53 protein-coding genes and 7 tRNA genes (1 of these 60 cut by a window edge) are annotated in these 55,807 nt (G+C 71.5%); 16 read left to right on the top strand and 44 right to left on the bottom strand.

Features of this window, described 5'->3' with window-relative positions; all coding sequences use genetic code 11:
* The 8 genes from PV343_RS33780 to PV343_RS33745 form a co-directional block, all read right to left on the bottom strand.
* On the bottom strand, positions 1-136 hold the beginning of the coding sequence (locus PV343_RS33780; RefSeq protein WP_319150850.1) for a shikimate kinase. The gene continues 383 nt to the left of window position 1, outside the view; 136 of the gene's 519 nt are visible here — the first part of the coding sequence; its start codon is at positions 134-136; its stop codon lies off the left edge, out of view.
* Positions 133-1,317, bottom strand: a complete 1,185-nt coding sequence (gene aroC / locus PV343_RS33775) for a chorismate synthase (RefSeq protein ID WP_319150849.1) — start codon at positions 1,315-1,317, stop codon at positions 133-135. The genes PV343_RS33780 and aroC overlap by 4 nt, the downstream gene beginning before the upstream one ends.
* A 163-nt stretch (positions 1,318-1,480) precedes the next feature.
* The gene (locus PV343_RS33770) at positions 1,481-2,320 is read right to left on the bottom strand and encodes a shikimate dehydrogenase (protein WP_319150848.1); all 840 of its coding nucleotides are present in this window, start codon (positions 2,318-2,320) and stop codon (positions 1,481-1,483) included.
* Complete coding sequence (mltG, locus tag PV343_RS33765; RefSeq protein WP_319150847.1) at positions 2,301-4,031, bottom strand: endolytic transglycosylase MltG; 1,731 nt, start codon at positions 4,029-4,031, stop codon at positions 2,301-2,303. The genes PV343_RS33770 and mltG overlap by 20 nt, the downstream gene beginning before the upstream one ends.
* 124 nt (positions 4,032-4,155) lie before the next feature.
* On the bottom strand, positions 4,156-4,620 hold the full coding sequence (gene ruvX / locus PV343_RS33760) for a Holliday junction resolvase RuvX (RefSeq protein ID WP_020938852.1): 465 nt from the start codon (positions 4,618-4,620) through the stop codon (positions 4,156-4,158).
* 45 nt (positions 4,621-4,665) lie between these two features.
* On the bottom strand, positions 4,666-7,338 hold the full coding sequence (gene alaS, locus PV343_RS33755; RefSeq protein WP_319150846.1) for an alanine--tRNA ligase: 2,673 nt from the start codon (positions 7,336-7,338) through the stop codon (positions 4,666-4,668).
* On the bottom strand, positions 7,338-7,685 hold the full coding sequence (locus PV343_RS33750) for a hypothetical protein (protein ID WP_319150845.1): 348 nt from the start codon (positions 7,683-7,685) through the stop codon (positions 7,338-7,340). Before PV343_RS33750 ends, alaS begins: the two co-directional genes overlap by 1 nt.
* A gap of 16 nt (positions 7,686-7,701) precedes the next feature.
* A complete protein-coding gene (locus PV343_RS33745) occupies positions 7,702-8,136 on the bottom strand; it encodes a DUF948 domain-containing protein (protein WP_106960549.1) in 435 nt (144 codons plus the stop codon).
* 162 nt (positions 8,137-8,298) lie between these two features.
* Between PV343_RS33745 and PV343_RS33740 the strand changes: the two genes are divergently transcribed.
* The gene (locus tag PV343_RS33740) at positions 8,299-10,464 is read left to right on the top strand and encodes an ATP-binding protein (RefSeq protein WP_319150844.1); all 2,166 of its coding nucleotides are present in this window, start codon (positions 8,299-8,301) and stop codon (positions 10,462-10,464) included.
* Between the two features lie 21 nt (positions 10,465-10,485).
* Here PV343_RS33740 and rpsD read toward each other — a convergent pair whose 3' ends face one another.
* The 5 genes from rpsD to PV343_RS33715 all read right to left on the bottom strand — a co-directional run bounded on the left by rpsD (position 10,486) and on the right by PV343_RS33715 (position 15,677).
* Complete coding sequence (rpsD, locus tag PV343_RS33735; RefSeq protein ID WP_020938857.1) at positions 10,486-11,100, bottom strand: 30S ribosomal protein S4; 615 nt, start codon at positions 11,098-11,100, stop codon at positions 10,486-10,488.
* A gap of 305 nt (positions 11,101-11,405) precedes the next feature.
* Positions 11,406-12,761, bottom strand: a complete 1,356-nt coding sequence (locus PV343_RS33730) for a replication-associated recombination protein A (RefSeq protein WP_319150843.1) — start codon at positions 12,759-12,761, stop codon at positions 11,406-11,408.
* A gap of 65 nt (positions 12,762-12,826) precedes the next feature.
* Complete coding sequence (locus PV343_RS33725) at positions 12,827-13,483, bottom strand: vitamin K epoxide reductase family protein (protein ID WP_319150842.1); 657 nt, start codon at positions 13,481-13,483, stop codon at positions 12,827-12,829.
* Positions 13,484-13,693: 210 nt separating this feature from the next.
* Positions 13,694-14,956, bottom strand: a complete 1,263-nt coding sequence (gene hisS / locus PV343_RS33720) for a histidine--tRNA ligase (RefSeq protein WP_319150840.1) — start codon at positions 14,954-14,956, stop codon at positions 13,694-13,696.
* Positions 14,957-14,969: 13 nt separating this feature from the next.
* Positions 14,970-15,677: an MBL fold metallo-hydrolase gene (locus tag PV343_RS33715; protein WP_319150838.1), complete on the bottom strand. Its 708-nt coding sequence runs from the start codon at positions 15,675-15,677 to the stop codon at positions 14,970-14,972.
* 179 nt (positions 15,678-15,856) lie between these two features.
* Here PV343_RS33715 and PV343_RS33710 point away from each other — a divergent pair, with 179 nt between their 5' ends.
* Both PV343_RS33710 and PV343_RS33705 read left to right on the top strand, forming a co-directional pair.
* The gene (locus PV343_RS33710; protein WP_319150837.1) at positions 15,857-16,684 is read left to right on the top strand and encodes a peptidylprolyl isomerase; all 828 of its coding nucleotides are present in this window, start codon (positions 15,857-15,859) and stop codon (positions 16,682-16,684) included.
* Positions 16,685-16,839: 155 nt separating this feature from the next.
* On the top strand, positions 16,840-18,069 hold the full coding sequence (locus PV343_RS33705) for a DUF349 domain-containing protein (RefSeq protein ID WP_319150836.1): 1,230 nt from the start codon (positions 16,840-16,842) through the stop codon (positions 18,067-18,069).
* A 135-nt stretch (positions 18,070-18,204) separates the two neighbouring features.
* On the opposite strand, the gene PV343_RS33700 is transcribed toward PV343_RS33705, so the two are convergent.
* The 15 genes from PV343_RS33700 to pgsA all read right to left on the bottom strand — a co-directional run bounded on the left by PV343_RS33700 (position 18,205) and on the right by pgsA (position 33,525).
* On the bottom strand, positions 18,205-20,718 hold the full coding sequence (locus PV343_RS33700) for a RelA/SpoT family protein (protein ID WP_020938864.1): 2,514 nt from the start codon (positions 20,716-20,718) through the stop codon (positions 18,205-18,207).
* A gap of 319 nt (positions 20,719-21,037) precedes the next feature.
* Positions 21,038-21,577, bottom strand: coding sequence for an adenine phosphoribosyltransferase (locus PV343_RS33695; protein WP_319150835.1), 540 nt, complete (start codon positions 21,575-21,577; stop codon positions 21,038-21,040).
* On the bottom strand, positions 21,574-22,683 hold the full coding sequence (gene secF / locus PV343_RS33690; protein WP_319150834.1) for a protein translocase subunit SecF: 1,110 nt from the start codon (positions 22,681-22,683) through the stop codon (positions 21,574-21,576). The genes PV343_RS33695 and secF overlap by 4 nt, the downstream gene beginning before the upstream one ends.
* A gap of 3 nt (positions 22,684-22,686) precedes the next feature.
* Positions 22,687-24,483 (bottom strand): protein translocase subunit SecD, encoded by a 1,797-nt coding sequence (gene secD, locus PV343_RS33685; RefSeq protein ID WP_319150833.1) that lies wholly within the window; start codon positions 24,481-24,483, stop codon positions 22,687-22,689.
* A gap of 141 nt (positions 24,484-24,624) precedes the next feature.
* A complete protein-coding gene (gene yajC / locus PV343_RS33680; RefSeq protein ID WP_319150832.1) occupies positions 24,625-25,167 on the bottom strand; it encodes a preprotein translocase subunit YajC in 543 nt (180 codons plus the stop codon).
* A gap of 187 nt (positions 25,168-25,354) precedes the next feature.
* Positions 25,355-26,422 carry a Holliday junction branch migration DNA helicase RuvB gene (ruvB, locus tag PV343_RS33675; protein ID WP_319150831.1) on the bottom strand — a complete coding sequence of 356 codons (1,068 nt, stop codon included), beginning with the start codon at positions 26,420-26,422 and terminating at the stop codon, positions 25,355-25,357.
* 25 nt (positions 26,423-26,447) lie between these two features.
* Complete coding sequence (gene ruvA / locus PV343_RS33670; protein ID WP_020938871.1) at positions 26,448-27,053, bottom strand: Holliday junction branch migration protein RuvA; 606 nt, start codon at positions 27,051-27,053, stop codon at positions 26,448-26,450.
* Positions 27,050-27,589, bottom strand: a complete 540-nt coding sequence (gene ruvC, locus PV343_RS33665) for a crossover junction endodeoxyribonuclease RuvC (protein ID WP_319150830.1) — start codon at positions 27,587-27,589, stop codon at positions 27,050-27,052. The genes ruvA and ruvC overlap by 4 nt, the downstream gene beginning before the upstream one ends.
* 136 nt (positions 27,590-27,725) lie before the next feature.
* Complete coding sequence (locus tag PV343_RS33660) at positions 27,726-28,478, bottom strand: YebC/PmpR family DNA-binding transcriptional regulator (protein WP_020938873.1); 753 nt, start codon at positions 28,476-28,478, stop codon at positions 27,726-27,728.
* Positions 28,479-28,526: 48 nt separating this feature from the next.
* On the bottom strand, positions 28,527-29,132 hold the full coding sequence (pdxT, locus tag PV343_RS33655) for a pyridoxal 5'-phosphate synthase glutaminase subunit PdxT (RefSeq protein WP_319150829.1): 606 nt from the start codon (positions 29,130-29,132) through the stop codon (positions 28,527-28,529).
* 13 nt (positions 29,133-29,145) lie between these two features.
* Complete coding sequence (gene pdxS, locus PV343_RS33650; RefSeq protein ID WP_319150828.1) at positions 29,146-30,051, bottom strand: pyridoxal 5'-phosphate synthase lyase subunit PdxS; 906 nt, start codon at positions 30,049-30,051, stop codon at positions 29,146-29,148.
* Positions 30,052-30,165: 114 nt separating this feature from the next.
* On the bottom strand, positions 30,166-30,708 hold the full coding sequence (locus PV343_RS33645) for a hypothetical protein (RefSeq protein WP_319150827.1): 543 nt from the start codon (positions 30,706-30,708) through the stop codon (positions 30,166-30,168).
* A gap of 26 nt (positions 30,709-30,734) precedes the next feature.
* Positions 30,735-31,895 carry a glycosyltransferase family 4 protein gene (locus tag PV343_RS33640; RefSeq protein WP_319150825.1) on the bottom strand — a complete coding sequence of 387 codons (1,161 nt, stop codon included), beginning with the start codon at positions 31,893-31,895 and terminating at the stop codon, positions 30,735-30,737.
* Positions 31,892-32,800 carry a phosphatidylinositol mannoside acyltransferase gene (locus tag PV343_RS33635; protein WP_319150824.1) on the bottom strand — a complete coding sequence of 303 codons (909 nt, stop codon included), beginning with the start codon at positions 32,798-32,800 and terminating at the stop codon, positions 31,892-31,894. The genes PV343_RS33640 and PV343_RS33635 overlap by 4 nt, the downstream gene beginning before the upstream one ends.
* Positions 32,797-33,525: a phosphatidylinositol phosphate synthase gene (pgsA, locus tag PV343_RS33630; RefSeq protein ID WP_319150867.1), complete on the bottom strand. Its 729-nt coding sequence runs from the start codon at positions 33,523-33,525 to the stop codon at positions 32,797-32,799. The genes PV343_RS33635 and pgsA overlap by 4 nt, the downstream gene beginning before the upstream one ends.
* 251 nt (positions 33,526-33,776) lie before the next feature.
* Between pgsA and PV343_RS33625 the strand changes: the two genes are divergently transcribed.
* On the top strand, positions 33,777-35,972 hold the full coding sequence (locus PV343_RS33625) for an elongation factor G-like protein EF-G2 (protein ID WP_319150823.1): 2,196 nt from the start codon (positions 33,777-33,779) through the stop codon (positions 35,970-35,972).
* A gap of 240 nt (positions 35,973-36,212) precedes the next feature.
* The gene (locus tag PV343_RS33620) at positions 36,213-37,859 is read left to right on the top strand and encodes a hypothetical protein (protein WP_319150822.1); all 1,647 of its coding nucleotides are present in this window, start codon (positions 36,213-36,215) and stop codon (positions 37,857-37,859) included.
* 141 nt (positions 37,860-38,000) lie between these two features.
* Here PV343_RS33620 and PV343_RS33615 read toward each other — a convergent pair whose 3' ends face one another.
* Positions 38,001-38,561 (bottom strand): HIT family protein, encoded by a 561-nt coding sequence (locus PV343_RS33615; RefSeq protein ID WP_319150821.1) that lies wholly within the window; start codon positions 38,559-38,561, stop codon positions 38,001-38,003.
* Positions 38,562-38,628: 67 nt separating this feature from the next.
* Between PV343_RS33615 and PV343_RS33610 the strand changes: the two genes are divergently transcribed.
* Positions 38,629-39,288, top strand: a complete 660-nt coding sequence (locus tag PV343_RS33610) for a potassium channel family protein (protein WP_319150820.1) — start codon at positions 38,629-38,631, stop codon at positions 39,286-39,288.
* A 28-nt stretch (positions 39,289-39,316) separates the two neighbouring features.
* On the opposite strand, the gene thrS is transcribed toward PV343_RS33610, so the two are convergent.
* From thrS to PV343_RS33595, 3 genes are all read right to left on the bottom strand, one after another.
* Positions 39,317-41,293: a threonine--tRNA ligase gene (gene thrS / locus PV343_RS33605; protein ID WP_319150819.1), complete on the bottom strand. Its 1,977-nt coding sequence runs from the start codon at positions 41,291-41,293 to the stop codon at positions 39,317-39,319.
* Between the two features lie 92 nt (positions 41,294-41,385).
* A complete protein-coding gene (locus PV343_RS33600) occupies positions 41,386-42,633 on the bottom strand; it encodes a hypothetical protein (RefSeq protein WP_319150818.1) in 1,248 nt (415 codons plus the stop codon).
* The gene (locus PV343_RS33595) at positions 42,630-43,196 is read right to left on the bottom strand and encodes a DUF4365 domain-containing protein (protein WP_319150817.1); all 567 of its coding nucleotides are present in this window, start codon (positions 43,194-43,196) and stop codon (positions 42,630-42,632) included. The genes PV343_RS33600 and PV343_RS33595 overlap by 4 nt, the downstream gene beginning before the upstream one ends.
* Positions 43,197-43,363: 167 nt before the next feature.
* Here PV343_RS33595 and PV343_RS33590 point away from each other — a divergent pair, with 167 nt between their 5' ends.
* The gene (locus tag PV343_RS33590; RefSeq protein ID WP_319150816.1) at positions 43,364-44,089 is read left to right on the top strand and encodes a 3'-5' exonuclease; all 726 of its coding nucleotides are present in this window, start codon (positions 43,364-43,366) and stop codon (positions 44,087-44,089) included.
* Positions 44,090-44,194: 105 nt separating this feature from the next.
* On the opposite strand, the gene PV343_RS33585 is transcribed toward PV343_RS33590, so the two are convergent.
* From PV343_RS33585 to PV343_RS33570, 4 genes are all read right to left on the bottom strand, one after another.
* Positions 44,195-44,266 (bottom strand) — tRNA-Val (locus PV343_RS33585).
* A gap of 39 nt (positions 44,267-44,305) precedes the next feature.
* A complete protein-coding gene (locus tag PV343_RS33580; protein ID WP_319150815.1) occupies positions 44,306-44,752 on the bottom strand; it encodes an SRPBCC family protein in 447 nt (148 codons plus the stop codon).
* Between the two features lie 398 nt (positions 44,753-45,150).
* Positions 45,151-45,222, bottom strand: a tRNA-Val gene (locus PV343_RS33575).
* Positions 45,223-45,295: 73 nt separating this feature from the next.
* Positions 45,296-45,775, bottom strand: coding sequence for a TIGR02611 family protein (locus PV343_RS33570; RefSeq protein ID WP_319150814.1), 480 nt, complete (start codon positions 45,773-45,775; stop codon positions 45,296-45,298).
* A gap of 191 nt (positions 45,776-45,966) precedes the next feature.
* Here PV343_RS33570 and PV343_RS33565 point away from each other — a divergent pair, with 191 nt between their 5' ends.
* Positions 45,967-46,380, top strand: coding sequence for an SsgA family sporulation/cell division regulator (locus PV343_RS33565; protein ID WP_004002642.1), 414 nt, complete (start codon positions 45,967-45,969; stop codon positions 46,378-46,380).
* Positions 46,381-46,668: 288 nt separating this feature from the next.
* Positions 46,669-47,229: a CGNR zinc finger domain-containing protein gene (locus PV343_RS33560; protein ID WP_319150813.1), complete on the top strand. Its 561-nt coding sequence runs from the start codon at positions 46,669-46,671 to the stop codon at positions 47,227-47,229.
* A 65-nt stretch (positions 47,230-47,294) separates the two neighbouring features.
* Here PV343_RS33560 and PV343_RS33555 read toward each other — a convergent pair whose 3' ends face one another.
* Positions 47,295-47,447 carry a hypothetical protein gene (locus PV343_RS33555; RefSeq protein WP_020938891.1) on the bottom strand — a complete coding sequence of 51 codons (153 nt, stop codon included), beginning with the start codon at positions 47,445-47,447 and terminating at the stop codon, positions 47,295-47,297.
* 121 nt (positions 47,448-47,568) lie between these two features.
* Positions 47,569-48,012 carry a hypothetical protein gene (locus PV343_RS33550; RefSeq protein ID WP_319150811.1) on the bottom strand — a complete coding sequence of 148 codons (444 nt, stop codon included), beginning with the start codon at positions 48,010-48,012 and terminating at the stop codon, positions 47,569-47,571.
* Between the two features lie 194 nt (positions 48,013-48,206).
* On the opposite strand from PV343_RS33550, the gene PV343_RS33545 reads away from it, so the two are divergent.
* On the top strand, positions 48,207-48,728 hold the full coding sequence (locus PV343_RS33545; protein ID WP_319150810.1) for a DsbA family protein: 522 nt from the start codon (positions 48,207-48,209) through the stop codon (positions 48,726-48,728).
* A 58-nt stretch (positions 48,729-48,786) separates the two neighbouring features.
* Here the strand turns inward: PV343_RS33545 and PV343_RS33540 are convergent, their stop codons facing one another.
* The 3 genes from PV343_RS33540 to PV343_RS33530 all read right to left on the bottom strand — a co-directional run bounded on the left by PV343_RS33540 (position 48,787) and on the right by PV343_RS33530 (position 51,620).
* Positions 48,787-49,611, bottom strand: coding sequence for a GNAT family N-acetyltransferase (locus PV343_RS33540; RefSeq protein WP_319150809.1), 825 nt, complete (start codon positions 49,609-49,611; stop codon positions 48,787-48,789).
* Between the two features lie 93 nt (positions 49,612-49,704).
* The gene (locus PV343_RS33535; RefSeq protein WP_319150808.1) at positions 49,705-50,526 is read right to left on the bottom strand and encodes an aminodeoxychorismate lyase; all 822 of its coding nucleotides are present in this window, start codon (positions 50,524-50,526) and stop codon (positions 49,705-49,707) included.
* Complete coding sequence (locus tag PV343_RS33530) at positions 50,523-51,620, bottom strand: chorismate-binding protein (RefSeq protein WP_319150807.1); 1,098 nt, start codon at positions 51,618-51,620, stop codon at positions 50,523-50,525. Before PV343_RS33530 ends, PV343_RS33535 begins: the two co-directional genes overlap by 4 nt.
* Positions 51,621-51,798: 178 nt before the next feature.
* Here PV343_RS33530 and PV343_RS33525 point away from each other — a divergent pair.
* The 5 genes from PV343_RS33525 to PV343_RS33505 all read left to right on the top strand — a co-directional run bounded on the left by PV343_RS33525 (position 51,799) and on the right by PV343_RS33505 (position 52,276).
* Positions 51,799-51,871: transfer RNA gene (locus PV343_RS33525), tRNA-Gly, on the top strand.
* A 38-nt stretch (positions 51,872-51,909) separates the two neighbouring features.
* A tRNA-Cys gene (locus PV343_RS33520) sits at positions 51,910-51,983 on the top strand.
* 1 nt (position 51,984) lies between these two features.
* A tRNA-Val gene (locus PV343_RS33515) sits at positions 51,985-52,056 on the top strand.
* A gap of 47 nt (positions 52,057-52,103) precedes the next feature.
* A tRNA-Val gene (locus PV343_RS33510) sits at positions 52,104-52,175 on the top strand.
* A 29-nt stretch (positions 52,176-52,204) separates the two neighbouring features.
* Positions 52,205-52,276: transfer RNA gene (locus PV343_RS33505), tRNA-Val, on the top strand.
* A gap of 53 nt (positions 52,277-52,329) precedes the next feature.
* On the opposite strand, the gene PV343_RS33500 is transcribed toward PV343_RS33505, so the two are convergent.
* The 3 genes from PV343_RS33500 to PV343_RS33490 all read right to left on the bottom strand — a co-directional run bounded on the left by PV343_RS33500 (position 52,330) and on the right by PV343_RS33490 (position 54,174).
* Positions 52,330-52,614 (bottom strand): zf-TFIIB domain-containing protein, encoded by a 285-nt coding sequence (locus PV343_RS33500; protein WP_319150806.1) that lies wholly within the window; start codon positions 52,612-52,614, stop codon positions 52,330-52,332.
* 80 nt (positions 52,615-52,694) lie between these two features.
* Positions 52,695-53,630 (bottom strand): phosphotransferase family protein, encoded by a 936-nt coding sequence (locus PV343_RS33495; RefSeq protein WP_319150866.1) that lies wholly within the window; start codon positions 53,628-53,630, stop codon positions 52,695-52,697.
* A 367-nt stretch (positions 53,631-53,997) separates the two neighbouring features.
* Positions 53,998-54,174, bottom strand: coding sequence for a hypothetical protein (locus PV343_RS33490; protein ID WP_020938899.1), 177 nt, complete (start codon positions 54,172-54,174; stop codon positions 53,998-54,000).
* A gap of 604 nt (positions 54,175-54,778) precedes the next feature.
* Between PV343_RS33490 and PV343_RS33485 the strand changes: the two genes are divergently transcribed.
* Positions 54,779-55,807: serine/threonine-protein kinase (locus PV343_RS33485; protein ID WP_319150805.1), on the top strand; the 1,029-nt coding region annotated here is incomplete at its 3' end.

Raw genomic sequence — 55,807 nt, 5'->3', positions numbered from 1 at the left:
TGCGGTCCTCGGCGGCGACGATGTCGTCGTCGGTGTCGCGGTAGCCGACGCCCAGGCGCTCGGCCAGCAGCCGGCCGACGGTGGACTTGCCGACGCCCATCGGACCGACCAGCACGACCGCAGGCACGGCGGTCACCGGATGTGGAGGTTGTCGAGGTACGACCGGACGTTGCGGCGGGTCTCCGCGACGGAGTCGCCGCCGAACTTCTCGGCGACCGCGTCCGCGAGGACGAGCGCCACCATGGCCTCGGCGACGATGCCGGCGGCCGGCACCGCGGAGACGTCCGAGCGCTGGTGGTGGGCCTGGGCCTCCTCACCGGTGGTGACGTCCACGGTCTTCAGCGCGCGGGGCACGGTCGCGATCGGCTTCATGGCGGCCCGCACCCGCAGCAGCTCGCCGGTGCTCAGGCCGCCCTCGGTGCCGCCGGCGCGGCCGGAGACGCGCCGGATGCCCTCGGGCGTGTTGACGATCTCGTCGTGCGCCTTGGAACCGGGCACCCGGGCCAGCTCGAAGCCGTCGCCGATCTCGACGCCCTTGATCGCCTGGATGCCCATCAGGGCTCCGGCGAGCCGGGCGTCCAGCTTGCGGTCCCAGTGCACGTGCGAGCCGAGGCCGACCGGCACGCCGTACGCCAGCACCTCGACCACGCCACCGAGCGTGTCGCCGTCCTTGTGGGCCTGGTCGACCTCGGCGACCATCGCCTTCGAGGTGTCCGCGTCCAGGCAGCGCAGCGGGTCGGCGTCCAGCCGCTCGACGTCGGCCGGGGTCGGGTAGACGCCCTGCGGGGCCTTCACGGAGCACAGTTCCACGACGTGCGAGACGATCTCGATGCCGGCCGTCTCCTTGAGGTAGGAGCGGGCGACGGCACCGAGGGCCACCCGGGCCGCGGTCTCGCGGGCGGAGGCGCGCTCCAGGATCGGGCGGGCCTCGTCGAAGCCGTACTTCTGCATGCCGGCGAGATCGGCGTGGCCGGGACGGGGCCGGGTCAGCGGGGCGTTGCGGGCGAGGCCGTCGAGGATCTCCCGGTCGACCGGGTCGGCCGCCATGACCTGTTCCCACTTGGGCCACTCGGTGTTGCCGACCATGACCGCCACCGGCGAGCCGAGGGTCAGGCCGTGCCGCACACCGCCCAGGAAGGTGACCTCGTCGCGCTCGAACTTCATCCGGGCTCCGCGGCCATAGCCGAGCCGCCGCCGAGCGAGGTGGTCCGCCACCATCTCCGTGGTGATCGGCACGCCGGCGGGAAGCCCCTCCAGCGTCGCGACAAGTGCGGGACCGTGGGACTCCCCCGCGGTCAGCCAACGCAGCCTGCTCAACGGTGCTCCTCAGTGTTCGCGCCCGGTACTGCCCGCGTACCCGAGTTCTCGTGTACGGCGACGGCGCCACCGGGTGCGCGACTCCGGTGCGCCACCTCCGATCCTCCCACGTCCGCGGCCCGGTCCCGGCCGCCGGTCCAGCAGGCGGGACGGAGGACGCGGTTCAGCGGGCCGCGAGCGCCTTCTCGCCGGCCTGCCGCATGGCGTCCAGCGGGGCCGGGGACCGCCCGGTCATCCGCTCGACCTGGAGGACGGCCTGGTGGACCAGCAGGTCGAGGCCGCTCACCACGGCCCCGCCGAACATGGACCAGCGGGCGGCGAGCTCGGTGGGCCAGGGCTCGTAGAGCACGTCGAAAAGGGTGGCGGGGCGCTCGGGCACGGCGGCGGCGAGCGCGTCGGTGGTCCCGGCGGGGGTGGTGGCGATGACCAGGGGGGCGCTCAGGGCCCGGCCGGCGTCCGCCCAGTCGGCCGTGCGGAGGTCCATGTCGAGCCGTTCGCCCCACCGGCGCATCTCGGCGGCGCGGGTCTCGCTGCGGACATAGGCGACGACCTCGCCGGTGCAGATGCGGGCGAGGGCGGCGAGCGCGGAGGACGCCGTGGCGCCGGCGCCGAGGATCGCCGCGGATCCGACCTGCTCGATGCCGTGCTCGCGCAGGGCGGCCACCATGCCCGGGATGTCGGTGTTGTCGCCGACGCGGCGGCCGTCGTCCTCGAAGACCACCGTGTTCACGGCGTCGACCGAGGCGGCCGTCTCGCTGATGTCGTCCACCAGCGGGATGACCGCCCGCTTCAGCGGCATGGTCAGCGACAGCCCCGCCCACTCCGGCCCGAGCCCGTCCAGGAAGCCGGGCAGGGCCGCCTCGTCGATCTCGAAGCGGTCGTACGACCACCCGGTGAGCCCGAGCGCGTCGTAGGCCGCCCGGTGCAGCACCGGGGAGAGCGAGTGGGCGATGGGCGAACCGAGCACGGCGGCCCGGCGGGCGTCAGTTGCCCGAGCTGGCATTGAATTTGTCCTTGAGCTGTTTGAATTCTTCGTACGTCTTGGCGAATTCGGTGTTCGTCGTACCGTCGGTCGCCACGAAATAGATCCAGCCGTCGTGCGTCGGATTCAATGCCGCCTTCAGCGCGTCCTCGCCGGGATTGCCGATCGGACCGGGCGGAAGTCCCTTGTGGGTGTAGGTGTTGTACGGGTTCCGGTTGGTGTTGATCTCCCGTTCGGAGATGTGGATGTTGCTGGTGCCCTTGAGGTAGTTGTACGTCGAGTCGAACTGGAGCAGCTGGTTGGTCTCGGTGTTGGTGGGCTTGAGGCGGTTGTAGACCACCTCCGCCATCTTGCGGAAGTCGTCGTGGGTCTTGCCCTCCGCCTGGACCAGGCTCGCGACCGTGACGAGCTGGAAGGCGTTGTCCAGACCGAGTGCCTGGGCCTTCTTGGTGAGGCCGAAGGCCGCGTACTTCTCCTTGGCCTGGCCGATCATCTGCTTCAGGACCGCGTCGGGCTTCATGCCCTTGGCGGCCGGATAGGTACCCGGGAAGAGGAAGCCCTCCAACGGGTCCTGCACACCGGTGGCACTCTGCGCCCAGCTCGGCAGGCCGAGGGCCTTGGTCTGCCCCTTGGCGGCCTTCCGGGTGGTTCCGCTTGTGACCCCTAGCTGTTTGTCGATGGCCTTGTAGACCTCGGCATTGCGCTCGCCCGGTTTCACCAGCACGTTGCTCTGGCTGCGCGGGTCGAGCATCAGCAGCACGGCGCTCGCGGCGGACATCTCCTTCTTCATGAGATAGGCGCCCGCCTGGATCTGGTCGCCCTTGGGGTTCTGTCCCTGCGCGTGCACGAACGCGTCGGCGCTCTTGACCACACCGGCCGCTTTCAGCCGGCGGCCGATCTCCCAGCCGCCCGCGCCCTTGGGGATCTCGACGGTGACGGACTCGCTGGTTCCCTCGCCCGCGTAGTCGGGGGCGGTGCCGAAACGATTTTGGTAGAACTTGTAGCCGAAGTACCCGACGCCGCCGAGGCCGCCGCCGAAGACCAGCACGACCACCATGCAGGCGCAGCCGGTGCGCCGTTTCTTGCTCTTGACGGGTTTCTTGCCGCGCCGCTCGCCGCGGCCCGCGCGGCTCTCGGCCTCGTCCTCGGCGTCCTCGTCACCGCCGCCCCCGGCGAAGAAGGCGTGCTCCTCCTCTTCCGCGCCCGGCTCGGATTCCGGTTCCGCTTCCGGCGCGGCCGCGGGCCGCCTGCGGCCGGGCGGCTGCGGCGGCGGGTACGCGTCCTCCGTGCCGTAGAAGTCGGGCTGCTCCCCGCCGTAGGACGCGGGCTGCTGGCCGTAGGGGTCGCCGGGGTCGGCCGCGTACGGCACATGGCCGTGGCTGCCCGACGCGTCCCAGCCGCCCTGCTGGTACTGCTGCTGCCCCTGGGTCGCGTACTGCTGACCGTGCTGCTGGTCGTGACCGGCGTACTGCTGGCCGAAATGCTGCTGGTGCTGCGGGTACTGCTGCTGTCCCTGTTCGTCGTAGTACGGGTACTGCTGCTGGTCGTACCCGGGCTGCTGCTGGGTCCAGTCGGCGTACTGCTGCTGCGGCTGCTGCGGGTACTGCTGCGGCTGGCCGCCGTAGGACTGCTGACCCGCGTGGGCCTGCTGTCCTCTCCATCCGCCGTCCCCGTACAACGGGTCCTCCGGATGCCACGGTTCGGAGCCAGGGCCCCGGCCATACTCAGTCATCGATCCCCTACGAGCCGCGAGGCCGACGGTGGCGCGGCCGGTGGACCGGCTGCCGTTCCGCCTCTTTGCTGTGCAGCGGCTGTTCGAAAACCGCCGCATCGCGCGGAACGTTACCGTATCGCGATCAGATGACCACTTCGACGCCCTCGCCGGGTGCTTTACCTGACACCCGTTCGGATTCCAGGGCCTGCTGCAGAATGATGACGGCTGCGGCCTGGTCGATGACGGCGCGGCCCTTCTTGGATTTCACCCCCGAGGCGCGCAGTCCCTGACTGGCCGTCACGGTCGTCATCCGCTCGTCCACCAGCCGGACCGGCACCGGGGCGATGCCCCGGGCGAGCTCCTGGGCGAAGCCGCGGACCTTCTGCGCGGCCGGCCCCTCGCCCCCCTTGAGGGAGCGAGGGAGTCCGACGACGACCTCGATCGGTTCGTACTCCTCCACCAGCTGACGCAACCGGCGGTGGGCGGCGGGGATGTCCCGGCCGGGAACCGTCTCCACCGGAGTGGCGAGGATCCCGTCGGGGTCGCACGAGGCGACCCCGATCCGGGCGTCCCCGACGTCGATCGAGAGCCGACGTCCTCTGCGCATGTCCGACCGTTTCCTTACGTTCCCTTACGTTTTCCTACGCAACCGTCACTTGGCGGTCTCGGTGACGAGACGTTCGACGGCGTCGACGGCCTCGCCGACGGCGGCCGGGTTCTGGCCACCGCCCTGGGCGACGTCCGGCTTGCCGCCACCGCCGCCACCGAGGGTCTTGGCGGCGGTGCGCACCAGGTCACCGGCCTTGAGACCACGCTCGCGGGCGGCCTCGTTGGTGGCGATGACGGTGAGCGGCTTGCCGTTGTTGACGGTGAAGAGCGCGACTACGGCGGCCCGGCCGCCCTGGATGCGGCCCCGCACGTCGAGGACCAGCTTGCGCAGGTCGTCCGGCGTCGTGCCGTCCGGCACCTGGCCGGTGACGACGGCGACACCGCGGACGTCCTTGGCGGACTCGGCGAGGCCGGCGGCGGCCTGCAGCACCTTCTCGGCGCGGAACTTCTCGATCTCCTTCTCGGCGTCCTTCAGCTTGCCGAGCATCGAGGAGATCTTCTCCGGCAGCTCCTCCGGACGTCCCTTGAGCAGCTCCTGGAGCTGGGCGACGACCGTGTGCTCGCGGGCCAGGAAGTTGTACGCGTCGACACCGACGAGGGCCTCGATACGGCGGACACCGGAACCGATCGACGACTCGCCGAGCAGCTTGACCAGGCCGAGCTGGGCGGTGTTGTGCACGTGCGTGCCGCCGCACAGCTCCTTCGAGAAGTCGCCGATGGTGACCACGCGGACCCGCTCGCCGTACTTCTCGCCGAACTCGGCGATGGCGCCCTGCTTCTTGGCGTCGTCGATGCCCATGACCTCGGCGTGCACGTCCAGGTCGCGGGCGAGCACCTCGTTGATCTTCTGCTCGACGTCGGTCATCACGGCCGTCGGGACGGCGGACGGCGAACCGAAGTCGAAGCGGAAGCGGCCGGGCTGGTTCTCCGAACCGGCCTGGGCGGCCGTCGGGCCGAGGGCGTCGCGCAGGGCCTGGTGGGTCAGGTGGGTGGCCGAGTGGGCGCGGGCGATGGCCTTGCGGCGGCGGGTGTCGATGGAGGCGTGGGCCTTGGCGCCGACCGTCACCTCGCCGACCTGGACCACGCCCTTGTGGACGTAGACACCCGGGACCGGCTTCTGGCAGTCGCGGACCTCGATGACCGCACCCGAGTCCACCTTGATCCGGCCGGTGTCGCCGATCTGGCCACCGCCCTCGGCGTAGAACGGGGTGCGGTCGAGCACGACCTCGACCTCGTCGCCCTCCGTGGCGGCCGGGGAGGAGACGCCGTCCACGAGGATGCCGACGATCGTGGTCTCGCCCTCGGTGTCGGAGTAGCCGATGAAGTCGGTGGCACCGGCGGAGTCGGCGATCTCCCGGTAGGCACCCATGTCGGCGTGGCCGGTCTTCTTGGCCTGGGCGTCGGCCTTGGCGCGCTCCCGCTGCTCCTTCATCAGGCGGCGGAAGCCGTCCTCGTCCACGGACAGGCCCTGCTCGGAGGCCATCTCCAGGGTGAGGTCGATCGGGAAGCCCCAGGTGTCGTGGAGCAGGAACGCCTTGTCGCCGGAGAGGACCGAGCCGCCGGACTGCTTGGTCTCGGTGACGGCCGTGTCGAGGATGTTGGTGCCGGCCTTCAGCGTCTTCAGGAAGGCGTTCTCCTCGGCGACGGCGACCTTCTCGATGCGCTCGCGGTCGGTGACCAGCTCCGGGTACTGCTGCCCCATCATCTCGATGACGGTGTCGATGAGGTCCTTGACCACCGGGCCGGTGGCGCCGAGCAGCCGCATGTTGCGGATGGCGCGGCGCATGATGCGGCGCAGCACGTAGCCGCGGCCCTCGTTGCCGGGGGTCACGCCGTCGCCGATGAGCATCACCGAGGTGCGCATGTGGTCGGTGACCACGCGCAGCGAGACGTCCGACGCGTGGGCGTCGCCGTAGGCCACACCGGTCAGCTCGGTGGCCTTCTCGATGACGGCCATGGAGGTGTCGATCTCGTACATGTTCTGCACGCCCTGCAGAATCATGGCGAGGCGCTCCAGGCCGAGGCCCGTGTCGATGTTCTTGCTCGGCAGCTCGCCGAGGATCTCGAAGTTGTCCTTGCCGATGCCCTCGCCCCGCTCGTACTGCATGAAGACGAGGTTCCAGATCTCCACGTACCGCTCGTCGTTGACGGCCGGGCCGCCCTCGACGCCGAACTCGGGACCGCGGTCGTAGTTGATCTCGGAGCAGGGGCCGCACGGGCCGGGGACGCCCATGGACCAGTAGTTGTCCTTCATGCCGAGGCGCTGGATGCGCTCCTTCGGCACACCGACGACCTCGTGCCAGATGCGCTCGGCCTCGTCGTCGTCCTTGTAGACGGTGATCCACAGACGCTCGGGGTCGAGGCCGTAACCGCCCTTGTCCTGGGGGCTGGTGAGCAGCTCCCAGGCGTGCTTGATGGCGCCTTCCTTGAAGTAGTCGCCGAAGGAGAAGTTGCCGCACATCTGGAAGAACGTGCCGTGACGGGTGGTCTTGCCGACCTCTTCGATGTCGGGCGTGCGCACGCACTTCTGCACGCTGGTGGCGCGCGCGAAGGGCGGCTTGACCTCACCCAGGAAGTAGGGCTTGAAGGGCACCATGCCGGCGGGGACGAGGAGCAGAGTCGGGTCGTCCGCGATGAGCGACGCCGAAGGGACGACGGTGTGCCCGCGCTCCTCGAAGAAGCTCAGCCAGCGGCGGCGAATCTCGGCCGACTCCATCAGTGGTCCTCATTCCGGTTGTACGAGTACGTCGTGTCGTCGACATACGTCGGGTTGCTGCGGTTGTTCTCGATGGCGGTGTACCGCCGGGGCGCGGGGAGTTCGGGGTCGGCGTCGATGCCCAGCGCCTCGCCCAGCTCGGCCTCCCGCCGTGCCATGTTGTCCCGGACGTCGAGCGCGAAGCCGACCGCGCGGTCCTTCAGGCGGTGACCGGTCTCCAGCGCCTTGTTGGCCGCGGTGGCGGCGAGGCTCTCGGGAGTCAGCTGCCTGAGCTTGCGGTTGACCTTGGTGGTGGCCCACACACCGGCGGCGACACCCGTGCTGAACCAGAACGTACGGCGGAACATCGCTCGGTCTCAGTCCTTACTTCCGCTTGCGTCGTGCGGCGGGGACCGTGCGGCCCACGATCACCGTACGCCGGGGCGACTTCGGGGGCACGTCCTCCTTGCGGCCGCCCAGGGCCCGGCGGACGCCGTAGCCGAAGGCCGCGACCTTGACCAGCGGACCGCCGAAGGTGGAGGCCACGGTGGTGGAGAGCGCCGAGGCGTTCGACGTGACCTCCTGGACGTCGGAGGCGATGGCGTCCACCCGGTCGATCTGGGTCTGCGCGGAGCGCACGGCCGCGGACGCGTCGGCGAGCAGGGGGACGGCCTGATCGGTCACGTCCGCCACGAGTTTGGTGGTCGCCTTGAGCGTCTGGGCCAGCCTCACCAGTGCGACGGCGAGGAAGGAGACCAGGATCGCCCAGAAGACGGCCACCAGGATCCCGGCAACCTCTCCACCGGACACTGTGCGCACCCGCTCCCTGAAACGTGCTCTGAACTTCGGAACCATGTAAAAGCAGTGCACCGAGCCTATCGCGCCGGGCGCGGGGCTCCGTACCGGATTACCGGCGGCGGCCGCGAGAGTTGCGGGAAGCGATTGTACGGAATGAACACGGTTCAGTACGCTCCGTGTCCCATGCGAGGTCCTCAGCGTCCCGGTCCCGTCACGCGGGGAGATCTGCCCCCCGAACTCACCGCCTTCGTCGGGCGCTCGGCCGAACTGGCCGGGCTGGCCGAGGCGATGGGGGCGGCCCGGCTGGTGACGGTGACGGGGGTCGGCGGCGTGGGCAAGTCCCGCCTCGCGGCCCGGGCGGCGGCCCGGTCGGCGCCCGGGGACGGGGTGTGGCGGGTCGAGCTGTCGCCGGTCCGTGATCCGCAGTCCGTCCTCTACGCGCTGGCCGAGGCGCTCGGCCTGACCGACCACACCACCCGCACGCCCGTCGAGACCGTGTGCCGCCACCTCGCCGGCCGCCGCGCGCTGCTGGTGCTGGACGGCTTCGAGCACCAGGTGGAGGCCGTCGCCCGGCTGGTCTCCCGGCTGCTGCGCGAGCTGCCGGAGCTGCGGGTGCTGGCCGCGGGACGACGGCCGCTGGGGCTCGCGGGCGAGCGGCTGTTCCCGCTGGGCCCGCTGGCCGGGGACGAGGCGGTCGAGCTGTTCGTGGACCGGGCCCGGCAGCACGGGCTGACGTTGGAGGACGGCCCGGCGGTGCGGGAGCTGTGCGAGCGGCTCGAGGGTCTGCCGCTGGCCGTGGAACTGGCCGCGGGACGGCTGCGGGCGCTGTCCCCCGCGCAGCTGCTGCAACGGCTGGACGACCGGTTCCGGCTGCTGACCGGCGGCGACCGGGACGCCCTCCCCCGCCACCAGGCGCTGCGCACGGCGATCGGCTGGAGCCATGAACTGTGCACGCCGGCCGAACGGCTGCTGTGGGCACGGCTGTCGGTGTTCGCGCGGACCTTCGACCTGGATGCCGCCGAGTACGTGTGCAGCGGCGACGGGCTGGACGCCGAGGACGTGCTGGACGTGCTGGCGGAGCTGCTGGCCCAGTCGGTGCTGACCCGCGAGGAGGGCCCGGCCGGCCCGCGCTACCGGATGCTGGACACCGTCCGGGAGTACGGCGCCCACTGGCTGGAGGCGACCGGGGACGCGCCCCGGCTGCGGCGGCGGCACCGGGACTGGTACCTGGGCCTCGCGACCTGGTGCGAGCTGGACTGGTTCTCGCCCCGGCAGCGCGAGGTCGCCGCGCGGGTGGAGGCCGAGCTGCCCAACCTGCGGGTGGCCCTCGAGTTCTGCCTGACCGAGCCGGACGAGGCGCATCTGGGCCAGTACCTGGCGGGCTCGCTGTGGTTCTGCTGGGCGGGCTGCGGGCGGCTGTCGGAGGGGCGGCGCTGGCTGGAGCGGAGCGTGGAGCTGGACTCGCGGTACGAGCGGTCCCGGCTGAAGGCGCTGTGGGTGCTCGGCTACGTGGCGGTCCTGCAGGGCGACACCGTGCCGGCGCTGGCCGCGCTGCGGGAGTGCCGGGAGCAGGCCGAGCAGGTCGCCGACGGGGCGGCGGTGGCGTACGCGGAGCACCGCACCGGGTGTCTGGCCCTGGTCACGGACGACATGGCGCGCGCGGAGACGCTGCTGCGCTCGGCGCTGGAGCGCTACCGGGAGATCGGCGAGCTGAACAGCAACGTGTTGATGGGCCAGGTGGAGCTGGCGATGGCGCGGGCGTTCCAGGGTGACCTGCCGGACGCGGTGCGGCTGTGCGAGGACGTGCGCCGGGTGTGCGAGGACCACGGGGAACGGTGGGCCCGTTCCTACGCCCTGTACGTGCTGGCGTACGCGGCCTGGCGGGACGGGGACCCGGTGGCGGCGCGGGAACTGCTGGAGGACTGCCTGGACAACGCGCATACCTTCCGCGACCTGCTGGGTTCGGTGCTCTGCATCGAACTGCTGGCCTTGGTCACGGTGGGGCAGGGCGACCCGGCGGAGGCGGCGGTGCTGCAGGGCGCGGCGGCCCGGCTGTGGCCCTCGGTGGGGCTGCCGCTGTTCGGCTCGGCGTACTACAACGCCCCGCACGAGCTGTGCGAGACGGCAGCCCGGCAGGCCCTCGGCGACGGCCGCTACGAGGAGTGTGTGCGCGAGGGGGCGCGGCTGGACCGGGACGCGGCCGTGGCCCGGGCGCTGGGGCACGGCGGGGTCCGGCCGCTGCCCGCGCTGCCGGCGCCGCGCGGGCCGGTGTCGCCCGCCCAGGGGGAGGCGGACAGACGCGAGCCCGCCGCCTCGCCCACCCGGAAGGGCGGGGAGACGGCGGGCTGAGGTGCTGCGCCGGGGCTGGGATCAGCGGGCGTAGTACTCGACGACGAGCTGCTCGTCGCAGATCACCGGGATCTCCTTGCGGTTCGGCTCACGGTCCAGGCGGAACGCCAGGGCCTTGAGGTTCACCTGCAGGTAGCGCGGGGTCTCACCGTCGGGGGCGAAGCCACCCTCACGGGCGATCTGGAAGAGCGTCTTGTCCTTGGAGCGGTCACGGACCTGCACGACGTCGTCCGGACGGACACGGAAGGACGGCTTGTCGACCTTCTGGCCGTTGACCTGGATGTGGCCGTGGACGACCATCTGACGGGCCTGGTAGATCGTGCGGGCGATGCCCGAACGCAGGACCAGGGCGTCGAGACGGCGCTCGAGCTCCACGATCAGGGCCTCACCGGTCTTGCCCTGGACCTTGGACGCACGCTCGTAGGCGCGGACCAGCTGGCGCTCGGAGATGTCGTACTGAGCGCGCAGGCGCTGCTTCTCGAGCAGACGGACCTTGTAGTCCGAGTTCTGCTTGCGGCCGCGGCCGTGCTCGCCCGGCGGGTAGGGGCGGGCCTCGAAGTACTTGACGGCCTTCGGGGTCAGCGCGATGCCGAGGGCACGCGACTTCTTGACCTTGGGGCGGGACTGGTTCGCCACTGTCTGTTTCTCTTTCCTGGATTTCGGCTTGTCAGGGTTGAGGGAGGTCGCATCCGCAGCCGGGGAAACCCGTCCGGTCCGTGTCGGACCTGCCGGGCAGCCGCTCCCCTGATCTGGGCACATACGTGCAGCACGCGAGTGGCCCACCGGCCGGTCCCGGGATTCCGGGTGGTGGTGGGCTGCCCGCGACACCGTTCGACGGTGCGCGACGCTCTTGGAGTCGGTCCACGAGGGACCGGGTCTCCGGCTGGCTGTCCCGTTCTGACTGCACGGGACTCAGCACTTCGGGGCAGTCTACAGGCTGTTCAGGAGCGCTTGCGACCGAGGTGCTTCCTGGTCCACTCGACGGCGTCGGCGTACCGGGCCTCCGTGCCGTGCCGGGTCGGGGTGTAGTACTCGCGGTCCTTCAGGGCGTCCGGGGCGTACTGCTGCGGGGCGATGCCCTCGGGCAGGTCGTGCGGGTAGACGTAGCCCTGCGCGTGGCCGAGTTTGGCGGCGCCCTTGTAGTGCCCGTCGCGCAGGTGGGCCGGCACCGGGCCGGCCAGGCCCTTGCGGATGTCCTCCATCGCGGCGCCGATCGCGGTGGTCGCCGCGTTGGACTTGGGGGCGAGGGCGAGGGCGATGGTGGCGTGACTGAGGGTCAGGGCGGCCTCGGGGAAGCCGATCATGGCGACGGCCTGGGCGGCGGCGACCGCGATGGGCAGCGCGTTCGGGTCGGCGAGGCCGATGTCCTCGCTGGCGGAGATCATCAGCCGGCGGGCGATGAACCGGGGGTCCTCGCCCGCCTCGATCATGCGGGCCAGGTAGTGCAGGGCCGCGTCGACGTCGGAACCACGGATGGACTTGATGAGGGCGCTGGCGACGTCGTAGTGCTGGTCGCCGTCACGGTCGTACTTCACCGCCGCCCGGTCGACGGTGCGCTCCAGCGTCTGCAGGCCGATCTCGGTCTCGCCCTGGTCGAGGGCGGCGCCCGCGGCGGCCTCGAGGGCGGTCAGGGCGCGCCGGGCGTCGCCGCCGGCGATGCGCAGGAGGTGGTCCTCGGTGTCCTCGGGGAGGGTGACGGCGTTCTTCAGGCCACGCTCGTCCGTCAGCGCCCGCTTGAGCAGGCCCCGGATGTCGTCGTCGGTGAGCGGTTCGAGGGTGAGCAGCAGGGAGCGGGACAGCAGCGGGGAGATCACCGAGAAGTAGGGGTTCTCCGTGGTCGCCGCGATCAGGGTCACCCAGCGGTTCTCGACGGCCGGCAGCAGGGAGTCCTGCTGGGCCTTGCTGAAGCGGTGGATCTCGTCCAGGAAGAGGACGGTCTCCTTGCCGAAGCCGCCGGTGGCCCGGCGGGCGCCGTCGATGACCGCGCGGACCTCCTTGACGCCCGCGGTGATCGCGGACAGCTCCACGAACCGCTTGTCGGTGGCCTTGGAGACGACGTAGGCGAGCGTCGTCTTGCCGGTGCCGGGCGGGCCCCAGAGGATCACCGAGGACGGTCCCGCGGGGCCGCCGCTGCCCTCTCCGACCAGCCGGCGCAGGGGCGAGCCCGGCTTGAGCAGATGCCGCTGGCCCACGACCTCGTCGAGTGTGCGCGGGCGCATGCGCACCGCCAGGGGGCTGGCCGCCGGGTCCTTCTCCTGGCGTTCCTCGGCTGCTGCGGTGAAGAGGTCGGGTTCCACGCTGAAACCCTAAAACACCGCACTGACAATCGGCGCCGGGCGGCCGGCGGCCCCGCGCGGGGCCGTCAGCTGGTCCAGAAGTCCCACCAGCGGGTGAGGACCAGCATGCCGATGATCCCGACGTGCAGGACCGGCACCACCCAGGTGAACTCGCCGAAGAACGACTTCAGCCAACGCGGGGCGGGCAGGAAGTCGTTGCGGACGTTGAACGAGGTGACATACCAGAACATGGTGATCGTGGCGACCCAGGCCAGCGAGCACCACAGGCACAGCGCGTTGATCCGGTACAGGGACTGGAACTGCAGCCAGGTGCAGAAGGCGACGCCGAAGAGTGTGCCGAAGTTGAAGGTCAGCCAGTACCAGCGGGGGAAGCGGGCGCGGGCCAGCAGGCTCATGCCGACGCAGACGACGACGCCGTAGCAGACGAGGCCGAGCATCGGGTTCGGGAAGCCGAACGCGGCGGCCTGCTTGCTCTCCATGACGCTGCCGCAGGAGACGACCGGGTTGAGGCTGCACCCGGGGGTGAAGGTCTTGCCCGCGACCTTCGCCTCCAGGATCTTGAACTTGTCGAGCGTGATGACCCAGGCGGCGAGCAGTCCGGCCGCGCCGGTGATCACCAGCAGCAGCGCGAAGGCACGGCTGCCGCCCACCGTGCGCGGCCCGTCGGCGGCACGCTCGGGACCGGGCTGGGTGGAGACGTCCTTGACTTTCGTCTTGCTCATCACGCCGATTCCGTCACTTGAGAGTCGGACCATCTTCGGGCACGGGCCATTCTGCCGCACCCGTGCGGGTGGGCACCTTTCGCTTCCCATAAGGATGTACGTACGACGAGTGCCTTCCGTTCGGTTCCGGACACCGGCCCGCGGGCCCACGACAAGGGCGCCGGAGCCCGCGGAAGGGAGCGTCCGGCGCCCATGCGCGCGTGCGGGCGGCTAGCCGAGCCGCGACTCCAGCTCGGCCACGATCTCGTTGACGCCGATCGCCGTCTGCTCGCCGGACTCCATGTCCTTGAGCTGCACGACGCCCTCGGCGAGGTCGCGCTCGCCGGCCACCAGGGCGTAGCGGGCCCCGCTGCGGTTGGCGTTCTTCATGGCGCCCTTCAGGCCCTTGCCGCCGTAGGAGAAGTCCGCCGCGATACCGACCTTGCGCAACTCGGTGACCTTGGCGAACAGCACCCGGCGGGCCTCCTCGCCGAGGGGCACCGCGTAGACGCTGGTCGAGGACGGGATGTCCAGCTCGACGCCCTCGGCCTCCAGGGCGAGGACCGTGCGGTCGACGCCGAGGGCCCAGCCGACGGACGGCAGCGCGGGGCCGCCGATCATCTCGGACAGGCCGTCGTAGCGGCCGCCGCCGCCCACGGCGGACTGGGAGCCCAGACCGCCGTGCACGAACTCGAACGTGGTGCGGGTGTAGTAGTCCAGGCCGCGCACCAGCTTCGGGTCGTCCTCGAAGGCCACGCCCGCCGAGCCGATCAGCTCGCGGACCTCCTCGTGGTACGCCTTGCAGGCGTCGCACAGGTAGTCGCGCAGCAGTGGCGCGCCGGTGAGCTGCTTCTGCACCGACTCGCGCTTGTCGTCGAGGACCCGCAGCGGGTTGATGTCGACGCGCCGGCGCGTGTCCTCGTCGAGGTCGAGACCGCGCAGGAAGTCCTGCAAAGCGGCCCGGTAGACCGGCCGGCACTCCTTGTCGCCCAGCGAGTTCAGCAGGATGCGGAAGTCGCGCAGGCCCAGGGAGCGGTACGCCTGGTCGGCCAGGATGATCAGCTCCGCGTCGAGCGCCGGGTCCTCGGCGCCGATCGCCTCGGCGCCGACCTGGGAGAAGTGCCGGTAACGGCCCTTCTGCGGGCGCTCGTAGCGGTAGTACGAGCCGGAGTACCAGAGCTTGACCGGGAGGTTGCCCGACTTGTGCAGGTTGGCCTCCAGGGCCGCACGCAGCACGGACGCCGTGCCCTCGGGACGCAGGGCGAGCTTGTCGCCGCCCTTGGTCTCGAACGCGTACATCTCCTTGGTCACGATGTCGGTGGACTCGCCCACACCGCGCGCGAACAGCTCGACGTTCTCGAAACCGGGCGTCTCGATGTAGCCGTAGCCGGAGTTGCGCAGCGGAGCGGCGATCGCCTCGCGGACGGCCAGGTACGTGGCCGAGTCCGGCGGGATGAGGTCATAGGTGCCCTTGGGGGCGTTGAACGTGCTCACGGAAGCTCTCTCGTCACATTCCTCGTCGGGGAGCCTCGAAGGCTCCCTGGCCGGCGGCCACCTGCCGCAGATAGGGGTTGGTGGCGCGCTCCTGGCCGATGGTCGTCTGGGTGCCGTGGCCGGACAGCACCACGGTGGAGTCGTCGAGCGGCAGGCACACGCGGGCCAGCGAGTCGAGCATGTCCTCCATGGAGCCACCCGGCAGATCGGTGCGTCCGACGGAGCCGGCGAACAGCAGATCCCCGGAGAAGAGAATCGGCGGGATGTCCGCCGCCTCGGGCATCCGGAAGGTCACCGACCCCTTGGTATGGCCCGGCGCGTGCGCGACGGAGAGCTCCAGTCCGGCCAGCGCGAGGGTGACGCCGTCGGTCAGCTCCTTGACGTCGTCGGGCTCCCCCACGGTCAGCTCGCCCATCAGCGGCATGCCGATCGACCGGCCGAGCGCCTTCTCGGGGTCGCTCAGCATGTACCGGTCCTCGGGGTGGATCCAGGCGGGTACGTCGTGCGCGCCGCACACGGGGACGACCGAGGCGACGTGGTCGATGTGGCCGTGGGTGAGGACGACGGCGACGGGCTTGAGCCGATGCTTCCTGAGTGCTTCCTCGACTCCTTGGGCGGCCTGGTGGCCCGGGTCGATGATCACGCACTCCTCACCGGCGGCGGGGGCGACGAGATAACAGTTCGTCCCCCAGGCCCCGGCGGGGAACCCGGCAATGAGCACGATCGTCCTTCGTTGTGTCGATACGGGAGGTCCCACGGGCGGTCGGCCCGTGGTCCAGAGCCTACCGGCGCTGCCGTTTCCTCAGCGAACCCATATACGGTACGGGGCTACACGCGTCTGTCGGCTCAGAGGACGCACGCGTACCGGTCGACACACGACACGCATGAGGAGAGAACCCGGTGGTCAGCCAGGAGCAGCGGCGGCGTCAGCTCGCCCGGGAGAAGTTCTTGCGGCAGCAGCAGCGGCGCACCAGCGCGCGGCGCAAGGCGCGCGTGCGGAACTCCGTGATCGCGTCGGTGCTGGGCGTGGTCGTGATCGGCAGTGTCGCGCTGTACACGACCGGCGTGCTGAAGAACGGCGACGACGACAAGAAGACCAACGCGAGCGCCGACGTCACCCCGAGCGCCACGCCGAGCAAGAAGGCGCCGGACCCGTGCGCGAAGCCGGCCGCGGGATCGATCGGCAAGCTCCAGTGGAAGAAGGAGCCGGCGATGACGATCGACACGTCGGCGAAGTACACGATGAAGCTCGCGACGACGTGCGGTGACATCGGCATCGCGCTGAAGACGTCGGCGGCCCCGCACACCGTCAACTCCTTCGACTTCCTCGCGGGCAAGGGCTTCTTCGACCACACCAAGTGCCACCGTCTGACGACGAACGGCATCTACGTGCTGCAGTGCGGCGACCCGACGGGCCAGGGCAGCGGCGGTCCGGGCTACACGATCCCGGACGAGAACCTGAAGGACGCGAGCCTGAAGGGCAACAAGTACCCGGCGGGCACCGTGGCGATGGCCAACACCGGCCAGAAGCACACCGGCGGCAGCCAGTTCTTCCTGGTCTACAAGGACAGCCCGTTGCCGCCCAGTTACACGCCGTTCGGCACGATCGACGCGGCCGGCCTGAAGGTTCTGGACAAGATCGCGGCCGCGGGCGAGAACACGGGCGCGGGCGACGGCGCCCCGAACGCGACCGTTGTGATCAACAAGGCGACGGTCACCAAGTCCTGACTCCATCGGCGAGATCAGTACGGCGAACTGCGGAATTTCGGTCGCGCTGGATGCGGACAGGCAACCCGCTGGTCGCCTATGTTGGCCGTGACGAAACTGTGGACGATGCCCGGGGGCGCTGAGACCCGCCGCAGGCATCATGTGGAGGAGGCGCTGTGAGCAGCGACCCGTGGGGCCGCGTCGACGAGACGGGGACCGTGTACGTGCGTACGGCCGACGGCGAGCAGGTCGTCGGTTCCTGGGCGGCCGGCTCCCCTGAGGAGGCGCTTGCCTACTTCGAGCGCAAGTACGAGGGCCTGGTTGTCGAGATCGGCCTCCTCGAGAAGCGAGTGAAGACCACCGACCTGTCGGCGAAGGACGCCCAGACCGCGATCGACCACCTGCGCGAGCAGGTGGACGCGCATCACGCGGTCGGCGATCTGGAGGCGCTGAAGGCCCGGCTGGACAAGCTCGTGGCGACGGTCGAGGCGCGGCGTGAGGAGCGCAAGGCGCAGCGGGCCAAGCAGTCCGACGAGGCCCGCCGGGCCAAGGAGGACCTGGTCACCGAGGCCGAGCAGCTCGCGCAGTCCGACCAGTGGCGGGCCGCCGGTGAGCGGCTGCGGTCGCTGGTGGACACCTGGAAGGGTCTGCCGCGGCTGGACCGCAAGTCCGACGACGAGCTGTGGCACCGGTTCTCGCACGCCCGGTCGGCGTTCTCCAAGCGCCGCAAGGCGCACTTCGCGCAGCTGGACGCGCAGCGCGAGGAGGCGCGCAAGACCAAGGAGCGGCTGGTCTCGGAGGCCGAGGCGCTGTCCGGCTCGACGGACTGGGGGCCGACGGCGGCGCGCTACCGCGAGCTGATGGCGGAGTGGAAGGCCGCGGGCCGTGCCCAGCGCGAGCACGAGGACGACCTGTGGAACCGCTTCCGCGGCGCCCAGGACGTGTTCTTCGCCGCCCGCAGCGGGGTCTTCGCGGAGCGGGACGCCGAGCAGGCCGAGAACCTCAAGCTCAAGGAGGAGCTGGCCGAGGAGGCCGAGAAGCTCCTGCCGATCGGAGATCTGAAGTCCGCGCGGGCCGCCTTCCGCTCGATCAACGAGCGCTGGGAGGCCATCGGCCACGTCCCGCGGGACGCGCGTCCGAAGGTCGAGGGCCGGATGCACACGGTCGAGCGGGCCATCCAGGAGGCCGAGGAGGCCGAGTGGCGCCGGACCAACCCGGAGGCGCGTGCGCGTGCCGAGGGCCTGACCGGTCAGCTCCAGGCCGCCGTGGACAAGCTGCGCGGCCAGATCGAGCAGGCGCGTGCCCAGGGCAACGCGTCCCGGGCCGACAAGCTCGAGCGTGAGCTGGAGGGCCGCCAGGCGCTCCTGGACCAGGCTCTGAAGGGCCTGCAGGAGTTCGGCGGCTGATCCCCTCGCCGACCACGTGGAAGGGCCCCGTACGCGCGTACGGGGCCCTTTCCGGTGTTCCGGTGGCCCCTGGGAGGCCGGGAGCCAGTGGGCGCGGCCCTGCGGGTGGGCGCGCCCCTACGAGCGGGTGCGGGCCTACGAGCGGGTGCGCGCCGAGGTCACGCGGTAGACGTCGTACACGCCCTCCACGCCCCGTACCGCCTTCAGGACGTGGCCGAGGTGCTTGGGGTCGCCCATCTCGAAGGTGAACCGGGAGGTCGCCACCCGGTCACGGGAGGTCTGGACGGCCGCCGAGAGGATGTTGACGTGCTGGTCGGACAGGACCCGGGTGACGTCCGACAGCAGGCGGGAGCGGTCCAGGGCCTCGACCTGGATGGCGACCAGGAAGACCGAGGACTGGGTCGGCGCCCACTCGACGTCGAGGATGCGCTCAGGCTCGCGCGACAGTGACTCCACGTTGACGCAGTCGCTGCGGTGAACCGATACACCGCTACCGCGCGTGACGAAGCCGATGATCGGATCGCCCGGGACCGGGGTGCAGCAGCGGGCCAGCTTCACCCACACGTCGTCGACGCCCTTGACGACGACGCCGGGGTCGGCGCTGGAGCGGCGCTTGCGGCCGCGGCCGCGGGCCGGCGGGACCGTCTCGTCGATCTCCTCGGTGGCGGCCTCCTCGCCACCGAGCGCCTGGACGAGCTTCTGCACGATGTTCTGCGCGGAGACGTGGCCCTCGCCGATCGCCGCGTACAGCGCGGAGATGTCGGAGTAGCGCATCTCGTGGGCCAGGGTGACCAGGGAGTCGCCCGTGAGGATGCGCTGGATCGGCAGGTTCTGCTTGCGCATGGCGCGCACGATGGCGTCCTTGCCCTGCTCGATCGCCTCGTCGCGGCGCTCCTTGGAGAACCAGGCCCGGATCTTGTTGCGCGCCCGGGGCGACTTGACGAATCCGAGCCAGTCCCGGGACGGCCCGGCGCCGGCCGCCTTGGAGGTGAAGACCTCCACCAGGTCGCCGTTGTCCAGGGTGGATTCGAGCGGTACGAGCCGGCCGTTGACCCGTGCTCCTATGGTGCGGTGGCCGACCTCGGTGTGGACGGCGTACGCGAAGTCGACCGGGGTGGCACCGGCCGGGAGCGCGATGACATCGCCCTTGGGCGTGAAGACGAAGACCTCGTTGCGGGACAGGTCGAAGCGCAGGGACTCCAGGAACTCGCCGGGGTCCTCGGTCTCCTTCTGCCAGTCGAGCAACTGCCGCAGCCACGCCATGTCGTTGATGGCGTCCTTGTCCTTGCCGGACGCCTTGGGGACGTCGGTGCGGACCTTGGAGGCGCCGGCCACGGCCTCCTGCTTGTACTTCCAGTGCGCGGCGATGCCGTACTCCGCGCGCCGGTGCATGTCGAACGTGCGGATCTGCAGTTCCACGGGCTTGCCGTTGGGGCCGATGACCGTCGTGTGCAGCGACTGGTACATGTTGAACTTGGGCATGGCGATGTAGTCCTTGAACCGGCCGGGGACCGGATTCCATCGCGCGTGCACCGTGCCGAGGGCCGCGTAGCAGTCGCGGACCGTGTCGACGAGGACACGGATGCCCACCAGGTCGTAGATCTCCGCGAAGTCACGGCCGCGGACGATCATCTTCTGGTAGACGCTGTAGTAGTGCTTCGGGCGTCCGGTGACGGTCGCCTTGATCCGGGCGGCCCGCAGATCGGCCTGGACCTCGTCGGTGACTATGGCGAGGTACTCGTCCCGCTTGGGCGCCCGCTCGGCGACCAGCCGGACGATCTCGTCGTACATCTTGGGGTAGAGGATCGCGAACGCGAGGTCCTCCAGCTCCCACTTGATGGTGTTCATGCCCAGCCGGTGGGCCAGCGGCGCGTAGATCTCCAGCGTCTCGCGCGCCTTCTTCTCCTGCTTCTCGCGCTTGAGGTAGCGCATAGTGCGCATGTTGTGCAGGCGGTCGGCGAGCTTGATGACCAGGACGCGCGGGTCCTTGGCCATCGCCACGACCATCTTGCGCACGGTCTCGGCCTGCGCCGCCTCGCCGAACTTGACCTTGTCCAGCTTGGTGACGCCGTCGACGAGCAGCGCGACGACGTCGCCGAAGTCACGGCGCAGGTCGTCCAGGCCGTACTCGGTGTCCTCGACGGTGTCGTGCAGCAGCCCGGCCATCAGGGTCGCCGGGTCCATGCCCAGCTCGGCGAGGATGGTGGTGACGGCGAGCGGGTGCGTGATGTACGGGTCGCCGCTCTTGCGCTTCTGGCCGCGGTGCCAGCGCTCGGCGACCTGGTAGGCGCGCTCGATCTGCCGGAGCGTCGAGTTCTCGATCTTCGGGTCGTTGCTGCGCACTATCCGCAGCAGCGGCTCCAGCACCGGGTTGTACGGGTTCGCGCGCTGGACGCCGAGGCGGGCGAGGCGGGCGCGGACGCGGTTGGAGGAGCCGGAGCGGGCGGGCTGACCCGCGGCGGGGCGCACGGGCGGGGCCGGTTTGGGACGGGCGACCTCGGCAGCCTTCTCGACCGGCGCGGACTGGGCGTGCTCCACCGCCCCACGCGTGTCGTTCTTCGCGTGCGACACGTTCGGCGCGGGTTTGGCCGCGGCCGCCGAGGCGGACTCGGGCTTGGCGGCGGTCAGGTGCTGGGCCTCGTCTGGCAAGAGGACTCCTCGTGCGCGATCCGGGTCCCCCGATCAGGCTCCGGAGACCCCATGGTAGCGATCCCGCGCCCGGGCATCGCCTTCAGGCGGAAGTGAGGACCGTGTACCCATGGAACGCCAGGGATCCCCAGGTGATTCCAGGAGGCGACGTGGAGCTGTTCCCCGGGCGTGTGCCGGGTGTCGCGGAGCGGATGCCGGGGCGGGACGCCGGGAACCGGATGCCTGGAGCCGCAACGGCGACGGCCGCCCCGGGGGTGCCGGGGCGGCCGTCGCGTCGTGCTCGGTGCCGGGACCTGTCGGGCCGGACCTGTCAGACCGGTCAGACCTGGAGGAGCGCGGTGAGCGGCGCCCCGTCGAGGGCCTGCTCCAGGCGGGCGCGGCCGCCGAGGAAGCCCAGCTCCATGAGGACGGCGACGCCCGAGACGTCGGCGCCGGCCCGCTGGATGAGGTGGATGGCGGCTTCGGCGGTCCCGCCGGTCGCCAGCACGTCGTCCACGATCAGCACGCGGTCGCCCGTGGTCAGGTCCTCGGCGTGCACCTCGATCTCCGCCGAGCCGTACTCCAGGTCGTAGGCCTGGCGCAGGGTGGCTCCGGGCAGCTTGCCCGCCTTGCGGACCGGGATGAAGCCGAGGCCGGCGCGGACGGCGACCGGGGCGCCCAGGATGAAGCCCCGGGCCTCCAGGCCGACGACCTTGGTCGCGCCGGTGTCCGCGGCGATCCCGGCGAGCGCGCCGGTCAGGCTCGTGAACGCGGCCGGGTCCGCGAGCAGCGGGGTGATGTCCTTGAACATCACGCCCGGCTCCGGGTAGTCCGCCACGTCCCGGATGCGGCTGAGGAGCAGCTCCTGGATGTCCGTCATCGGCGCTTCCCGGAGGCCCGGCCCCGGCCCCGGTTGCGGGAGACGGGCTGGTTGCGCGGGCCGACGACGGCGGGAGCGTTGTCGTCGGAGTCGTCACCGCCGGTGACCCGGGCGTCCGCGAGGCCCTCCCCCGCCGCGGCCTGGGCGCGCTTGGCCAGCACCCGCTTGCGCAGGGCCTTCATCGCCGGCTCGCGCTCCTTGAGGTCGGCGACGAGCGGGGTGGCGATGAAGATCGAGGAGTAGGCACCGGCCGCGAGACCGACGAACAGCGACAGCGAGATGTCGTTCAGCGTGCCGGCGCCGAGGAAGCCGCCGCCGATGAACAGCAGGCCGGCCACCGGCAGCAGGGCGACCACGGTGGTGTTGATGGAACGCACCAGCGTGCCGTTGATCGACTGGTTGGCGATGTCGCTGTAGGTGAAGCGGGTCTGCTTCGTGATGTCCTTCGTCTGCTCCTTGAGGCTGTCGAAGACGACGACCGTGTCGTAGAGCGAGTAACCGAGGATGGTCAGCAGACCGATGACCGTGCCGGGCGTGACCTCGAAGCCGACCAGGGCGTAGATGCCGGTCGTGATGGTGATGTCGTGGATGAGCGCGACGAGGGCGGCGATGGCCATGCGCCACTCGAAGGCGATCGCCAGGTAGATCACCACGAGCACCATGAAGATGCCGAGGCCCTCCCATGCCTTGTTGGCGATCTGCTCACCCCAGCTGGGCCCGACCAGGTCGGCGGCCAGCTTCTCCGGGTTGAGCTTCAGGTCCTGGGCCAGCTGCTGCTTGATCTGGTCGGACTTGTCGGTGTCGATACCGGCGATCTGGATGCGCAGGCTGCCGTTGCCGAGCTTCTGCACGATCGCCTCGTGGCCGGAGGCGTCCTTCGCGAACTCCTCCGCCTGCGCCACCGAGGTGCTCATCTTGACCGGCGTGGTGAAGACCGCGCCGCCCTGGAACTCGATGCCCATGTTCAGGCCGCGCACCGCCAGGCCGAGGATGGCCGTGATGGTGATCAGGATGGAGACGCCGTACCAGATCTTGCGCTTGCCGATGAAGTCGTAGCTGATCTCGCCGCGGTGCAGTCGGGCACCGAGGTTGCCGAGTTTCGACATCGCTCACGCCTCCTTCGGGTCGGCAGGGCCGGCGGCGGGACCGGCGGGACGGCGGGTGCGGCGCAACGGCGGCGGGGCGCCCAGGCTCTTCGGGTCGAGCCCGGACCACTTGTGACCGCCGCCGAAGAACTTGCTGCGGGCCAGCAGCGTCATCAGCGGCTTGGTGAACAGGAAGACGACGACCACGTCGAGCACGGTGGTGAGGCCGAGCGTGAACGCGAAGCCCTGGACCTTGCCGACGGTGACGATGAACAGCACGGCGGCGGCGAGGAACGACACGAAGTCGGAGACCAGGATGGTGCGCCGGGCGCGCGGCCAGGCCCGCTCGACGGCGGGGCGCAGCGTGCGGCCCTCACGGATCTCGTCCCGGATGCGTTCGAAGTACACGATGAACGAGTCCGCGGTGATACCGATGGCCACGATGGCACCGCAGACGGCCGGGAGGTTCAGCGCGAAGCCGATGGCCGGGCCGAGCAGCGACATGATCACGTAGGTGAGGATCGCGGAGACCAGCAGGGAGGCCATCGCGACGAGCGACAGACCGCGGTAGTAGATCACCAGGTACAGCACGACCAGCGCGAGGCCGATCGCGCCGGCGAGCAGACCGGCGCGCAGCTGCTCACCGCCGAGCGCGGCGGTCACGGTGGTGACGGTGTCCTCCTTGAAGGACAGCGGCAGGGCGCCGTACGACAGCATGTTCGCGAGGCTCTGCGCCTCCTGCTGGGTGAAGCTGCCGGAGATCTCCGCCTGGCCGCCGGTGATGGCGGTCTGCACGAACGGGCTGGAGACGACGTTGCCGTCGAGGACGATGCCGAACTCGTTCTGCGGCTGCTGGTTCTTGGCCAGCTCCGAGGTGATGTCGGCGAACTTCTTGGTACCGCTGGAGTTGAAGTTCATCTGGACCTGCCAGCCGGAGGCACCCTGGGTGTCGAAGACCGCCTGGGCCTTCTTCACCTCGGTGCCGTCCACGCCGGCCGGGCCGAGCAGGTACTTGTACCAGACCTTGTTGTTCTCGCCGCAGGCCACGGTGGGCTCGCCGGGCTTTGCGCCCTGGCCGGCCTTGCTGCGCTGGTCGGGCTTGGAGCAGTCCAGGGCGGCGTACTGCGCCTGGAGCTTGGTGGTGTCCGCGGTGCCGCCGGAGGAGGACGCGGAGGGGCTCGGGGAGGCCTTGGAGTCAGCGGACGAGGTCGCGCTCGGGGAGCCGGAGGGCGACGGCGTGCTGTCGGCCTTCAGGGCGTCGCTGACCGCGCGGCCCTGCGAGGTGGCGGAGGCCGTGGCCGTCGGGGACGCGGTGGAGGACGAGGACGCCTTCTCCTTGGCCGAGGGGCTGCCCGACGGGCTCGGGGAGCCGCTGCCGCTGGGGGAGGTGCTCGGCGCGGGGGTCTTCGCGGCGGCGCCGGTGGGCTCGCTGGCGAGGACCGGGCGGAAGTACAGCTTGGCGGTGGTGCCGACCTGCTGCTGGGCTTCCTTGGAGTTGGTGCCCTTGGGGATGTTCACGATGATGTGATCGGTCCCCTGGGTCTGCACCTCCGCCTCGGAGACGCCCAGGCCGTTGACGCGGCGGTTCATGATGTCGACCGCGGTGTCCATGTTGGCCTTGTTGATCGCGGCCCCCTGGTCGGCCTTCGCCTTGAGCGTGATGCTCGTGCCACCGGCGAGGTCGATGCCGAGACGCGGGGTGCGGTGCCCGGAGGCGAACATCCCGGCGGTGAGCGCCACGATGGCGATCAGAATGAGGGCCAGCGAGCGCCCTGGCTTGCTCTGGGCGCTCGCGCTCCGGCCCTTCTTAGGTGCTGCCACCTTCTCGTACTCCCTCTCGGGCCGCCCCGCTGCCGGTGGGCGCGGTCGGCCATGACATGGTGTCGGGCTCCCGTGCGGAGACACACGCGGCCGGGGTGCGCGGGGCGCGGTCACTGCCGCGCCGCGCACCCCGGGACGTGGCTACTTCGCGTCGGCGTCGCCGTCGGTCTTCTTAGGCTCTTCGTCGGCCTTGGCCTTGGCCTCGGCAGCGGCGGCGGCCGCGTCCGTCCTGGCCTCGGCGGCGGCGGCCGCGTCGGCCTTGTCCTCGGCGGCGTCCTGCTTGCCCAGGTCGACGGCCTTGTCGTCGGAGGCGGCGGCGGGCTCCTCCGAGGTGTCGGTCCCGGTCAGGGAGGAGGCGTCGTCCGGGACGATGTTGTCCGTGTCGGACTTCAGGTCGTGCTCGATGCCGTGGACGATGCGGTTGTACTCGTCGTCGGTGAGGACGGCGCCGATCGCGTTCTTGGCGAAGAGGAGATCGACGCCCGGTCCGGCGTCGAGGAGGACGGTGTCCTCGTTGACCTCCTTGACCGTCGCGTACATGCCCCCGATCGTGCGGACGCCCGAGCCGGGCTGCAATTCGTTGCGCATGCTGGCGGCCTGCTGCTGCTTCTTCTTGGCCGAACGCGTCATCAGGAACATGGCCGCGATGAGCACGATGAAGGGGAGAAGGGTAAAGGCATTCACGGGACGGAATTTCCTTCGCGCGACCGCGCGGAGAGCGGCCTGTTGGATGGGGGTGGGTCGGCGCCGCCCGCGAGGGCGGCATCGGCGGAGTCTAAGCGAGTCCGCGCGCATGGAACAACGCTCAGCATGGCACCTGGGTTCCTGGTCCGGCCAATGTCCCGGCCGTCACGAACGCATCACACCGCCCTCACGCCCCGAACAGGTCCCCTTGTCCGTTTCCCGTGGCCGACGAGCGGGGCGGGGTCAGACCGAGGTGCTCCCAGGCCGCCGGGGTGCCGACCCGGCCCCGTGGCGTACGGGCGAGCAGGCCCTCCCGGACCAGGAACGGCTCGGCGACCTCCTCGACCGTCTCGCGCTCCTCCCCCACCGCGACCGCCAGCGTCGACAGACCGACCGGACCGCCGCCGAAAAGTTTCAGCAGCGCCTCCAGGACGGCCCGGTCGAGGCGGTCGAGGCCGCGCGCGTCGACCTCGTACACGGCGAGGGCGGCCGCGGCGATCTCGCGGGTGATCAGGCCGTCCGCCTTGACCTGGGCGTAGTCGCGTACCCGGCGCAGCAGGCGGTTGGCGATGCGGGGCGTGCCGCGGGAGCGGCCGGCGATCTCGGCGGCGCCGTCCGGCTCGATCTCCACGTCCAGCAGGTGCGCCGAGCGGTGCACGACACGCTCCAGCTCGGCGGGCTCGTAGAACTCCATGTGCGCGGTGAAGCCGAAGCGGTCGCGCAGCGGGGGCGGCAGCAGGCCGGCGCGCGTGGTGGCGCCGACCAGGGTGAAGGGCGGCAGTTCGAGGGGGATGGCGGTGGCGCCCGGGCCCTTGCCGACGATGACGTCGACCCGGAAGTCCTCCATGGCCATGTACAGCATCTCCTCGGCGGGCCGGGACATGCGGTGGATCTCGTCGAGGAAGAGGACCTCGCCCTCCTGGAGGGAGGAGAGGATCGCCGCCAGGTCGCCCGCGTGCTGGATGGCGGGGCCCGAGGTGATGCGGATGGGGGCGCCCATCTCGGCCGCGATGATCATCGACAGGGTGGTCTTGCCCAGGCCGGGCGCGCCGGAGAGGAGCACGTGGTCGGCGGTGGCGCCGCGCGCGCGTGCGGCGCGCAGCACGAGGTCGAGCTGTTCGCGGACCTTCTCCTGCCCGATGAACTCGCCGAGGTCCTTGGGCCGCAGGGCGGCCTCGACGGCCTGGTCCTCCCGGTCGGCGACCGAGCCCACCAGCCGTTCCTCGGCGGTGTCGGACGTGTCGTCCCAGTTCATGAATGTGCCTCGACAGGGGTTGGGGTCAGCGGGCTCGGTTCAGGGTCTGCAGCGCGGCCTTCAGCAACTGGCCCACCTGGGGCGTGCCGTCGGCGGCCTCGGCCTGCGGGGCCACGGCCGCCACGGCCTCCTCGGCCTCGCGGGTGGCGTAGCCCAGGCCGATGAGGGCCGCGTGCAGCTGGTCGCGCCAGCCCTGGGTGACCGGGGCGCCGACCGCGGGGGCGCCGGTGGGCGCGCCCAGCCGGTCCTTCAGCTCCAGCAGCAGCTTCTGCGCGCCCTTCTTACCGATGCCGGGAACGGCCGTGAGGGCCTTCTCGTCACCGGTGGCGACGGCGCGGCGCAGCGCGTCCGGGGTGTGCACGGCGAGCATCGCCTGGGCGAGCCGGGGGCCGACGCCGCTCGCGGTCTGGAGCAGGACGAAGACCTGGCGGGCGTCGTCGTCGGCGAAGCCGTAGAGGGTCAGGGAGTCCTCGCGGACGACCAGGGAGGTGTGCAGCTTGGCGGGCCGGCCGACGCGGAGCGTGGAGAGCGTGTCGGGGGTGCACTGGACGGACATGCCGACGCCGCCGACCTCGACGACCGCCGCGTCGGGGGCGAGTGCGGCGACCGTGCCGCTGACGAAGGCGATCATGCCGTACGGCCTTTCGTTGCGTGGGCGGTGTGCAGGGCGACCGCCTGCTGGAGCCGGTTCTGGGCGGGGGCGCGCCAGATGTGGCAGATGGCGAGGGCGAGGGCGTCGGCGGCGTCGGCGGGCTTCGGCGGGGCGCTGAGCCGCAGCAGCCGGGTGACCATGGCTCCGACCTGGGCCTTGTCGGCGCGGCCGGTGCCGGTGACGGCGGCCTTGACCTCGCTGGGGGTGTGCAGGGCGACCGGGATGCCGCGCCGCGCGGCGCAGAGCATCGCGACGGCGCTGGCCTGGGCGGTGCCCATGACGGTGCTGACGTTGTGCTGGCTGAAGACGCGCTCGACGGCGACGAACTCCGGCCGGTGCTGGTCGAGCCACTGCTCCAGGCCCTGTTCGACGGCGAGCAGCCGGAGGCTGAGGTCGGCGTCGGCGGGCGTGCGGACGACCCCCACCCCGAGCATGGTGAGCGGCCGGCCCGCGACCCCCTCGACGACGCCCACACCGCACCGCGTCAGTCCGGGGTCCACCCCCATCACGCGCACGCGCCCCTCCCTTCGACCGCCTGTTCCCGCAGGCTATCGGGTACCACCGACAACGCCCCGCAGCGGCGCCGGGAAGGCGACGGGCCGACGGGGTTGTCCCGTCGGCCCGTGTGAACCCGTGCGGCCCTCGGCGGTGCTACGCGTCGACCTTCTCCATGATCTCGTCGCTGACGTCGAAGTTGGCGAAGACGTTCTGCACGTCGTCGCTGTCCTCGAGCGCGTCGATCAGCTTGAAGATCTTCTTGGCGCCCTCCTCGTCCAGTTCGACCTGGACGGACGGCACGAAGCTGGAGTCGGCGGAGTCGTAGTCGATGCCGGCCTCCTGAAGGGCGGTGCGGACCGCGACCAGGTCGGTGGCCTCGCTGATGACCTCGAAGGTCTCACCGAGGTCGTTGACCTCCTCGGCGCCCGCGTCCAGGACGGCACCGAGGACGTCGTCCTCGCTCAGCTCGCCCTTGGGGACGATGACCACGCCCTTGCGGCTGAACATGTACGACACGGAGCCCGGGTCCGCCATGTTGCCGCCGTTGCGGGTCATGGCGACGCGGACGTCGGAGGCGGCGCGGTTGCGGTTGTCGGTGAGGCACTCGATGAGCACCGCGACACCGTTGGGGCCGTAGCCCTCGTACATGATCGTCTCGTAGTCCGCGCCACCGGCCTCGAGACCGCCGCCGCGCTTGATGGCGGAGTCGATGTTCTTGTTCGGGACCGACTGCTTCTTGGCCTTCTGGACGGCGTCGTAGAGCGTCGGGTTGCCTTCGAGGTCCACGCCGCCCATACGCGCCGCAACCTCGATGTTCTTGATCAGCTTCGCGAAGAGCTTGCCGCGCTTGGCGTCGATCACGGCCTTCTTGTGCTTCGTCGTGGCCCATTTAGAGTGGCCGGACATCTGCCTGTCTCCTTCGCGTAACCCATCTCTGCAACGACTCCAGAGATCCTACAAGGACTCCGGTGTCCGGTTGGCGCGCACCATGTCGACGAAGAGCGAGTGCACGCGGTGGTCGCCGGTCAGCTCCGGGTGGAACGACGTGGCGAGCACGTTGCCCTGGCGGACCGCGACGATGTGGCCGTCGTGCTCGGCGAGCACCTCGGCCCCGGCGCCTACGGACTCGACCCAGGGGGCGCGGATGAAGACGCCCTCCACAGGATGGCCCTCGACGCCCTTCACGTCGACCGCGGCCTCGAAGGACTCGTTCTGCCGGCCGAAGGCGTTGCGGCGCACGATCATGTCGATGCCGCCGATGGTCTCCTGACCCGAGCGCGGGTCGAGGATCTTGTCGGCGAGCATGATCATGCCCGCGCAGGTGCCGTAGACGGGCATGCCCGCGCGCACGCGTGCGCGCAGCGGTTCCATCACTCCGAAGAGGACGGCCAGCTTGGAGATGGTGGTGGACTCGCCGCCGGGCAGGACGAGACCGTCCACCTCGGCGAGTTCCTCGGGGCGCCGCACCGGCCTGGCCACGGCGTCGGCCGCGGCCAGGGCGATGAGGTGCTCCCGTACGTCGCCCTGGAGGGCCAGGACGCCAATGACGGGGGTGTTCATGTGGTTCGGTGCCTTACCAGCCGCGGTTGGCGTAGCGCTCGGTCTCGGGGAGGGTGTCGCAGTTGATGCCGACCATGGCCTCGCCGAGGTTGCGGGACGCGTCCGCGATGATCTTCGGGTCGTCGTAGAACGTGGTGGCCTTCACGATGGCGGCGGCGCGCTTGGCCGGGTCGCCGGACTTGAAGATGCCGGAGCCGACGAACACGCCCTCGGCGCCGAGCTGGCGCATCAGGGCGGCGTCGGCCGGGGTGGCGACGCCACCGGCGGAGAAGAGGACCACCGGGAGCTTGCCCAGCTCGGCGACCTCCTTGACGAGCTCGTAGGGGGCGCGCAGCTCCTTGGCGGCGGCGTACAGCTCGTTGTTGTCGTAGCCGCGCAGGCGGGCGATCTCGTTCTTGATCTGGCGCAGGTGGCGGACGGCCTCGACGACGTTGCCGGTGCCGGCCTCGCCCTTGGAGCGGATCATCGCGGCGCCCTCGGCGATGCGGCGCAGGGCCTCGCCCAGGTTGGTGGCACCGCAGACGAACGGGGTGGTGAACGCCCACTTGTCGGAGTGGTTGACCTCGTCGGCCGGGGTGAGGACCTCGGACTCGTCGATGTAGTCGACGCCGAGGGACTGCAGCACCTGGGCCTCGACGAAGTGGCCGATGCGGGACTTGGCCATGACCGGGATCGAGACGGCGTCGATGATGCCCTCGATCATGTCCGGGTCGGACATGCGGGCCACGCCGCCGTCCTTGCGGATGTCGGCCGGGACCCGCTCCAGGGCCATGACGGCGACGGCGCCCGCGTCCTCGGCGATCTTCGCCTGCTCCGGCGTGACGACGTCCATGATCACGCCGCCCTTGAGCTGCTCGGCCATGCCGCGCTTCACACGGGCGGTGCCGGTCTCGGGAGCCTGGTTCTCGGTGGTGGACACGGGTGACCTCACTGATGGGGAAGAGGGTTTCTGCAGCGTCGAGGTAACGCGAGTGGACCAGGCCACAGCAAGGGCCAATGACAAGCCGGTGGATCCTTTTCGCCTGCCGGCGGCTCAGGCGGCGCGTTCGACCAGGGCGGCGGGGGGCTCGTCGTCCATCTCGAAGGCCAGCGGGAAGGGGGCGTGTCCGGCCAGCCGGAACCAGCGGACCTTGCGGTGCTCCCGGAGCCTGCGGGCGGCGCCCACGGCGTCGTTGTGGAAGCGGCGGGCCATGGGGACCCGGCGGACGGCCTCGGCCAGCTCACGGGCCGCCTCCTCGCCGCCCGGGGCCTCGCGCACGCCCTCGACCTGCCGGGGGTCCTCGAAGACCGCGCGCAGGGCCTGGCTCAGCTCGCTCTCCGCGACCTCCCGGTGCTCCTCCTCGGCCTGCCGGGCGGCGTGCGCTGCCTCGTAGAGGACGATCGAGGCGGCCGGGTCCAGCACGCCCGAGGTCGCCAGTTCCTGGGCCACGGAGGCCCGCCGCAGCAGCTGCGCGTCGAGCGCGGCCCGGGCGGCGTCCATGCGCACATGCAGCCGGTCGAGCCGGCCGGCCGTCCAGCTCAGGTACAGGCCGACGGCGACGAGCGCGACGAGGATCCAGATGAGGGTTGCGGTCACGGGCGAAGGCTATCGGTGGGCCCCGGTCAGTCGCGGGCCAGGCCGAACCGCGCCCGCAGGCCCGTCCGCTCGTCGGTGGCCACCGCCGACGTGCCGGTCGTGACCGTCTCGTACACCGACAGGATGTCCGCGCCGACGGTCGACCAGTCGAAGCGGCGGACGTGGGCGCTGCCCCGCTCGCGCAGTTCCTCCCGCCGGTCCGGGTCCCCAAGGAGCCTGACGGCCGCCTCGGCCAGGGCGTCCGCGTCCTCGTTGGCGAAGACCTCGCCGGCCGCGCCCTGGTCGAGGACCTGGACGAAGGCGTCCAGGTCGGAGGCGAGCACGGGGGCGCCGGCCGACATCGCCTCGACGAGGATGATGCCGAAGCTCTCGCCGCCGGTGTTGGGCGCCACGTACAGGTCGACGCTGCGCAGGAAGCGCGCCTTGTCCTCGTCGCTGACCATGCCGAGGAACTCGACGCGGGAGCGCAGCTCCTTCGGCAGGTTCTCGACGGCCGCCTCCTCGTCGCCGCGTCCCGCGATCAGCAGCCGGGCCCCCGGACGGGCGTCGAGGATCTTCGGCAGGGCCTTCATCAGGACCGGGAGTCCCTTGCGGGGCTCGTCGATGCGGCCGATGAAGCCGAGCGTCTCGCCCTGCCACTCGGGGCGCGGCTCGGCCTTGGCGAAGAAGTCGACGTCGACGCCGTTGGGGATGACCACCGCGTCGCCGCCCAGGTGCTCGACCAGCGTGCGCCGGGCGTACTCGCTGACCGCGATCCGCGCGCTGATCTTCTCCAGCGCGGCCTGGAGGATCGCGTACGCGGCGATCATGGCGCGCGAGCGGGGGTTGGACGTGTGGAAGGTGGCCACGATCGGGCCGGAGGCCGCCCAGCAGGTGAGCAGGCCGAGCGAGGGCGACGTCGGCTCGTGGATGTGGACCACGTCGAACTCGCCCTCGTGCAGCCAGCGCCGGACCCGGGCGGCCGACAGGAAGCCGAAGTTCAGCCGGGCCACCGAGCCGTTGTACGGCACCGGCACCGCGCGCCCGGCCGACACGACGTAGGGCGGCAGCGGGGTGTCGTCGTCCGCGGGCGCGAGGACGGAGACCTCGTGGCCGAGGCGGATGAAGTACTCGGCGAGGTCGCGGATGTGGAACTGGACGCCACCGGGCACGTCCCAGGAGTACGGGCAGACGATCCCGATTCTCACGCGGGTCCCTTCGCGGGGTCGAGGTCGGCGAGCCACAGCCGCTGGAGCATGTGCCAGTCCTCCGGATGGTCGGCGATCCCGGTGGCGAAGGCGTCGGCCAGCGCCTGTGTCATGACAGACGTCTTCTCGGCCCGGGTGCCTGACTCGGGCACCTCGATCGCGGGGTGCACCTGGCCCTTCATGACGGGCGAGTCGTCGTACCAGAGGGTGACCGGGAGCAGCAGGGCTCCGGTCTGCTGGGCGAGCAGGGCCGGCCCTGCGGGCATCCGGGCCTTCTCGCCGAAGAAGTCGACCTCCACGCCGGAGGCGGACAGGTCGCGGTCGGCGACCAGGCAGACCAGGCCGCCGTCGCGCAGCCGCCGGGCGAGGGTGCCGAAGGCGGAGCCGCCGTTGTGCGGCAGCACCTCCATACCGAGGCCCTCGCGGTAGGCGACGAAGCGGTCGTACAGCGTCTCGGGCTTGAGCCGCTCGGCGACCGTGGTGAACGGCGTCCGGAGCTTGGTGGTGACCCAGGCGCCGGCCAGGTCCCAGTTGGCCAGGTGCGGCAGCGCGAGTATCACGCCCTGCCCGGAGGCCAGCCCGTCGGTGAGGCGGTGGATGTCCTTGGCGTCGAAGCTTGTGCGCACCCGCTCGGCGCTCCAGGCGGGGAGCCGGAAGGACTCCATCCAGTAGCGCAGGTACGACCGCATGCCCGCGCGCGAGAGCGCGCGCAGGCGCTCGGGTGTCGCGTCGGGCACCACGCGCGCGTAGTTGGCCTCGAGCCGCAGCACGCCCTTGCCGCGCTGCTTCCAGGCGAGGTCGGCGATGGTGCGGCCGAGGCGGACCGCGACGGGTTCGGGGAGCTTCTTCACGGTGCCCCAGCCGACTCCGTAGAGGGTGTCGCTGAGCCGGTCGGCGGCGCTCACGTCGAGGCCCCGCTCCCCCGGGCCGCGTCCTCCCGCGCCCCCGCCTCCGCCTCGGCGGACTCGCGGCGCACGGTGACGACCCGCTGGACCAGTGTGACCAGGCTGCCCACGGCGACGATCCACAGGGCGACCGGCAGCAGCCACTGGATGCCCGGCACACCGAACTTGTGCAGGCCCGCGAAGCCGGCGGCGACCAGCGAGATCACCAGCCGCTCGGCGCGCTCGACGAGCCCGTTGACGGCCACCGGCAGCCCGATCGACTCGCCGCGCGCCTTGGTGTACGACACCACCTGCCCGCTCGCCAGGCAGAAGATGGAGACGGCGCAGAGCACGTTGTCGTCGCCGTTGCCGGCGTACCAGAGCGCGAAACCGCCGAAGATCGCGCCGTCGGCGACCCGGTCCAGGGTGGAGTCGAGGAACGCGCCCCAGCGGCTGGAGCGGCCGAGCTGGCGGGCCATGTTGCCGTCGACCAGGTCCGAGAAGACGAACAGGGTGATCACGACCGTGCCCCAGAAGAACTCGCCCCTGGGGTAGAAGACCAGCGCGCCCGCGACCACACCGGCCGTGCCGATGAGCGTGACCGTGTCGGGGCTGACGCCCCGGCGGATGAGAAACGCGGCGAACGGTGTGAGGACACGCGTGAAGAATGCACGCGCGTACTTGTTCAGCATGGCCTTCCCGAGGGTCGGTGTCGCCGCGGCCCTGGTGGCCTCCGGCTGGCCCATCGTAGCCACGCGCGCGCGTGCGTGGCGGGCGGGCACCCGCAGCCGGTGGCGCGATCCGGTGCGGGCCCGCGCGCACGGGGTGCGCGTGGCGCGATCGGCCCGCCGCGGTGCCCGGGCGACGTCGTTCGTATGGACGCGACGTGACGGGAGTGGAAAGCTCGAAGGACCGCGGGCGTCGCCGGAGCCGCCAGTGCACGCGGTGCCGCGTGTCCGCGCCCACAGTGACCTCACCGTCCACGGGAGGCAGGATCATGGGCGACAAGGCGCAATCACACCCCGGGGCCGCCGGCAGGGCTCTGACGGCCGACCACCCCGCGTCCATACGGAATGTGGTGCTGGTCGGCCACTCCGGTTCGGGCAAGACGACCTTGGTGGAGGCTCTCGCGCTGACCGCGGGGGCCGTGAACCGGGCGGGCCGTGTGGAGGACGGCGGCACCGTATCCGACTACGACGACATCGAGCACCGGCAGCAACGCTCCGTACAGCTCTCCCTGGTGCCGGTCGGCTGGGACGGCATCAAGATCAACGTTCTCGACACCCCCGGGTACGCCGACTTCGTCGGGGAGCTGAGGGCCGGTCTGCGCGCGGCGGACGCGGCCCTCTTCGTCGTCTCCGCCGCGGACGGCGTGGACGGCTCCACGCGCATGGTCTGGGAGGAGTGCCAGGCCGTCGGCATGCCCCGCGCGATCGTCGTCACGCACCTGGAGGCCGCGCGCGCGGACTTCGAGGAGATGACCCGGGTGTGCGCCGAGGCCTTCGGCGCCGACGACCCCGACGCCGTGCTCCCGCTCTACCTGCCGCTGCGCGGCCCGGAGGGCCCCGACGGGCACGCGCCCGTGACCGGCCTCGTCGGGCTGCTCACGCAGAAGGTGTTCGACTACTCGGCCGGGGAGCGCAAGGAATCCGAACCCGGCGAGGACCAGCTCCCGGACATCGAGGACGCCCGCAACCGGCTGATCGAGGGGATCATCGCCGAGAGCGAGGACGAGACCCTCATGGACCGCTACCTGGGCGGTGAGCGGATCGAGCTCAAGACGCTGATCGACGACCTGGAGCGGGCCGTCGCGCGCGGCACCTTCTTCCCCGTCCTCGCGGCCGCCCCCGCCACCGACGGTGGCCGGCAGGGCCTCGGCACCGTCGAGCTGCTGGAGCTGATCACCGGCGGCTTCCCGACCCCGTTCGAGCACCCCATGCCCGGGGTCACCACGATCGACGGCAGGCCGCGCGAGCTGAAGGCCTGCGACATGGAGGGCCCGCTCGTCGCCGAGGTCGTGAAGACCTCCTCCGACCCCTACGTCGGCCGTGTCTCCCTGGTCCGCGTCTTCTCCGGCAGCCTGCGCCCCGACGAGACGGTGCACGTCTCCGGGCACGGCATGGCCGACCGCGGCCACGAGGACCACGACGTCGACGAGAAGATCGGCGCCCTGTCCATGTCCTTCGGCAAACAGCAGCGCCCGGTCACCCACGCGGTCGCCGGCGACCTGGTGTGCGTGGCCAAGCTCGGCCGCGCGGAGACCGGGGACACGCTCTCGGCCAAGGACGACCCGCTCCTGATGGAGCCCTGGCGGATGCCCGACCCGCTGCTGCCGCTCGCCATCCAGGCGCACAGCAAGGCGGACGAGGACAAGCTCTCGCAGGGGCTGTCCCGGCTGGTCGCCGAGGACCCGACGATGCGCCTTGAGCAGAACCAGGACACCCACCAGGTGGTCCTGTGGTGCCTGGGCGAGGCCCACGCGGACGTGGCCCTGGAGCGGCTGCGCAGCCGCTACGGCGTCCAGGTCGACGTCGTGCCGCACAAGGTCTCGCTGCGGGAGACGTTCGCGACGAAGGCCGCCGGGCGCGGCCGGCACGTGAAGCAGTCCGGCGGGCACGGGCAGTACGCGATCTGCGAGATCGAGGTGGAGCCGCTGCCGGGCGGCTCGGGCATCGAGTTCGTCGACAAGGTGGTCGGCGGTGCGGTGCCGCGCCAGTTCATCCCGTCCGTGGAGAAGGGCGTACGGGCGCAGGCGGCCAAGGGGGTGGCCGCCGGCTATCCGCTGGTGGACGTACGGATCACGCTGCTCGACGGCAAGGCGCACTCGGTGGACTCCTCCGACGCGGCCTTCCAGACGGCGGGCGCGCTGGCGCTGCGCGAGGCCGCGGCCGAGACGCGGATCCATCTGCTGGAGCCGGTGGCAGAGGTGACCGTGCTGGTACCGGACGACTACGTGGGCCCGGTGATGAGCGACCTGTCGAGCAGGCGTGGCCGGGTGGTCGGCACCGAACAGGTGGGCGCCGGGCGGACCCTGGTCCGGGCCGAGGTGCCCGAGTTCGAGATCGGCCGCTACGCGATCGACCTGCGCTCCCTGTCGCACGGCACCGCACGCTTCGACCGCGCCTACGCGCGGCACGAACCGATGCCGCCGCAGATCGCCGAACGGATCCGCGAACAGGCGGGCGAGTCCTAGCGGCCGGCGGGGTACGGGACCGACGGGGTTCACCACCGGTGCGCCCCGTGCGCCGGCGGGCGGCTTCGGCCGTCCGCCGACGCGGTGTCAGTTGCTGCGGATACGCTGATCACCTGATCACGTGGTGCCGAAGTCGTGCCGTCCTGGTGCGTCGGCGGTACGACGGACCGGGCGACAGGTGTGCGGAGCGGAGAAGTCGGGAAGTCCGCAGGAGCGACACCGGCGGCGATGGGGGCGGGAATGTCGGTTGGAACGGAGTGGGACGGACCGCAGGTGCCCGTGTCCGGCGACGAGGGACAGGCGGCGACCTTCGCGCTGGCCTCGGCGGCCTACCGGGACAACGTGGTCGAGGACATCAAGAAGACCGACAACGACTGGCACCAGTCCACGGTCAAGGCCGGCCGGTGGAAGCTGGTCCGGCCGAATCTCGGTGAGGCCTTCTCGCGGGCCGTGGTGGACCGCATGCTCGGGCCCGGCCGCAAACCGCTGATCCAGTCCTTCGGCGCCGAGCCCCAGGTCGTCGTGGAGCACTGCATGGCGGCCAACAACATCCGCCGCGAGCGCGACAACCGGCTGTCCACCGTCGTGGCGCTGTGCGGGCTGATGTTCCTGCCGGGGTTCCTCGTCTGGCTGCTCGTCTTCCAGCTGCGCACCTTCGTCGCCCGGCGTGAGGACAAGCGGGCCGGGGCACTCGCCACCGCCCTGCTCACCGGTGTCGGCATACTCGCCGCCCTGTTCCTGCTGAAGATGCCGTTCAGCGGATTCTGGGCGTGGTACGCGCGGGGCTGCGTCGTCGTCCCGGTGCTCGGCTGGTTCTGGGCGAAGCGGATCTGCGAGCAGACGGCGATCGACCTGCGGGCGCGCTGGGACGGACTGCTCTCGGGCAGCAGCGTCGGCGCCAAGGTCCCCGAGGCGGTGCCGCGCGGCCCCGGCGAGACCGCCGCCGAGCAGTTGCGCCAGTCGCTGGCCCGGCTGAGCGCCGAGCAGCAGTCGAACTCGGTCTTCTACGCCGGGCCCAAGGGCATACTCGGCATGGGCACCCGCTGGGGCGCCTGGCAGCTCGCCGAGGACCTGGTGCCCGCCGACCCCGCCCGGGAGATCCACCCCTTCCGCAGCTGGGACGTCGTCCGCGCGATCCACGACCAGCTCCGCATGCTGGAGCGGGGCCCGCTGAACACCGGCGGTTTCCCGCGGCCGTCGATACGGCACTGGATCGTCACGCCGATCGCTGAGAAGGCGACGGCGGTCTCCCGGCCGGGGGGCACGGACGTCGATGCGTTCCAGGTCAAGCAGCACGCCATACAGGACATCTGCAACAAGCAGCAGTTCGGCAGCGGCGACCGGCACTACCTCGGCGTGCAGTGGACCCTGTGGGACGGGCAGCTGGTCATCACCATGCTGATCACGGTGACCGTGCTGCACGAGACGCTGCGCATCGAGGTCACCGGACACGCCCTGGGACCGGTGAACCCGCTGTTCACCTCCAAGCCCGAGGCGCCGTCCAAGGAGGTCGGCAAGTCCTTCAAGCCCTGGGAGACCCGGACGGTGAAGCTGCCGCTGGTCACCGCCGACGAGGTGGTACGGCTCGCCGCGCGCGCCCCGCTGGGCTGGTACCCGCCGCTGCAGAAGTGGCTCGGCGGCTCACTCGTACTGCCGGAGCCGTTCGGTCTGCGGCACGCCTGGGCCGACCAGCCCTGGCGGCACCGCTTCATGGCCGACGACGCCCTGCGCGCGGCGACGCCGGTGCTGCGGGTGGTGCACTCGGCCGCGCTGCGGGTCCTGGAGGAGAACGGCGTGAACATCGAGAAGTTCGGCAACCGCTCGTCCGTCCTCAGCGGCCTGGTCCAGGACGCGTCGCCGCGGAAGGCGGACCTGTACGACGCGTGAGCCTCCGGCGGTTCGGCGGCGGATCGGTGCGAGCCCGCGGGCAGGTCCGGGGGGCTGGCGCCCCCAGGCCCCCGCTTCCGGCTCTGAACGGGCCTCGTCCTCAAGCGCCGGACGGACGCCGGACCGGCTGAGAGAGGAAGGTCAGGCCGTCGGCCAGGCTTCCGCCAGCATCTTCCTGGTGTCGGCGAGGAGCTGTGGCAGCACTCTCGTGTGGCCGACCACCGGCATGAAGTTGGTGTCGCCGCCCCAGCGCGGGACGATGTGCTGGTGCAGGTGGGCCGCGATGCCGGCGCCGGCCACCGTGCCCTGGTTCATGCCGATGTTGAACCCGTGCGCGCCGGAGGCGGTGCGCAGGGCCGTCATCGCCTGCTTGGTCAGCTCGGCCAGTTCGGCGGTCTCCGGCCCGGTCAGCTCGGTGTAGTCGGCGACGTGCCGGTACGGCACCGTCATCAGGTGGCCGCCGTTGTACGGGTAGAGGTTGAGGACGGCGTACACGTGCTCGCCGCGGCGGACGATCAGCCCGTCCTCGTCGGACTTGGCCGGGATCGAGCAGAAGGGGCAGCCGTCGCCGGACCCGGGCCCGGTCGGCTTGTTCTCGCCCTGGATGTAGGCCATCCGGTGGGGAGTCCACAGGCGCTGGAACGCGTCCTGCGTCCCCACTCCGATCTGCTGTTCCGGCTCACTCGTCATGCAAGGCAGCATATGGCTTCGCCCGTTCGCGGCGTGTCGCCGGGGCGGCAGGACGGCGGTGACCGGCCAAGCTTGGCCGGTGGACGACGACAGCCCCGCGACCCGTTGGGAGCAGCGCACCGAGATCCCGCTGTTCCTGGCGTCACTGGTCTTCACAGCCGCCTATGCCACCCGGGTGCTGGCCGTGGGCCTGGCGCCGCACTGGCAGGATCTGTGCCTGTTCGTGATGTTCGCGCTCTGGCTGGTGTTCATCACGGACTACCTGGTGCGCTGGCGGCTCGGCGGGCAGCGCTTCCTGCGCTTCGTCACCACGCACGCCCTGCATTCGGTGGTGGTCGTGCTGCCCCTGCTGCGGCCGTTGCGGATCGTCCCGCTCTACGAGGTGGTCCAGCGCCGGCAGGGAGAGCCGCGGCTGTCGCTGTACGCCCGGGTGATGTCCTACACCAGCATCTCGACCGTGCTGCTCGGCTTCTCCGGCGCGCTCGCGGTCTTCCAGCAGGAACGCGGGGCGCCCGGCGCGACCATCCGGACGTTCGGGGACTCCGTGTGGTGGGCCGCCTCGACCCTGAGCACCGTCGGCTACGGGGACGTCGCTCCGGTGACCACGGGCGGCCGGACGATCGCGGTCGGACTGATGGCCTGCGGGCTGGGGCTGCTCGGCGCGGTGACGGGTTCGTTCTCGTCCTGGCTCATGCAGGTCTTCACGCGCGAGGGCGACGAAAGGCCCCCGAGGAGATGATCCCCGGGGGCCTCGCGCACGCGGCGGGTCAGATCTGCGTCCGCTCCTCCACGACCTTCGCGATCTTGGCGATGGCCTCGTCGAAGGGGATGCCGTTCTCCTGCGAGCCGTCGCGGTAGCGGAAGGACACCGAGTTGTTCGACATGTCCTCGTCGCCCGCGATGACCATGAAGGGCACCTTCTGCTTCTGGGCGTTGCGGATCTTCTTCTGCATGCGGTCCGAAGAGGAGTCGACCTCGACGCGCAGCCCCTTCTTGCGGGCCGTCGCGGCGAACTTCTCCAGGTACTCCACGTGCGCGTCGCCGATCGGGATGCCGAGCGCCTGGACCGGGGCCAGCCACGCCGGGAACGCGCCCGCGTAGTGCTCCAGGAGCACGGCGAAGAACCGCTCGATGGAGCCGAACAGCGCGCGGTGGATCATGACCGGGCGCTGCTTGGAGCCGTCGGGGCCGGTGTACTCCAGGTCGAACCGCTCGGGCAGGTTGAAGTCGAGCTGGATGGTCGACATCTGCCAGGTACGGCCGATCGCGTCCTTGGTCTGGACGGAGATCTTCGGGCCGTAGAAGGCGGCGCCGCCCGGGTCCGGGACCAGGGGCAGACCCTGCTTCTCGGCAACCTGGCGCAGGGTCTCGGTCGCCTCCTCCCAGACCTCGTCGGAGCCGACGAACTTCTCCGGGTCCTTGGTGGACAGCTCCAGGTAGAAGTCGGTCAGGCCGTAGTCGCGCAGCAGGCCGAGGACGAAGGTGAGCGTCTTGTCCAGCTCCTCGGACATCTGCTCACGGGTGCAGTAGATGTGCGCGTCGTCCTGGGTGAAGCCGCGGGCACGGGTCAGCCCGTGCACGACGCCCGACTTCTCGTACCGGTACACGGTCCCGAACTCGAAGAGGCGCAGCGGCAGTTCACGGTACGAGCGGCCGCGCGCGTCGAAGATCAGGTTGTGCATCGGGCAGTTCATGGGCTTGAGGTAGTAGTCCACGCCCTCGTCGAGCTGCATGGGCGGGTACATGCCGTCGGCGTACCAGTCCAGGTGACCCGAGGTCTCGAAGAGCTTCCCCTTGGTCGCGTGCGGGGTGTAGACGAACTCGTAGCCCTCCTCCTCGTGCCGGCGGCGCGAGTAGTCCTCCATCACGCGGCGGACGATGCCGCCCTTGGGGTGGAAGACGGCGAGCCCGGAGCCGATCTGCTCGGGGATGGAGAAGAGGTCCAGCTCGGAACCGAGCTTGCGGTGGTCGCGCTTCTCGGCTTCGGCGAGGAACTCGAGGTGCGCCTTCAGCTCGTCCTTGGACGGCCAGGCGGTGCCGTAGATGCGCTGGAGCATGGGGTTCTTCTCGCTGCCGCGCCAGTAGGCGGCCGCGTTGCGCATCAGCTTGAACGCCGGGATGAGGCGGGTGGAGGGCAGGTGCGGACCCCGGCAGAGGTCCTTCCAGCACAGCTCGCCGGTCTTGGCGTCCAGGTTGTCGTAGATCGTCAGCTCGCCGGCGCCGACCTCGACGTCCGCGCCGTCGTCGTGCGACGCGGAGCCCTTGAGGCCGATCAGCTCCAGCTTGTACGGCTCGTCGGCCAGCTCCTCGCGGGCGGCCTCGTCGGTGACCACGCGGCGGGCGAACTTCTGCCCGCGCTTCTGGATCTCCTGCATCTTCTTCTCGATGGCCTTGAGGTCATCGGGATGGAAGGGCTTCTCGACGTCGAAGTCGTAGTAGAAGCCGTCCTTGACGGGCGGGCCGATGCCCAGCTTGGCCTCGGGGAACAGCTCCTGCACGGCCTGCGCCATGACGTGCGCGGTGGAGTGGCGGAGGATGTTGAGACCGTCCTCGGAGGAGATCTCGACGCCCTCGACCTCGTCGCCGTCGGACAGCTCGTGGCTGAGGTCCCGCAGCTCACCGGCCACGCGCGCGGCGACGATCGAGCGCTCGCCGGCGAAGAGGTCGGCGGCCGTAGTGCCCGTCGTCACCACGCGTTCTTCCCGCTCGGAATCGCGTTGGATGATCACACGGACGTCTGACACCGGTCTCTCCTGACTGAAGGTGGGTGCGGCGCCATACCAGGAGCGCGCGCACAGGCGATCGTACCGACCCGACCGCTCGGACCGCGAAACGGTTACGACCGGTCCCCGTCCCCGTACGCTTCCGCCTCCCCGTCGCCGCACGCCTCCTCGAAGTAGCCGGGGCTCTCCTGGAGGGACTTCATCAGCCGGTCCCGCTCGGCGTCGTCCACCTCCACGGGGACGACCCCGCGGGCGCCGGTGAGCCTGCGGAAGCCGCCCCGGCGCTCCAGCAGGCCCTGCACCCGCACGGGGAGGCCGACGAGGTGGGCGTGCCCGGCGACGCGGTAGTCCTCCTCGTCCAGGGTGACGCGCAGGTGCGGCACCTCGGCCCCGGCGAGCACCCGGAGCCGTACGGTGCCGGCGCCGCGCGGTCCGGAGCGGCGCAGGCGGACCACGGCGCCGGTGATCCGCACCGGCACGGAGGGCTCGCCCCGCAGGTAGCGGAGCCCGGCCGCGTGCAGCGCGGGCAGGTCGCCGGGCGAGAACTCGACGGGTTCGGCGGTGCTGGAACAGCCGTCGGGCACGCCGGGTCCCGGTGCCCAGGCGACGGCGACGCGCGCGCCCTCGGTGCCGCGGACGAGCGCGGTCAGCGCCTCGGTCAGCTCGCGGCTGACGCCCGCCGCCACGGCACCGTCGAAGGCGTCCATGCCACCGGTGGCCCGCTGGTAGTCGATGGCCTCGCGGATCGCGTAGAGGGCCTGGTGGAGGCGGACGGCGAGCGCGCGGCCGGTGGGCACCGGCACGAAGGCGGTGAGCCGGCGGCCCTCGGCGGCGGGACCCACGAGGACGTGTTCCAGGAGGGCGGCGGCGGGCCCGCGGTGTCGGGCGCCGTGGTAGCCGGCCCGGGCGCGGGTGGCGAGCGCGCCCGCGAGCAGCATGCCGCGCGCGGCGGTGCGCAGCTGCTCGTCGGCCGTCCAGGCGGCGGCGCCCGCGGGGCCGCCGGGCACGTCCCGGCACCAGCGGATCTCGTCGCTGGGCACGGTGAGGGAGATCAGCACCTCGCGGGCGGCGGGGGTGGCGCTGCGGGCGAGGGCGTCGAGGGCCTCGCCGAGCAGGTCGTCGCTGTCGGGGAAGGCCCGGCTCTCGGGCACCAGCAGGCTGGTGGTGCCCCCGCCGGGTCCCGGCGGGGTCCAGCGGCCGTAGCGGCCGGGCGCTCCGCCGCGCCGCTGCCAGCCGTGCCGGTGCAGCAGGGCGCCGAGCACGGCGGGGTCGACGTCGGCGGGCTCGGGCGGCCGGTGCCAGGCGAGGTCGTCGGGGTGCGGCCGGACCTGGCGGCCGGGCTCGTCGTACGGACGGATCATGGTCTGCCTCCCGTCCCGACCCGCGTCATGATCTCGCACAGCGCCCGGTCGTCGAAGACCCGCGCGGTCGGTATCCGCACGGTGGTCCGGTGCCGGCCGGTGACCGGGTGGCCGGCCAGGTTGACCCAGTAGCAGCAGTGCCGCAGGTCGAGCCGGTCGTGACTGGCACGCAGCCAGTCGTCCTGGGAGCGCGGGACGAGCATGACGACCAGGATCTTGTGCACCGAGACGGGTGTGCGGGCGAGTTTGCGCAGGTGGTCGTTGTCCAGCGTGAAAGAGAAGAACGGGCCCGGCGGGTTCGGCGCGATCTGGTAGGTGCACTTGAGCTGCACCTTGATGGTGACCTCGTCGTCGACGGTGTGCGCGGGCGCGCTGTGGCTGACGTGCCAGTCGATGCCGTTGTCCGGGAAGGGCTGGGACAGCGAGCAGCCCGCGGCCGCGGCGACCGCGTGCAGATAGCCGACCTGCAGTGTCTCCATGCAGGCGGTGGTGGCGAGTGTGCCGCGAAGGGGGCCCGTGCGTTCGGGCAGCAGCCCGCCCCGCTCGGGCTGCAGAGTGGCCATGACCAACAGCCTTCCGAGCCATGAGTTTCCCCGTGCGGGCCGCTGAACTGCAAAGACCCGTACTCCTGTTGTCTCCTCCCGGCGTACGGCGCAAACGGCCCGGGTATCACCAAACAGGCAGAAGACGGAACGTCACCTGCCCTGGGTGAACGAGGAGTTGTGTGGGGATGACGACCTGGTACGAGGGGCCGCTGGCGGCCTTCGACACGGAGACGACGGGCGTGGACGTCGAGACCGACCGGATCGTGTCGGCCGCCGTCGTCGTCCAGGACGCGCCGGGCACCCGGCCGCGGATCACGCGCTGGCTGGTGAATCCGGGCGTGGCGGTGCCTGAGGCGGCGACGGCGGTACACGGACTGACGGACGAGCACCTGCAGCACCACGGACGCTGGCCGGCGCCCGTGGTGTACGAGATAGCCGAGCAGCTGGCCGAGCACGCGGCGATGGGGCGCCCGCTGGTGGTGATGAACGCGCCCTTCGATCTGACGCTGCTGGACCGGGAGTTGCGCCGGCACCGCGCCTCGTCGCTGGACCGCTGGTTCGAGCGGGCACCGCTGCGGGTGCTGGACCCCCGGGTCCTGGACAAGCATCTGGACCGCTACCGCAAGGGCCGGCGCACGCTGACCGACCTGTGCGCGCACTACGGCGTGACGCTGGAGGGCGCGCACGACGCGGCGGCGGACGCGCTGGCCGCGATGGAGGTCGTGCGGGCCCTGAGCCGGCGGTTCGCGACCCGTCTGGAGCGGCTGTCCCCCGCCGAGTTGCACACACTGCAGGCGAACTGGCACGCGGCGCAGGCGCGCGGGCTGCAGGCGTGGTTCGCGCGCAGCGGCTCGGAGGAGATCGTCAGCACGGAGTGGCCGCTGCGGCCGGAGCTGCCCGCGGCGGCGTGACGGTGGGCGGCGGGGCGGTGACCGGCGGCCCGAGCGGCGGTGGTGCGCCGGAGGCGGGGAAGCGGAAGAGCCGGCCCGCGTGATGCGGACCGGCTCTTCTCCCGGTGGGCGATACTGGGTTCGAACCAGTGACCTCTTCGGTGTGAACGAAGCGCTCTCCCACTGAGCTAATCGCCCGGGAACGCACTGAACAATACAGGTCCCGGCGCCCTTCGTTCAAACCGCTCGCAGGTGCCGCAGCAGTCCGCGCCGTCCGGCCCGCATCATCAGCCGGTGGTTGACGCGGAAGACGGGCCGTCCCGGCACGGCCAGCCGCCGGAGCAGCGGCTTGCGGACGTCGACCTCCTGGTCGTAGCGCGCGAGCGTGCCGGGGCCCCCGGCGGTGACCGTCCAGCGCGCCCAGCCCTCGATGTCACCGGACAGGCCGACCGCCAGGACGCCGGCGGCCGGGTCGCGGCGGGTGGTGCGGGCGGTGAAGGTCATGGCGTACGGCAGCGCTGAGCGGATGGTGAGTATTCCGCTCTCGCCGTCCAGCCGGGTCACCGTGCGCACCTGCGGCCACCAGTGGGGGTAGTCCTCGGGCCGCTCCAGCGCCGCGTAGACCGCGGCGGGCGGGGCGGGCAGGGACCACCGGCTGTGGAAGCGGTAGTGGTTCCAGTCCATGGGGCGAGTGTGCCCGGGCGGACCCGGACGGACCCGGGGTCGTCTGAGTACGGGTACTCATGCGGGCCGCCGTGCGGCGGGTCACACTGCGGGAGCGAGCGCCGCCGCCCGTGCGACGGCGCTCGCCTCACCAGGAATTCCCGCTTGTCGTACTTCCGAAGGAATGTGACGGCGTATTGGAAAACGTCCGGGGATTTCCGCGGCCGCCCTGATCCGGAACCTCTCCCGGCACTTCTTCCCGATGTGCGCGAGAGCCTGGTCGATCTTCCCGGCCCGCGTCTCGGCACTCCCGCCACAGGTAACGGACCGTCACCTTCACCTTTCGGGGATCAGGGCCGCGTCCGCGTCCGGACACGACGACGGCCCATCCGCTGTGGCGGATGGGCCGTCGGTCCGGGTGGGCGATACTGGGTTCGAACCAGTGACCTCTTCGGTGTGAACGAAGCGCTCTCCCACTGAGCTAATCGCCCGGGCGCAGGAAGAACATTACCCCATGTCAGGGGGTGCCCCCGACCACGGGCCGCACCGGGCCCGGGCGCCGGATCACTGGTCCTTGATCTTCCATGGCAGCACGACGCCGAACTTCCACAGGTAGACCCCGACCAGCGCGGCGACGATCACGAGGCCGACCACGGTAAGGGTGATGTTGCGGCGCCGCACCTCGGGGTCGAGCGCCCGCTGGGCGGCCTCGGTGACCTTGCGCTTGGTCCAGCGCAGCACGAGCTGGGCCCAGACGAACTCGGTCGCCCAGATCGCCATGCCGCCGAAGATCACGACCCAGCCGGGTCCGGGCAGCGGCAGCATGACGATGCCGGCGCCGACGACCGCCAGGCCGACCACGAAGACACCGACCTGCCAGCTCAGGTGCAGGGCCCGGCGGGCCTTGACGTACTCGGGCGCACGGGAGCCCAGTCCCCGCCCGGGATCCGTCGTGTCCGACCTCTCCTCGTCCATCCCGTCGACCCCGTCCGCCCTGCCCGACGCCATGGCGAGCTCGCCCGGTTCGTCACTCCCCGTATTCATGCAGACAAACCCTACCGGAGTGAATCAGGCCACCGGAATGGGTGTAGACCTCGTACGAGTTCTCGGCCGGAAGAGTTACGTAAACACACGCAAAACCCTCAGAGGGGTTTACAACGGCACCGTAGGTGGCATGTCGATTTCGCCGACGTGCGAATCCCCGAGCGCACACTGAGCGAAAGGCCCTGGCGCTTATGAACACCACGGTCAGCTGCGAGCTGCACCTGCGCCTCGTTGTGTCGAGCGAGTCCTCCCTGCCTGTCCCCGCAGGCCTGCGGTACGACACGGCCGACCCCTACGCCGTGCACGCCACCTTCCACACCGGAGCCGAGGAGACCGTCGAGTGGGTGTTCGCCCGCGACCTCCTCGCCGAGGGGCTTCACCGGCCCACCGGCACCGGCGACGTCCGCGTCTGGCCATCCCGCAGTCATGGCCAGGGCGTCGTGTGCATCGCGTTGAGCTCCCCGGAGGGGGAAGCACTGCTCGAGGCCCCGGCGCGGGCTCTGGAGTCCTTCCTGAAGCGAACAGACGCCGCCGTGCCCCCCGGCACGGAGCACCGGCACTTCGATCTCGATCAGGAGCTCTCACACATCCTGGCGGAGAGTTAGGCCGCGGCACCACTGAGCCGCCCGGCGCCGTCCACTCGGGGAGACGGCTCGGGCCAAGACAACCGCATAGGGCACGGGCAAGCGCCGTCACCGTGGGTGTCCACGAGACGGCGCCGGCCTGTTGCGCGACCGGCCCGGGCGACGGCCGGGCCCCGGGAACCAGCGGGGCCACGGAGGCGTTGTACCGGCGATCGTCGATGGACGGAACCAGGTGCGGTGGGCGCGATTGTCGCTACCATCGGCCAGCATCGGCGGGCGCCCGCCCGACCCCAGGCCAGGGAGCGAAACGTGCTGATCACCCACGACACCCGGTGCGCGCTGGACACCGTGGTGGATCTGGTGAACACCGCGCCGGAGGACGATGCGGCGGCGGACGGACTGCTGGACGTCACGGCTCTCGCCGATTTCGTGCGAAGCCACAAGATCAGCGACGTCGGCGTGCTGTCGGAGTTCGACCTGTCTGCGGTGCGCAAGATCCGGGGCAGGTTCGCCGGGATCTTCGCCGCCACGGACGCCCGCGCCGCCGCCGGGATGATCAACGAACTGGTCGCCGCGGCCGGAACCACCCCCCGGCTCACGAACCACGACGGCTACGACTGGCACGTGCACTACTTCGCGCCGGGCGCCTCCGTGGCCGACCACCTCGCCGCCGACTGCGGGATGGCGCTGGCCTTCTTCGTCGTGGCCGGGGAGGAGGAGCGGCTGCGGCGCTGTGAGGCGCCGGACTGCCGGCGCGCCTTCGTCGACCTCTCCCGCAACCGCTCGCGTCGCTACTGCGACAGCCGTACCTGCGGGAACCGGCTGCACGTGGCCGCCTACCGGGCGCGGCGCAAGGAAGCCGCGGGCTGATCCACGGGGCGGCGCGCGAGACGACGCCGGTCCCGGCGGGTGACGCCGGGACGGACGTGTACGTCTCACAGCAACAGCAGATCGTGCAGCGCAGCCATGAGGATCAGACACCCGATCACCGCCAGGAAGATCATCAGCGGTGGCTGGGAAAGGGCGAAGAGGCACCCGCGCGGCTCGTCCTTGGGCGGCGCGGCCTCGCTCTGTGACGTGTCCAGCATCTCGCGGCCGATGATGGACCAGGCGGCACCCCGTTGGCGATCACCACGCTCACTGAGTGCCGGTCTTCACCGATTCCGCGTCGGCCAGGTCACCTTGCTTCCGGTTGTGACCGGTTCCAGGTCATATGCCGTGCTTCTTGAGGATGGCCTCGATGTCGCTGAAGTCGTCGGACGAGCCGCTGGAACGCGGTGCGGCCGCCGGCCGCGCCCCCGGGCCCGCTCCCGCGCCGAGCGAGGGCGCCGAGGCCGCCGGGGCCACCGCGTCGGTGCGCCCGCCGCGGGCCGCCTTGCGCTCGGCCCGGGTGCCGCCGCGCCGGCGCTCCACGGCCCGGGTGCCCGCGAACAGCAGCCAGGCCGCGCCCAGCAGGACGAAGCCGGCCCAGGCGGTGGGGCTGAAGGCGGTGTCCGAGAGCCAGCCGACCACTCCGGTCATGACCAGGCCGATCGGCACGAGCGCGTACGCGGCGATCCGCGCGGCCGACAGGAAACGCTTGCGGTAGGCCGCGACCACCGCGATGCCCAGGCCCGCCGCGGAGGCGGCGGAGCAGACGGTCTCGGCAATCATCCGGTCCTCCAGGCGGGCTCGGTCGGTGGGGACGCGAGCGCACGTCAGGGTGCGCTTCGTCCCTTCCATCCTGCACCGCCCGGTCCGCCCGGTGCCATGCTCAGGGCCGAGATCAGGGAGATCTCCGGGTCGCCTCCTCCTGGGGTGCCGGTCCCGATTGGGTCGGCCGCGTCCCGCCTGGAAGACTGGGCCGCATGAGCGACTCCTCCCCCGCCGGCACCGAGGCCCCCGTCCTCGACGTCTGGTGCGAACTCCAGTGCCCCGACTGCCGCAGCGCCCTGGACGACGTCCGCGCCCTGCGTGCCCGTTACGGCGACCGGCTGGAGCTGCGGCTGCGCCACTTCCCGCTGGAGAAGCACAAGCACGCCTTCGCCGCCGCCCAGGCCGCCGAGGAGGCCCTGGAGCAGGGCAAGGGCTGGGAGTACGTGGAGGCGGTGCTGGAGCGGGTCGCCGACCTGGACCGCGGGGGCGAGGACCTGCTGGTCGAGGTCGCCCGTGAACTGGGCCTGGACGCCGAGGAGTTCGACACCGCGCTGATCGACGGCCGGCACATCCTGATCGTCGACGCGGACCAGGCCGAGGGCAAGGCGATCGGCGTGACCGGCACGCCGACCTACGTCATCGGCGGCGAACGCCTGGACGGCGGCAAGAGCCAGGAGGGGCTGCGCGAGCGCATCGAGGAGATCGCCGACCGCCTGCTGGCCGCGGGGGCCTGACCCGGGCGCCCGCGGCAGCGGCCGCGCACCCGGGCCCCGCGGCAGCGGCTTCGCGAACCTACAGCAGCGGCTTCGCGAAGGAGCGGTCCGTCGTGTCGTAGCCGAGCGACTCGTACAGCCGCTCCGCCGGGGTGTTGCCCGCGAACACGTTCAGCCCGAGCACAGGCCGGCCGGCCTCGATCGCCTGGCGCTCCGCCAGCAGCATGAGCGTCCGGCCGTGCCCCCGGCCGCGGTGGGCCCGCTCGGCCTCGACATCGAAGACGAACGCCTTGCCGTCCTGCAGGGCCAGCCAGAGGGTGCCCACCCGCGTCCCCTCGTGCTCCAGGACGCTGATCAGCGTGTCCGCGGTGCCGAGGCCGTCCGGCAGCAGGACCTCCTGGTCCCGCCGGGCCTTGGCCCGGGCCGCGGCCTCGGGCACGCCGAGGGCGATCCAGTGCAGGGCGTACTGCTCGAACCCGTACTCCTGCCAGGCGTCGTACTCGGCCGGATCCATCGGCCGGGCGCGGCTGCCCGGGGGCAGCGCGGGCGGGGTGGTGCCGAGGCACTTCTCCATGCCGCGGTTGCGCGGCCGGTAGCCAAGAGCGGTGACGAGCCGCAACGCGCCCTCCGCCCCGGCGGGTACCACCGCCTCGATGGAGGTGCAGCCCCAGCCCCGTGCCACCTCCTCGGCGGCGAGCGCGGCCACGGTGCCCCGGCCGCGCCGCTGGTCGGGCTCCGCTATCCGCAGGTGCTGGACGCAGGCCACGGAGGGGCCGAGGGAAGGCGAGGTCCGCAGGTGGATCTCGCCGACGGGGCGGCTGTTCACGCACACCTGGTAGCGGCGCGAACGGCTGCCGTCCGCTTGCTGCTGGAGCGGCTCGGTCGGCCGCAGGGTCGTCGTCATCACGGGAGTTCTACCCGCTCGCGGGCCCCAGGTCAGCCGGATTTCCCGCGTCCGTCGGGAGCCCGGGTCACGGGTCCGGGTGAACTGTCCGGATCACGGGTCCAGGTCGTGGCCGGCGTGCTCGGCGAAGATCCGCATGGCCTTGGCGGTCACCGGGCCGGGAGCCGCGGGCAGTTCCGCGGTGTCGATCCGGTGCACGGCCTGGACGTCCCGCAGGGTGGAGGTGAGGAAGACCTCCTCCGCCCGCTCCAGGACGTCGAGCGGCAGGTCGGTCTCCCTGGCGCCGGTCCACTCGACGGTCAGCGCGCGGGTGATGCCCGGGAGGCAGCCGGAGGAGACGGGCGGGGTGTGGATCTCGCCGTCGAGGACGACGAAGACGTTGGAGCCGGTGCCCTCGCAGAGCTGCCCGACCGTGTTGCCGAACAGGGCCTCGGAGGCGTTGTGTTGGTGGGCGCGGGCGAGGGCGACCACGTTCTCGGCGTACGACGTGGTCTTCAGGCCGGTCAGGGCGCCGCGTTCGTTGCGGGTCCAGGGGACCGTGATCACGGCGGTGGTGTCCGGCCGGCGCGCGGTCTCGCCGAGGGCGACCACCAGGGTCGGCCCGTGCTCGCCGCGGTCGGAGCCCAGGGGGCCGTGACCGCCGGTGTAGGTGATGCGCAGCCGGCCCAGGGGCATCGGGTTGGCGTCCAGGACCGCCGCGCAGGCCCGGCGGATCTCGTCGTGGTCGGGGTCGGGCAGCCCCAGGCCGTGGGCCGAGCGGGTCAGCCGCTCCAGGTGGCGGGTGAGCGCGAAGGGCTGCCCGTGGGTGGCCTTCACGGTTTCGAAGACGCCGTCGCCGACCGTGAGGCCGTGGTCGAAGACGGATACCCGGGCGGTCGCGACGTCCCGCAGCCCGCCGTCCAGCCAGATCATCATGAGAGCGCCCCTTCGTCCGTTCCGGCCCCGCCCGCCGCTTCTTCCTCGTACGTCCCCGACGCTACCGCGAGCAGCCTGGACGCCTTCAGCTCGGTCTCCCGCCACTCCCCCTCGGGGTCCGAGCCCCACGTGATGCCGGCACCGGTGCCGAAGCGCAGGGTCGCCGCGCCCGCCTCGCGGTCGATCCAGAAGGTACGGATGCCCACGGCCAGCTCGCCGGTGCCGCGGTCGGCGTCGACCCAGCCGATGCCGCCGCAGTAGGGACCGCGCGGGGCGGTCTCCAGGGCCTCGATGATCCCGAGGGCGCTCGACTTGGGCGCGCCGGTGACCGAGCCGGGCGGGAAGGCCGCGCCGAGCAGGTCGGGCCAGCCGGCGCCGTCCCGCAGCTCGCCGCGCACGGCGGAGACCAGGTGGACCAGGCCGGGGTGCTTCTCGACGGCGCAGAGGTCGGGCACGGTCACGCTGCCGGTGGCGCAGACGCGCCCGATGTCGTTACGGACCAGGTCCACGATCATCACGTTCTCGGCGTAGTCCTTCTCCAGGAGGTCCGCCTCGGTGCGGCCGGTGCCCTTGATGGGGCCGGACTCGACGGTGCGGCCGTGCCGGCGCAGGAACAGCTCGGGCGAGGCGGTGGCGATCTCCACGCCGTGCCCGGACAGCCTGATCGTGCCCGCGTACGGCGCCGGGTTGCCGCGGGCCAGCACGGCGGTCAGCGCGTCCACGTCGGCGTCGGCGTCGACCGGCGCGCTGAGCACGCGGCAGAGGTTGGCCTGGTAGACCTCTCCGGCCGCGATGTGCTCGCGGATCCGGCCGACGGCGGCGGTGTAGGCGGCGCGGTCCAGGGAGGACGTCCAGTCCGCCGTGGCGGGGCCGCGCCAGCCGCCGGGCACCGGGGCGGGCACCGGCTCGTGACGCACCGCGGCGAAGCGGGCGCAGGTCAGCCGGCCCTCGAAGTCCGCGCAGACGGCCCAGAAGCCGGTGGAGTCCAGGGCGGCGGGATCGCTGGTGACGTCGAGCAGGCCGGTGGCCAGCCGGTCGCCGAAGCGGGCGAGCGGCGAGAGCGCGGACGGGCGCCGTGAAGGGTGGTGGAGCACGAGGTCGAGTCTAGGACGGGTGTCCGAAAGGCGGCCCGGGTACGAGCCGCCGGCGGCACCGGGTGCGTCCCCGCGCGGGCGCACCGCAGCACGCTGCGCAAACGCGTTTTTGTGCTGGCCCAGGAATCCGCTAGAGTTCAACACGTCGCCGGGACGCGCAAGCGGACCGAAACGACAGGCGGACGTAGCTCAGTTGGTAGAGCGCAACCTTGCCAAGGTTGAGGTCGCGAGTTCGAGCCTCGTCGTCCGCTCGAAGGAAGAAGGGGTCTTCCCGATCCCCTACACTCCTGGTGGAGTGGCCGAGAGGCGAGGCAACGGCCTGCAAAGCCGTCTACACGGGTTCAAATCCCGTCTCCACCTCCAAGGACGATTAGCTCAGCGGGAGAGCGCTTCCCTGACACGGAAGAGGTCACTGGTTCAATCCCAGTATCGTCCACTGGATCTTCTCCGAGGATCCGAGGGTCTTCTCGAAGATCCGAACCCGCGCGATTAGCTCAGCGGGAGAGCGCTTCCCTGACACGGAAGAGGTCACTGGTTCAATCCCAGTATCGCGCACTGTCTGTGGTCCACGGATCACAGCCCGCGGACGATTAGCTCAGCGGGAGAGCGCTTCCCTGACACGGAAGAGGTCACTGGTTCAATCCCAGTATCGTCCACACATCGAAGAAGCCCCCGGCCGTCCCGAACGGCCGGGGGCTTCTTCGTGCACTCAGCTGGAGAACAGCATGTGGCCGAAGCTCTTGTGGCGGTGGTGGCCGCCGTAGTGACCGCCGTGACCGCCGCCGTGCGGGGCGCCCCAGGCGGGCGCGGACTGGGCGGGGTACGCCTGCGGGGCCGGCGGGGGCGCCGGCTGCACCCACTGGGACTCCAGACGGGTCAGGGCCTCCAGCTCGCCGTAGTCGAGGAAGATCCCCCGGCAGCCGCTGCACTGCTCGATCTGGACGCCGTTGCGGTTGTAGGTCTGCATGGGCGCGTGGCACTTCGGACACTGCATGGTCGGCTCAACTCCTCGCCGTCGGGTCCTGCTTCGTGTTTCCCCAGGACAGACTCCGTCCGGCCCCGGTCGGTTGCACCCTACGCCGGGAATCGGCGCGGCAACTGGTGGGGTACCGAAGTCATTCGGGCACAGGCGTCCACCAGGGCCAACTCCACCTCGTCCAGCGGGCGCCGGGCCGCGGCCGCCTTGGTGAGCGCGCGGGCCGCCGTCTGCACGGTCAGGGCGCGGGCCGGGCCGTCCAGGGCGGCCCACGGGTCGCCGTCCGCGGGTACGGCGGGGCCGCCGGCCTCGCGGTAGGCGGTGAGGAAGCGGGTCCACTCGTCGGGCGGCAGCAGACCGCAGGCGTACCAGGCGGCGGGGCGGGCGAGGTCCCAGGCCGGGTCGCCGAGGCCGAGGTCGTCCACGTCGATCAGCCGCCAGGGGCCGTCGGGTGCCGGGTGGCGGACTAGTTGGCCGAGGTGCAGGTCGCCGTGGCACAGCGCGGGGGTGCCGGGCATGGGGGCCTCGCCGCGGGCCCAGGCGGGGAGGGCGCGCCAGGCCCGCAGCACGGCGGACGCCGCGGGGTGGGGCGCGGTGTCCGGGTCCGTGCGCAGCCGGCCCACCGCCAGGGCGGCCTTCTCGGGGCCCCGCATGGGCGGCAGGCCGCGGGGCGGTGCCGCCCGGTGCAGCCGGGCGAGGAGCGCGGCGGCCGCTTCCCAGGGGGCGGCGTCCGGGTCGTCCGGGTCCACGGGGGCGCCGTACGGCCAGAGAGTCACCAGGCGGTCGTGCACGATGGCCGGCTCGGGGGCGAGCGGGGCGAGGAGGACGTCCGGGAGCCGTGCGGCCGTGGCGAGGCGGCGGGCCAGTCCGGTGGCGTCCGTGCCGGGGGCGTGGGCCTTCGCCACGGCGTCGGCGTGCCGGACGACGGTGGCGTCGGGGCGGTCGGCGAGCAGGGGCGTGACGCAGGAGCAGGGGGTGCCGCCGGGGTCCGGATGGACGGCGGCCGTGAGTCGCGCGGTGAGGGCGGAAAGGATGGCCGTGTGATCGGATCGGCCGGACCGGTCGCGGTGCTCGGATCGGCCTGGTCGGCCGGCGCGGCCGGACCGGTCTGATCGGTCGGGTGGGGCGGCTGGGGCCGGGAAGGCAGCGGGGTCTGGGGTCACGGGAGCCTCGGCAGGGTGGACTGTGAGGGTGAGGGTACTGCCGCGGGTCCGGGCCGGTGCCGGAACAAGGGGGCAGGTGGCGGAGCCGGACCGCGCGGTCGGCCCCGGAAACGGCGCAATGCCGGCGCAGCTCCCCAGCTGCGCCGGCATCCGTGCCGTCCGCCGCACCCCCGTCCCCACGGGGTTTCATGGATGGATGTCCCCGCCCGGACCGCTCTTCCGGGCCTGGGGACGCCGCTCAGCGCCCCAGCATCACACCCACGGACGACGCCTGTGTGGCCACCGTCTCCCAGCCGTCGAAGACGACGAGGAGCAGGGCCGCCAGGGGAAGGGCCATGAGCGTCGCCACCAGCGGGTGGCGGCGGCCCGTGCGGCGGGGGGCGAACGTGGTGCGCCGTGGTGCCGTGTGGGCCATGGTCCCTCTCCTGACCGTTTCTGTTGTCGTCTGCAGCGGCGAGTGCCTGACCTCGGGGGACGAGTGCTGCACCCGCCGCTTGACCTCAAATCTAGGCGCGCGGCGTCCGGCGGGCGTCATGCCGTCGTACCGATTGGCGGGCCTCCCGGAGGATGAGCCGTCAGCGGTCGACTACTCCCCTGGGTGGAGACGGGGTTCCGGGTCTCGGGGTCTTCCCTGAGGGGGCCGCCCGCTGTGCCCCGGCATGTCCGAACCGTCCGGAAGGGCGGTTCGAGTGACTTCGATCACTTCGACCCGGTCCGGGGAGGGTGCCGGGGCCGCGCCGGGGGCGCTGCCGGGCGCCGTGCGCGTGGTCGTCCGCGGGTCCGTCGCGGCGACGACGGGGCACCGGCCCTGGTCGGCGGCTCCGAGATCAACCCACGTGTCACAGACGTGCGTTGGTGCGGCGGCTGCGTCAAGGGCGTCGGTGGTGGCGGCTTCCTGACCGTGCCTCACCTCAGGTGTCCGCCGTGCACAATCCGACCGCACGGGAGGGCGCGGCCTCTGCGCGCAGGCGGCCGTGGAAACGTAAGCTGTGCCACGTCACAGGGACCGGGCAGCGGGGATGAACATGGCGATGATGCGCCTGAGGCGCGAGGACCCGCGCGTCGTCGGCTCGTTCAGGCTTCACCGACGGCTCGGCGCGGGCGGGATGGGCGTGGTCTACCTCGGCTCCGACAAGAAGGGGCAGCGGGTCGCGCTCAAGGTGATCCGGCCCGATCTGGCGGAGGACCAGGAGTTCCGCTCGCGGTTCGCGCGTGAGGTCTCGGCGGCCCGGCGTATCAGGGGCGGGTGCACGGCCCGGCTGGTGGCGGCGGACCTGGAGGCCGAGCGGCCCTGGTTCGCGACGCAGTACGTGCCCGGCCCCTCCCTGCACGACAAGGTCGCCGACGAGGGCCCGCTCGGCGCGGCCGAGGCGGCGGCGGTCGGGGCCGCGCTGTCCGAGGGGCTCGTCGCCGTGCACGAGGCCGGCGTGGTCCACCGGGACCTGAAGCCGTCCAACATCCTGCTGTCCCCCAAGGGGCCGCGGATCATCGACTTCGGCATCGCCTGGGCCACCGGTGCCTCGACGCTCACCCATGTCGGCACCGCGGTCGGCTCCCCCGGCTTCCTCGCCCCCGAGCAGGTGCGCGGCGCCGCGGTCACCCCGGCGACGGACGTGTTCTCGCTCGGCGCCACCCTGGCCTACGCCTCGACCGGCGACTCCCCGTTCGGGCAGGGCAGTTCCGAGGTGATGCTGTACCGCGTGGTGCACGAGGAGCCGCAGCTGTACGGCGTGCCCGATGCGCTCGCCCCGCTGGTCCGGGCCTGTCTGGCCAAGGACCCCGAGGACCGGCCCAGCACGCTCCAACTGTCGCTGCGGCTCAAGGAGATCGCCGCCCGGGAGGCGCACGGCATGACCGACGTACGGCCGCCGGCGCCGCGCTCCGCCGAGGCGGACCGGGTCACCGGACGGCTCGTGGACACCTACCCCGACCAGCAGCGCGTCGACCCGGACCGCTGGCTGCCCGAGCGGGTCACCCCGCAGGCCCGCCAGGCGTTCATGCCGTTCGGCACCGGCGCGCGCAAGTGCATCGGCGACCTGTACGCCCGC

Origin of the sequence: Streptomyces sp. WI03-4A (assembly GCF_033792105.1) — a bacterium.
In the GTDB taxonomy this organism is placed as follows: Bacteria; Actinomycetota; Actinomycetes; order Streptomycetales; family Streptomycetaceae; genus Streptomyces; species Streptomyces collinus_A.
Note: the sequence above shows the minus strand (reverse complement) of the source record. Positions and strands in the feature narration are given on the sequence as shown.

Coding starts and splice junctions, on each gene's coding strand:
- ruvA (WP_020938871.1), bottom strand. CDS start 27,053: ATGATCGCCTTCGTCAGCGGCACGGTCGCCGCACTCGCCCCCGACGCG.
- PV343_RS33500 (WP_319150806.1), bottom strand. CDS start 52,614: ATGCAGTGTCCGAAGTGCCACGCGCCCATGCAGACCTACAACCGCAAC.
- PV343_RS33595 (WP_319150817.1), bottom strand. CDS start 43,196: ATGGCCACTCTGCAGCCCGAGCGGGGCGGGCTGCTGCCCGAACGCACG.
- PV343_RS33580 (WP_319150815.1), bottom strand. CDS start 44,752: ATGGACTGGAACCACTACCGCTTCCACAGCCGGTGGTCCCTGCCCGCC.
- ruvB (WP_319150831.1), bottom strand. CDS start 26,422: ATGAACTGGGACGACACGTCCGACACCGCCGAGGAACGGCTGGTGGGC.
- PV343_RS33750 (WP_319150845.1), bottom strand. CDS start 7,685: ATGTTCCGCCGTACGTTCTGGTTCAGCACGGGTGTCGCCGCCGGTGTG.
- PV343_RS33540 (WP_319150809.1), bottom strand. CDS start 49,611: ATGACGACGACCCTGCGGCCGACCGAGCCGCTCCAGCAGCAAGCGGAC.
- PV343_RS33545 (WP_319150810.1), top strand. CDS start 48,207: ATGAGCGACTCCTCCCCCGCCGGCACCGAGGCCCCCGTCCTCGACGTC.
- PV343_RS33490 (WP_020938899.1), bottom strand. CDS start 54,174: ATGGCCCACACGGCACCACGGCGCACCACGTTCGCCCCCCGCCGCACG.
- PV343_RS33535 (WP_319150808.1), bottom strand. CDS start 50,526: ATGATGATCTGGCTGGACGGCGGGCTGCGGGACGTCGCGACCGCCCGG.
- PV343_RS33570 (WP_319150814.1), bottom strand. CDS start 45,775: ATGAATACGGGGAGTGACGAACCGGGCGAGCTCGCCATGGCGTCGGGC.
- mltG (WP_319150847.1), bottom strand. CDS start 4,031: ATGACTGAGTATGGCCGGGGCCCTGGCTCCGAACCGTGGCATCCGGAG.
- PV343_RS33615 (WP_319150821.1), bottom strand. CDS start 38,561: ATGCTGCCTTGCATGACGAGTGAGCCGGAACAGCAGATCGGAGTGGGG.
- PV343_RS33625 (WP_319150823.1), top strand. CDS start 33,777: ATGGGCGACAAGGCGCAATCACACCCCGGGGCCGCCGGCAGGGCTCTG.
- PV343_RS33725 (WP_319150842.1), bottom strand. CDS start 13,483: ATGAGCAAGACGAAAGTCAAGGACGTCTCCACCCAGCCCGGTCCCGAG.
- PV343_RS33660 (WP_020938873.1), bottom strand. CDS start 28,478: ATGTCCGGCCACTCTAAATGGGCCACGACGAAGCACAAGAAGGCCGTG.
- alaS (WP_319150846.1), bottom strand. CDS start 7,338: ATGGAGTCGGCCGAGATTCGCCGCCGCTGGCTGAGCTTCTTCGAGGAG.
- PV343_RS33620 (WP_319150822.1), top strand. CDS start 36,213: ATGTCGGTTGGAACGGAGTGGGACGGACCGCAGGTGCCCGTGTCCGGC.
- PV343_RS33550 (WP_319150811.1), bottom strand. CDS start 48,012: ATGATTGCCGAGACCGTCTGCTCCGCCGCCTCCGCGGCGGGCCTGGGC.
- PV343_RS33770 (WP_319150848.1), bottom strand. CDS start 2,320: ATGCCAGCTCGGGCAACTGACGCCCGCCGGGCCGCCGTGCTCGGTTCG.
- secF (WP_319150834.1), bottom strand. CDS start 22,683: ATGTCGAAACTCGGCAACCTCGGTGCCCGACTGCACCGCGGCGAGATC.
- PV343_RS33740 (WP_319150844.1), top strand. CDS start 8,299: ATGCGAGGTCCTCAGCGTCCCGGTCCCGTCACGCGGGGAGATCTGCCC.
- PV343_RS33695 (WP_319150835.1), bottom strand. CDS start 21,577: ATGACGGACATCCAGGAGCTGCTCCTCAGCCGCATCCGGGACGTGGCG.
- pgsA (WP_319150867.1), bottom strand. CDS start 33,525: ATGGGCCAGCCGGAGGCCACCAGGGCCGCGGCGACACCGACCCTCGGG.
- pdxT (WP_319150829.1), bottom strand. CDS start 29,132: ATGAACACCCCCGTCATTGGCGTCCTGGCCCTCCAGGGCGACGTACGG.
- PV343_RS33555 (WP_020938891.1), bottom strand. CDS start 47,447: ATGCTGGACACGTCACAGAGCGAGGCCGCGCCGCCCAAGGACGAGCCG.
- PV343_RS33565 (WP_004002642.1), top strand. CDS start 45,967: ATGAACACCACGGTCAGCTGCGAGCTGCACCTGCGCCTCGTTGTGTCG.
- PV343_RS33600 (WP_319150818.1), bottom strand. CDS start 42,633: ATGATCCGTCCGTACGACGAGCCCGGCCGCCAGGTCCGGCCGCACCCC.
- ruvX (WP_020938852.1), bottom strand. CDS start 4,620: ATGCGCAGAGGACGTCGGCTCTCGATCGACGTCGGGGACGCCCGGATC.
- PV343_RS33590 (WP_319150816.1), top strand. CDS start 43,364: ATGACGACCTGGTACGAGGGGCCGCTGGCGGCCTTCGACACGGAGACG.